Source organism: Mucilaginibacter glaciei, from assembly GCF_014773245.1.
GTDB lineage: Bacteria > Bacteroidota > Bacteroidia > Sphingobacteriales > Sphingobacteriaceae > Mucilaginibacter > Mucilaginibacter glaciei.
Genome location: NZ_JACWMX010000003.1, coordinates 403,701 through 461,371, shown reverse-complemented (window position 1 = coordinate 461,371; position 57,671 = coordinate 403,701). Strand labels below are relative to the sequence as shown.

Genomic DNA, 57,671 nt, shown 5'->3' with positions numbered 1-57,671 from the left:
AACCCGACGAGGTAGTTTGCTCCACACAACCGTGCGGATACTGGATCAGATAATTTAACCGTTTAGCCAGGTTCAGGGCCGGGATTGCCGAAACTTCCAGCGTGGCCTTGTTACTGCCTTGCATCCCAACCGCTGCGTAGTTACTGCTCCAGCTTTGGCCGGGTTGGATCTCTTTCTCAATCACCCTGGTAACCGGCGGGTTTGGGTTACGTATATTAAGCTCCACATCTTCTACCGATGTTTCGTTACCGCTTTTGGCGATGATGCGAACCTTGCCCACACCTACCATATTCTTCACATCCATCTCAAAAGTTACCACCTGGTCGCCGGGTTTGGTGAAGGTGATGGTACGCTGGTTACCCTGCGCGCTGTTAAACGTATTAGACTGTACCGTGATACTCACGTTTTTGATGTTATTCTCCATCGCGAATACGGTAACCGGCAGCTGGAATTTCTCCGACGGGCCAAGCACCCGTGGCAGCGTAGCCAGGATCATCAGCGGCTTTTTAACGGCCACGGCCTTTTCAGCAAATCCATAGCTGCCATCGTGCCCGGCAATCACCATCGCCCTTACCGAGCCTATGTATTGCGGCAGCGTAAACTTCTGTGTTTGCGATTCACCTTTATTGAGATGGAACGGCCCCAGGAATTTCACAACCGGCTTAAAGCGGTTTACCGAGATATTGCGGTTGCTGCCTAACGAGCCATCGCCGCCAATACTCAGGATGCGCTCTAAACCACCGCCATAGGCACCAATCACATAGTCAAACAAGTCCCAGGTTTTTACGCCCAGTGCCTCGCGGGCATAGAATGACTCATGCGGATCGGGTGTTTTAAAATTGGTGAGGTCCAATATGCCCTCATCTACAATCGCAATGGTGTAGGTCATTTCCTTACCCGAGGCTTCCGAAACAGTTATGGCCGACGGGGTTTGCGGTCTTATCTTATCCGGCATATTAATCATCGGTTTCAGCGCCGTTGCGGGGTTGTCTACCTTGATGGGTATCGCGCCATACATCCGTATCGGTAAATCGTTAACCGTTTGGGCGTGTTGCTGCAATAGCGTTACGTTTACAAATACGTTAGGAGCCATGCCTTCCTCTACTTTAAACTTGTATTGGGTTTGGCCTTTTTTAGTATCCGTCCAAACGGCCTTTACAACCTTGCTGCCATTCTCAAAACTGATCAACGCGCGGCCGTCGCTGCCGGTAGGGATAGTCAGCGTGGCCTCTTCCCCTACCTTATAGCTTTTCTTATCAGATGTAAAGGACAGCATCGCCGCCTCGGTTGGGTTATCCTGCTGCAGGCGTTCGGCCCAGTTTGGCCAGTCGACATAAATGATCTTACCGGTAGAGTGGCCCGTAGCCCGGTCTTTTACCTTGATCAGATACCGGCCCCAGTCATTTTGGTTTACATGCAGCGTCCAGTTTCCGCGGCCGTTGGTTAACCTTACGGATTGCGTGGTGATGAGCTTATTAAACTGGTTCTGCGTAAAGTTGCTCATCTCGTCGCCGGTTTGGTCCCACCACCAGCGCCATTGAATTTTGTACAGTTCCACATCCACATTCCGGATGCCCGCAAAAGGGTTGCCCTTTACATCCACATCGGCAATTGCTATCTGGTGGTCGGCACCTGTTGTCAGCATATCGCTCAATGAACTACCTTGCGGCATTTTAATTCCCACATAACCGGGGTAAACATTATAGGGTTTGCTTACCTGCTGGATGCTGAAATTACCGCCCGGCTCAAACACCTTCACTAAAAAATTGGCCTTAAGCTGGCCGGGCGCCTGTTTCTCTACATTGATATCTGCATCTATCGGTGTGGTACCGTTCTCGTCTAACTTGCCATCAAAAACAGTTTGCGTTTGGGTATTAAATGGCAGGGTTGGATCGTCAAATGTGTAGCCCTCAAAGTTTTTAAAGCTGGTAGTTTGTGCCGATAAAAACGCATCGACCTTGGCCTTTAAGTTTTGAGCGATACCCCCAAACAGCCATTTGGCCGTTAATACGCCATTGCTGCCGCTGCCTTTGGTCAGTTCGGTTTGGTTGCCAAAGTTCAGGTCGAGTTTGAGGCGGTTGGGCATAATGGTTTCTACCTTCAGGCTTTTCTCAAACAAGGCGCCACCTACCTTTACCTTCGCGCTCCAGTTGCCCGTTGGCGATGAGGTAGTTGTTGCCACATGGAAACTATAAAACCCATCTACAGATTTTGTCTTCACCAGCTTTTTATACAACTGCCCCTGCGGGTTGTAAAATTCAAATTCGACCGGGTGATCGGGCGGCAGGGTTTTGAGTTTATCCTCCAGGATAAAAGAAACAAAGATCGAATCGCCGGGGCGCCAAACACCACGCTCGCCATAAATAAATCCCTTTAAACCGTGCTGAATTTGCTCGCCGCTCACGTCAAAGCGCGATAGCGGCAGGGCGTTACCATCATCCAGTTTTAAATAGCCACGCTCCGCTCCTTTTTTAGCTACCAGCAAATAGGGTTTGCGTTTTAACGTAAAATTGGCAAAGCCGTCGCCGTCTGATGTGCCCTTGTAGATCACCTGCTTCTGGTAATCCAGCAGTTCCACATCTACACCACTCATGGGTTGAGCGGTTAAAATATTGGTTACGGCCACCATCATACTGTTATCGTTGCCGCGTTTGGCTATCAGCCCGATATTTGACGCGATGATGTTACGGGTTGCCCATTTATCTTTAGTGTAATAAGATGTGCTGCAGGCATCGTCGCGTTCGTTCCAGCGATAACCTGCCGGGTAGTAGCTATCATAACGGCTCCAAAAATCGTCGTCGTCATCAATACCACTTCCGTTATAATCGCCCTCACCTTCGCTGTAATCGCCTTCACTTTCTTCATTATCCGTAGCATCATCCACAACAGATTTTACCTTACCTGCCTTACAATTGTAAACGGAATACGATTGCCTGAACCCGATCACCACCCGGTAAATTGCCCCCGGCTCGGTACGCAACAGGCGGTCAATATCCAGCATAAAACGGTTCTTTTTATTCAGGTTCAGGCTGCGGTCGTTATCCAGCCTAATGGTGGTTTGCACCACAGGTTTACCTACCTGGCGCAGTTGCTGCTCACCATCAAAATTATTGTTCTGAAAGTATTGCGGTACGTTGTTCTCATAGATCTTAATAATGCTCACATCCACTGCGTTCAGATTGGTGGCTTCGAAAGGCATCATCAGCTTGCCGCTGCTGGGCAAAATCACGCCCTTGCCTGGTATGGTAACTGATGGCAGCCGGTTCTCAAAAAACACGTTGGCCGTATAATTGGTGCCCAGTTTTTTACGGTTGATATCCTCAACCCCGGCAATGGCAAAAGCGTTGTAATTACCCTGCACATGATCGGGCGGATACAGTTTTACCATGCTGCCTTCAATGGTGTAGGCCAGATCGGCCACGTTGTTCAGCCCCAGCAAACCGTTTAGTTCCTGCCCTATCCGGATAGGGTTGCTAAACTGGTACAACACGTATTGGTCCTGCTCCTGCATGGCCTTTATACCCAATAATTTAAACACACCTACGGCAGGTACCTCAAATTGCTGGTTTCCTTTTTTATTGACGTCTAACACGCCGCCGTCCCAGTTCATGATCAGCGGGGTAGCTTTACCGGTGGCCCGCGACAGGTTATTTACCGTAAAATCGTGCATTTTGGTGGCCGGGTGGTGCTGCCAGGTAATGGCCCCGGCGGCAGGATATTCGGCACTGATCAGTTTTTCCACGTTCGCGTTGTCTTCCTTATCGGCAGTTTGCACGGTGCCGGTCAATTTCATCTTATCTAACGATGTATTGGTGGCACTTTGCACCCCTACGAACGAGATGCTGAAATCCGGCTTGATAGTTTGGAATGTAAACTCGAAATGCTCCAAATCGCCGGGGACTTTAGTGATGTCCCCCAGATCAAAATCAACGCTGTATTCCTTATCGGGATCGAGCTTTTCCGCGGGCTTAAATTCAATAGTTTGTGCATCTACCCAATAGGCCTTGCCCTTTACCGATGGCGAAAAGCTGAATACATCGTTGTCCAGCTCCTGATTTTGGGCGTGTGTGGTTTGTACCTGGTTGGCCAGTTTAATGCGGATGGTACTTTCTTTAGAGATAACCCCCGCCGTGTACGATTCGATGTACTTGCTGAAAGCCTGGTTATCGGTAGTGGTTTTTTTTTGCTTATAAAACCAAAACAGTGTAACAGCTAAGATTAAGGTAAAGAGGGACACAGCAATAACAATATTGCGGCGCGAAAACCAGGTATGGGCAGCTTGCATAATATTTAGATAGGTAGTAACCAAATATAATTGAAAGCAAATGGATTTTAACCGGCCCTGCGAAAGATTATTTTAAGATGGGTAAACTTAGCGTTTGGTTAAGGTGCCGGCTGATTTCACAAACGCTGCCCTTATAAACAAGCGGGCCATTTAATTATTTAACTTATTAATTAAACAATACAGCACCAAACACAAACCACATATATAGTTGTTACGTAGATGGTTATAATACCCTGTTACCATGTATTAATATTTAACGATAATGCAGTTTGATTTACAATTACTAATTGAAACTATCCGCAACCGCAGGCTGGCGTTGCAGTATAAGCAAGAGTATGTTGCCGCCTGTCTTGGCGTATCGCAAAACGCTTACAGCAAACTGGAACTTGGCCGTTGCCACCTTACCGTGCAGCGTTTGATTGACGTTTGCCGCATATTGGAGATAGATGTTTATGAAATGCTGAAACCTGCCATGCAAGTTGCATAATTGGCGCTGGTAAAGCCCCCAACCACCGTTTATTTTTTTGACCAGTCCATACCGATGATATTGCCGGACTTTTCATCCTGATCTATCTTCAACTTACCGTGATATTGTCGGTAAAAATGCTTGGTTTTTATATTATACATAATACGGTAACCATGCCGTTGCTGGCATAATTCGCAACCACAGTCTTCGGCAGCACTTTCTGCATAACACACGCTTGGCAACGAATTTTTATTCCCCCCTGATTTACTATCAGCCATCGTTATTGCATTTTAATAATATAATCAAACCAAACAAAAAGCTGATCGAACAGGGCGCCGGTATTGAATGGGTTACCCTTTGATGTGATCATTTTTACATATCCGGCCGCATTATCGGCAATTACATGGTCAATATCGGTTATCTGGTTTTTGTCTAAAAACACAAACTTTACCTTTACCATCCCCTTTATATTTTCAATCTGGCTGTAAGCAGGCACCATATGGCGCTCGCCTTTTATATAAAAAGTGATGTGGCGTGTTTCTCGTAAACTCATTTGATAAGTAGCAGTTTCCATTTAATTGTAAAGAAAATGAAAAGCAGACAGACCTATCAGGGTGAAAAGCCCCTATTTAGCAGGGGTTTTTAGCTTGTTTGTACGACTTGGGATTGAGTTGAGGATAATTTTATGAAACTTTTTATTTCAGAAATTATTTTGATATTTCTATTCATTGTCTGTTTTTTTCTAACAAATTAAGTAATACATTTGCAGACCGACTAATCTGTCGGTATTAAAATGTATAAAATATGAAATTTAAAATGTTAGGGGATACCGGCTTATTGGTATCACAATTTTGTCTCGGAACGATGACATTCGGAGATCATGTGGTTTATAAAGAACTGGGCGGTTTGGATCAAGAACAAGCTAACGCTTTATTAAAACAGGCTGTCGAGGCGGGTATCAACTTTATTGATACAGCAAACGTTTATGCCGCGGGGCGCTCAGAGGAAATCACCGGGCAAGCGATCAAAGATTTGGGCATCCAGCGGGATTCTTTGATACTCGCTACGAAAGCGAGGTCGGGCATGGGTACCGGCCCCAATGACAAAGGCCTCTCACGCAAGCACCTCATGCAGCAGGTAGATGCCAGTCTGAAACGTTTGGGTACAGATTACATTGATCTCTATCAGATGCATTCCTATGATGCCCTTACACCCATCGAAGAAACTTTACGTGTAATGGATGACCTGGTCAGAAGCGGAAAAGTACGTTATATAGGCGCAAGTAATGTACCTGCCTGGCTATTGTCGCAAGCTTTAACTTATTCTAAGTATAACAATGTTGAAAAATTCATTTCATTGCAAGCGTATTATACAATTGCTGGAAGAGATCTGGAACGCGAACTTGTTCCTTTATTGCAAGCTCAGAAAGTTGGCTTAATGGTTTGGAGTCCGCTTGCAGGTGGCTTGTTAAGCGGAAAGTACTCTCGTTCCGGAGAAACAGATTCCGGGAGAAGAAATACGGTTAATTTCCCTCCGGTAAACCGTGACCGGGCTTTCGATATATTGGATTTACTACATCCGATGGCTGAATCAAAGGGTGTTACTGTAGCTCAACTTTCTTTAGCCTGGTTGTTACACCAGCCTGTTGTAACGAGTATTATTGTAGGTGCTAAAAAGCCGGAGCAGTTGAGTGATAACTTAGATGCGGCAAATGTAAATTTTACTAATGACGAATTGAAACAACTGGATGAGATCAGCAAGCTACCTGCTGAGTATCCGGGTTGGATACTGGAGTATACCAAGGCAGATCGTACTTTATCCTAATTACCTTAGCTTCGTTTAATTAACTTTGAGCCCTTATGAATATTGCGGAACCAACGAAAAAGGAAAAAGTAATTGCCGCCGCTGTTAAGCTTGTTGTAGCCAACGGGTTCAGTAAGGTCTCTACAGCAGGTATATCAAAAATTGCCGGAGTGGCGACAGGTACAATGTTTCATCATTTTAGCAGCAAGGACGATATTATTATTACAGCATATAAAACTGCTAAACGCAGTTTTATAGCGCAAACAATGAACTGCCGGAATGAGAATAATGTAAGAGAAGATTTAAAGCTGATGTGGTATAACCTGATTGAATGGTCATTAAATCATCAGGATGAATTTCGGTACATGCAGCAGTTTGTAAATTCTCCATATTATGGTAAAGAATTAATGGCACAGGATGATACTTGGACATCATTATTGGATTGGTGGAAAGCGGCCATTAAGAACATGCAAATAAAAGACATACCTATTGAGTTTCTCATTAAGATATTTAGCACCGTCCTTTACAGCACGATAGATTTTTTAATATTGCACCCCAATAAAAGAGACGAGTATTTAGAACACTCTTTCCTGATGTGCTGGGATATGGTCGGTGTAGACCATTAAAACTTTTAAATCCAACAAACCGAAGATTCGGCTTGTTGGATTTAGTTTCCAGTCATTTCCTTAACGTAATGACATTGAGGTGGAGGGGCTTATCCATACGGATAACGGCAAAAGTTATGTGTATAGACACACTCGGCACGTTTGCGCCAGCATTGGTATGATTCGAATATCCTTTCGCCGACTCAACTCACCCGACGAGACTTCGTCCGTCGACCCTCTCTGCTACGCGGCAGCCGGTGATAATTAGCAATTTAATTAAACGCTTTAAGCCAAAAATCTGTTAACGGTAGCCAACCCAATGTTTAGCTGTTGGCTAATTTGGCGATAGCTGTGCCCCTGCTGTTGTAGTTCAATGGCCTGCTGTTTAAGCTGGTTACGGTCGCGGGGTTGCTGCAGGTGGTCGGCCTCATGGGCAAAGCCGTCAAATTCAAAACGGAGGTCATTCATTTCTTTAACAATGTGGCAAAGGCAAACATTATCGCTGCCATATACCTGGCTGTTACTCCGTTGTTTGATCTGCTTAATGTAGCGGCCGCCGGGCGTGGTAAAGCTTTGGCCAATGGCAAAGGCGCTGTCGCAGAAATTGATAATCATTTTACTGCCCTGTAAATCGTTTACAGTAATGGGTTTGGCGTTATTACGTTTAGGGGTGTGGGCCAGGCATAAAACCGACAACTTGTGTTTAGTTTTTAATGCCTTTAATTGTTTCATCAATGGCAGTGCATCCTTAGCGCGCTCGGTACCGTTGCGCATGTAGGTAAGGTTATCTATGATAAGTACTTTAGCTTTGCTTTTATTGATCGCCGTTTCTAAGGAGGCGATCAACTGATCATTGTAATTATCGAATAATGCAGGGTTATTGGCGAAGGGGTTAAATTCGGCCCGGTGAAAGCTTTCACCAAATGCGAAATTACCATGCAGGTTATCCGTATAGCGGCTTTGAAACTGCTTTGCTCCTAACTCGAAGTCGATATATAACACAGGGGTTAATGCAGGTAATTGATTGGCAAAAGGGCCGACGCTTTGATCGGTTGTGAGGCTATTACCAATTTGCACGGCAAGGATAGATTTGCCCAGATTGGTATCTGCAAAGAGTATACAGAGTTCACCCTCCGTCCACAAATCGCCTAAGAGTTTACGTGGCTGGGGATTGTTATGCTCCCTTGCCATCCAATCACGCGCTTTGCGTAAAACGAATAATTGCGTTTTGTCTTTCTCGGTAAAAATAACAGGGCTTAAACCGTGTTTTTTGAGACGAGTATTTGATTTTTGAACTTCGACCCGGATATCGTTTATGATATCGGGCCGATAAAAAGTAACACCTTTATAAAATTCACCATCCATGCTTTAAAGATAATATCTGTAAATATACAGAATTTTCTTTAATAACAGCATTAGTAAATTTTTTTATTTAAAAGCGTTCCGGTCGGGTGTTCCGGTAAGCGTTCCGTTTTTAGAAACTGCGTTCCGCTGTGTTCCGTTTTAAGCGGAACAGTATTATGCAGCCATTAACATTTGTACAAAGGCAAGGTTCTTTTTGCGCTGTTGTCCGGCTTTAAATTTTTGAAGGTCTGCGTCAATGATTCTTTTTAATTCAAGGTCGATTGCTTTTAACATTACGATGGTTTTGATAGAAGTTTTCATATTGCTGAGATTAGTATTTTAGTTACTTCATTAGTACTAATAACAGTGCCAAAACCCGGGGGTAAATTCAATTGCTTTAAACCGGCAGAAATATCGTTGAAAAACAGAGAAAATTAGAGATAATTAGAGATTTATCGCGCTATTTTCTGCCTTGCTTGTATGCTAAAATATACAAAAGGCTGACACGCCATTACAATTTGATCAATTCGTTCTTTAGGGCGGCAATCACCAATCCCGTACGCGATTTAGTTTCAAACTTCTGGAAAAGCGATTCCCGGTAGTTGTCGATGGTGTGCGAGCTTAGGTGCATCAGATCAGCTATTTGTTTATAGGTTAGATCGGAGCAGCATAGTTCCAAAAACTTTAACTCATTGGTATTCAGCGAAATAGCTGGTGACTTTTGGGGTTGTGTATCGCGCTGGATATTACGGATCAGTTTCTCTGAAACCAGCTCGTTGATAAAAAAGTTACTTCGGGCAATTTGCCTGATCGCGTTAACCAGCTCAACCGCCTTCGATTCTTTGAGCATGTAACCCCCTGCACCATTTTTCAGCATCTTTATAATAGGCTGATCTTCATCAAACATACTCAATGCCAGCACCTTAATTTCCGGATAGTTCTCCTTTACCCACTTGGTAGTTTGGTAACCGTCCATCTCAGGCATATTGATATCCATCAGGATAACCTCGGGCAAAGGGTGCAGGGCAATCTTTTTCATCAGGTCGATACCGTTGCCGGCATCAAAAACCACCTCTACCTCGCCGGATTCAGTTAGTAAGTGCGCCAGCCCCTGCCTGAACAGGGTATGGTCATCAACAATAGCTATGATAATTTTTTCGGTTTCCATTATTATTGGGCAATTGGGATGTTTAAAATGATCACGGTACCCTGATCGGGAATTGAACTGATATATGCTGTACCCTTTATCAGCGCTGCACGTTTAGTAATATTTAGCAGCCCCATACCTGTTTTAGAAGAAATTTTTTCATCAACATTAAAGCCAATGCCGTTATCGCGCATAATGATCTTATACATGCCGGATACCTGCTCTAAAGTAACAAAGATCTCGGTTGCCCGGGCGTGTTGAATGATATTATTAACAATTTCCTGAAACAGCCTGAAAACGATGATTGCCTTACTGCTGTCGTCAAAAACAATATCTGCAAACCTGGTAAAACTTATTTTATAACGATCGCTGCGCTGTAAAAAATCAAGTTCGGCTTCAATCGCCGTAGTGAGCCCTTTGCCAAGCAGTTCATCGCCTTGCAGCAAGCGCGACAATGCCTTTACCTCTTTCATAGAGCGCTTGGTCAGATCCTCTACTGTGGCTATCTTTTCGGCTGTGCGGGCAGTATCATTTACATTTACCGAACTTAAGGTAATGGTCATGAGGCTAAGTAGCTGGCCAATGTTATCATGCAGGTTATAGGCGATTGTTTTAAAAGTCTGCTCCTGTACTTCCATTTGAGTTTTAAGCAGTTCGGTTTCATAACTTACCTGCATGGCCATTTTTTCTTCAGCGTGCTTTTTCTTGTTCCGGTTATATAATAAAACATACATGACCAGGAACAGTGGCGCAATTAAAAAAATGAGCGAGCCTAACCCTAGTAAGAAGACGATCTCTGTTGTCGATACCTGCATATAAATGAATAAGACCAACACGTATATAGTACAATGTTTAACGCAACAAACACCACATACCTAACCGACCGGCTATAAATTGCGGTATCATGATCTTTTAAATAATCAAAGAAAAGGTTACAGGCCGTACTGCCAAAATAAAAGAACAAAGCACCGCTTACCCACCAAAACGGGCCGGATGATAGTAGTGGTTCAAAATGATCGTCCTGCATTTTAAGGAAATAATACAGCAGGCTGGCCAGCACAAACACAACCGACATAATGGTGGCCGAAATAAATACGAAATCGGCAAAATTGTTATATAGTAACTCGGCAATGTACATGACCAGAAAAAATGCCAGCCAGGCCAGCAGCCACTTCAACTTACCACTATAATTACCGTACAAGTGATAAAAAAAGAAACTGGTGAACCCACATTCGATAACCACATAAATATTGTACACACCAAGGTTGGAGTGTACAGCATGGCGCATAAATATGCCCAGCACTTCGGTAGCTAACGAAGCCAGCAAAAACAATATCATAAGCCTCCAGGCCGCATCTTTGTCGTTAAACAAAAAAACAAGGGCCATCAAAAAGCAAATAAATGCTGATGCCGTATTGTAGGTAATATAAAGCATTTAGTTATGGGGCAAGTGTAGCACCAATCGTATTGCAATCACGCGGCGGCGGGCATATTTCACCACGGTTTTCTGGCGTGGCACCTATTATGAAACCCCCACCCATACCATTTGCCTTTGCGGGGCCGTAATAGTCCTGATGGAATTTACCCCCAAGGCTATCTCTGGTAGATACCATAACCAGGGTATTATACCCCCAATATTTTTTGGGAGGGATGTGCGCGGTCAGGCTTTCTTTGTAAACCGTATCATAAGTAGCGAGGTAAAACCGGATCCCGTCACCGTTTTCCTTACGGATCTTGGCCAGCAAGGCTTCTAATCTATCGGCACTAAACCATATCGCGCGCGTGTCAGGCTTTTTAACCACCTTGTTGCCAATAGCACCGTTTACCACCGAATCTACCGTACCAGCATGCTTTTCGTAATTTTTTACGTAAGCTTTAGCTCTTTGATAGCTCAAAGTATCGTTATCGAAATTTATTCCGGCAGTTTTAATTTCGGCAGTTTTGGATTGGCACGAGGCTAAACAAATGGCCCCGGCGGCTAACACAAAAAGCACATTTTTCAATGTCATAGAAAATCTAATTAGGGTTAACTAAAGTGATTATTTATAAATATAGATACAATAAATATCGAACCTTTTTTCACCCTAAAAAAGCCTTGGATAAAAGCTAATTACACCCTGCAAGCCTATTGATATTTAAAAGACATTTGCGGATAGTTATAATAAAGATAAGTTAGTTAGGGTAGCCTGCGTATTGCAGGCTACCTTTTTTTATGTCCAACCCACTTTTGAAGGTTATTAATCCTGTTAACATGTTCGCCAAATTATTCCGAAAAAAAGATCGCTTTGCTGAATAAGTTCGTTGAATATTTTCAAAGTCATTTTAAATTCCTGATTTATTAAAAAATCAAAATAATACTCTGTATTAGAATAAATAACAAATTAAATAACAACTTTGTTACAAAATATATAATTTAAGGGCTTGGAAATGTAAAAACAATCCCCTATTAACTATTACTATACTAATAAACTATGGCAAAAAATTTACTTAACAAAGTATGTGTATTTTCTTTTTCGTTAATAATATTAGGCCTAACTTCTTGCTTAAAAAAAGATGATGCAATTTATCCTAAAACGCCCACACCTGTCAAAACAGAAACAACTGTTGATGACATCATCAAAAAGGATACGTCTTTTAATATTTTCCAGCAAATAGGGGCCGACACTGCAAGTAAGACTAAATTTTACTATGATTATGATAATTTAAACATAAATAATATTGGCCGTGGTTGGCAGGGATGCCCCTCTATAGGTATATACAAAGGCCGCCTGTATGCGGCATTTATGGCATCGGGCACCGGAGAAACCCCGGGAGGCTATATAATGGTGACTACCAGTGAAGATATGGGTGAAACCTGGACAGAGTTTAGAATGGCAATTGCGTATGCAACCCCAACCGGCAGAACATTTGATCCGCTTTTTTGGAATGATAAATATGGAGCGTTGCACCTTTCATGGACCGGATCTGAAGGCTTTTGGGATGGCTCAAAGGGGGGCGCCTGGAGTGTCCGGATCAAAACGGTCAAAGACAAGTTAGTTATCACCAAACCGGAATTCTTATTTCATGGGGTAATGAATACTAAGCCAATTCCTTTAGAAGCAGATAGCTCACAAATGTTAATGCCTGTAGAGGGTTGGAATGTTACAGGCACAACATTGAGTGGCTATCAGGTAACACCTACACTAACCGATATTAATGGTATACTATTATATAAAAGTGGCTACAACCCCGCAACAAAGCAAATGCTACCGCCTAATAAATTTGCGAAGGTGCCAACAAACTTTGTACGCACATTTGACGAGCCGTCTGTAGTGAGCCTTGATGCAAACAATATGGTTTGTTTATCAAGGTCAGAGGTTAGTGGTACAGTAATATCAAGAAGTACCGATGGCGGCAACACATGGTCTACACAAAGCCTTTTTAAAGATGTAGGCGCAACTGCTGCAGGCCGCGTATATTTTGGCAGGTTAAAATCAGGGAATTTGCTTTTGATATTAAATAATAGTACGTCAAGAGAAAAAATGACAGCCTTTTTATCAACAGACCAGGGCAAAACATGGCCTTACAAACTACTGATAGATGCCCGTATGGGATCTTCATATCCGGATGTAATTCAAAATAGCACTGACGATATTTGTATGGTTTATGACTGGGCCCGCGGCGCGCCTAACGGTAATATAATTTTTGCAAAATTCAATGAGCAGACCTTAATAAAAGGTGGCCCAATAAGCAAAACTATCATCAGTAAATTAAGATAGGCTGCCCAAAATCGCATAATAATTAAATATTAGCCCTGTAACCTCTATTTTTTCAGAAGCGTTTCAGGGCTAATTTCGTTACTCAGCAATTGGCCAAATAACTCCCAGCGCTTGTCAGCAGCATTTGCTGTACCACCCTGGCCCTCAACATAGCCCTTTACCAGATCCTGGCCGTAATTATAATTGATTACATAGCTGCGGTATTTTTTGATAAAGCTGATGGATTTTTCGGCGGTCTCGTCATTCATGAGGCAATACTTTTTGAGCCAGGTTAGAGCCTTATCACGTGTCATGGTTTCATTTATCAGGCCGCGGGCGGCATCGTTGCGGGCGTAGTTAAGCTGTCCTTTTATAGCAAGTGCTTTAAAATATAAGGCAATACCCGTAGTATCTAACCCGGTAAGCGGCAACAAAACGTTTTTGGTGAACTTTACCTTTTCATCGCCGGGAAATGCTACCTCTACACCGTAGTTAGCACTACCTTCGGCAATTAATGATTGCGGACTAAAAAGCGGGTAGAGGGAAACCTCTACATATCCCCTGTCGTGATATAATTTCTGTTCGAGCAAAGTATTATATACGTGATGACCGGGATAGCTTTCATGGCTGCCCACATCTATTGCCCTATCAATAAATATCTTGGTATCTGTATTAATTTGAACTACACTGGTGTAATTGCCTTTATACCAGTTATAGCCACTCCAGGGTTTATTGGTAACAAACTCCAACGAAAAATTCTCTTTAGCCGGTAGTTTATAATGCGCTAATGTACGCTTACGGGCCTCGGCAATAGCGGCTTTCATTACCTCGTCAAGCTTTTCTTTGGGTATAACAAACTGATTGGCCAGCTTTTGGAACCTATCATTCACTTTACCTTTACCAGGTAGCAGGCTATCCAATTTATCTAACTCGGCCTGGTAGTGTTCCTCAGCAAAAACAGGGGCGGCAACGCCAAACAACTCGCGCGATTCTTCATCGAAAGAACGGTAATCTTCGGAGTAGATCCGTATGCGGCGGCCAAATGCCAGCAGTTGATTGTACATCCAATTGGCCCGCATCCGGTTGGAATCTATTGTGCCTTTTCCCGCAACAGTTTTCATGTTATTCATCAGCTCGTTTACCGATGCCAGTAAGCTGTCTTTAGGGAAAACTTCCAGAACAGGCTTGGTAGGTTTGAGGGAATCGGGGCCGTAATAGGCATCTACAAAATCCTTATCGTACTGGCCAATGGTTAGCCCAAGGGTTACATAATCACGCGCAAGGGCGTTTAATTTGACCGTTTCAGGATCGGTAGCGATGTTTTGCTTACACGATAATAAGCACACAAGCGGTATAAACAACAATAGTTTTTTCATAACAGTACGATAGATGGCACAAAGTTAAGAATTCCTTTTTAGATAGGATTTTTGGGATAGATAATGGCCAGAGTTTAGTATCAGGATATTTAACACCCGGGTAAGCGCCATTAATTAGTGGAAACCAATAAAAATAAACTTATTTATTCCAGATGCCGGTAGCCTTTTTATCAATTATAAGATGGCTTTGCCAGGTTATAACAATGCTTAATACCAGCATCACAATAGTATTGGCCCATACTGTGCCCGGCAAGCCAATTTGCCCGATCAAAACTATTGAGAGCGGTACGTTAATAATTGCTGTTGCCAAAACCATGATTAATTGCAGACGCAACTTACCTAACCCGTTTAGCAGATAGGCGTGTATCACCATCCAGGTTTGTACAATAGTGTAAACCGCAATGGCAAATGAAAGCGCATGGGGTATCGTAACCAGCTGTTTCATCCAAAATTTGTAAAAAACGCCAGATAAAAAATATAAGCCGACAGCCATTACTACAAAGCCCAGCCAAAGCAACCGCATTTTTTTGACGGAGTTTTGTATCCAGGCAAAATCATTGCGTGCGTAAGCATCTGTAAATGCACTCCAGTATGGGGTAATGATAATTGTAAATAAGATAGTTACAATCGAAAAGTATTTGAAAGGGATATTAAACGTGGTGACATTTTGCGGGCCAAGTAAGCGCGTTATCACAATGTTATCTGTTTCATAAAGCACCAATGCTCCTATCTGTATAAAAAAAAATGCGCCACCAATATAGAGCAGGTTTTTTGCTTGCCCAAGGTATATATGCTTAAACTTTGGCGTTAACCCGTTAAGACTGGTGCTAAATAAATAAATATTAGCCAACAATAGCACCCAAACCGGCGTACCTGTAACCACCAAAACCAGCAGGTACAAGCTACTATCCGTATAAACGGTAAGCAAATAAGTAAAAACGTAAGTAAGCACCTGCCCTACCAGTAATATTAACGACGATTTAAAAGGCTGATGTGTTGCTGTTAAAATACTGTTTATGGGCTGCAAAACAAATTGAATACAAAACGCGGCAAGGGTAATAATTAATATTGGCCTTATACTCACATTTAGGGAGGCCGGCACACGTAACAAAGCGTTCAGATCAAAAAATAGGCTTAGGGCAAAACACACGGCAAACGCTATCGACGCTATTAAAAATAGCAACGCATAGGTAGTGCTGATATCCTTCACCATATCATTGCGGTTATCTATCGCTAAGGCATGGGCAAGCTTATTGCGTAACCCGTTACTCAGGCCAATATCGAAGGCACTTACCCAACCCACCAATGATGCTATAGTGATATAGATGCCGTATTGGGTGCTATCTAAGTAACGCACCGTGAGCGGCACCAGCAAAAAACTAAATAGTACGCTGACGCCCTTTATTAAAAAGGTGTAAATGATATTCCTTTTTATTTTAAGGGTGCGCTCATGCCCTGCATTCCAAAAGCCCTGTACTTTGTTTTTTATGAAAGAAACCATTTAGCAGTTACTATAGCTTTTGTTTACTGCCGTTGCCGGCAAATGCACCCTATTTCGTTTCAACACAAATTTATATAAAGCATTAATAATAAAGCTACGGTTACTTAACGATATTGGCAGGCAGCAATTTATCATTTATGGGTGCAGCCCAAACATTAGTAGCCCATTCAATAACATCCCCGCAGTTGCCTTTATCCCAACCGCTATTTTGTTTGCCCGCAGCATTGGTATAATTAACCTGATTGTAATTAACGGTATTGAATGCACAACCTGTACTGTGCTGGTTCCAAACATAGATGCCTACGTTGGTAAATGGCTGTTGCCTGGCATATATTTTATTCGCTGTAATACTTATGTGTGTTCCACCGGATATGGCCATTCCATACTGCCCCGGATTTACCAATATGTTGTTGCGGGCCATTTGATAAGAGCCGCCATTATCGCCCAGCATGATGCCCCCGCCCGATGCCCCAGTGCCGCCACCCCGGATCTGATTATTACGAATCTGCACCGGGCTGGTAGCTGTTCCATTAGTTTTGTACATATTGATGGCATCCTCGGGGTTACCAATACCGGGGGTATTTTGGCACCTGTTAAAATTTACACGGTTACCGCCGCCATAAACCTCATTGAACTGCACCATCTGGCCTTTAGGAATTGGCCCCAGCATATTTTTAAATTGGTTATAAATGACACTAATTGCGCTGCTCTGATAAGCATAAACCCCGGAAACTGTATTTTCAAAATAACAATTAGTAACGGTTATATTCTTGCTGTTGATGATATTGACACCGTTTTGCGACGATGAATAGAAGTGGCAATTCTTAATAGTTATATTACTACAATTGATCAACCTGACACAATCGGCCATGTTGCCCCTTATGCTTAAAAGATTTATTACTTTATTGTGCACGGCGGATAACACTATTGGTTTTGATTGGGTATAGCTACCGCCAAAGTGCTGCGCCGATACTGGTATTTTAAACGCTGTTAAGCTGCACAGTAATATAGCACGAAATAAGTTAAAAAAGGATGGTGATAAATTGCAAAACATTTGCATTGAATAATGCGGATAGATGAAATAACTAATATACACAGGCGTTAGTGAGCCTCGTCTATATATCTTTTTCTGTTAGATAGCAGGATAAGCTTTTCTTTAAATACCAGGTAAACAAAAACAGGCCCATACAACAAGTAACGACGCCATAAATGGTTAGGCTCATTTACTAAACGGATAAACCACTCGAGGCCCAGGTTGATCCAGAATTTACCGGGCCTTTTAACAGTGCCTGAATAAAAATCAAAAACGGCGCCTATCGAACAAATTACTTTGGTATCAATTTGATCTTTATTTACATAAACCCATTTTTCCTGTTTAGGCGCGGTCATGCCAACAAACAGCACATCGGGCAGAAAGGCATTAATTTTTTTTGTCAGGATAGCATTGTCGCTATCGTTAAACTCATTTTTAAACGGCGGGGAATGAGTGCCCACCCGGATAGCAGGGTACTCCACAGCTAAACGTTTCCTGATGCCCTCCAGCGTTTCATCAGACGACCCTAAATAAAAACAGCTCCCGCCACTTGCACTAAGCTTTTTTAGCAAGTGCTTATGCATATCGGCACCGGCGATTTTTTTGATCTTTTTCCCTTTTAAAATTTTGGCAGCACCAACAATACCAATTCCATCAGGTAAAAGCATGTCCGACTGCATCAACACCGTTTTAAAAGTTTCGTCTTGTTCGGCAATGATGTATGAGTACTGATTAAGCGTATTGATAACACATTTACCATCGATATTGATATTTTCGAATTCATCTAAACTCGAGGTAAAAATTGAATAGTCAAATAATTTTAACGTTTCGTATCTATTCATTTTTATAAAAAAGTGATATCAGCTGGGTTGTGCCTGTTAAAAAGTTCATTTTATAAATATACAACTATTAGTGCTTTTTGACGTACCTGCTAAAATGCCTCAAGTAACAATGTGAAACTACGAAATTTAAAGCCTTACCGTTTTAAAAATTAACGGTTATTATGCGTTTGCTTAACATCAATATATATGAGGTTAAAATTATAAAATTAACCATCAAAGTAGATTGGCAAGTATTTAATTTTAGCTTATAAATTACGGTAATACTTAATTTACTACCCTATTGAGTTTATGATTTAATAACTGCGATAAGTAAAAGTGCGCACATTAATGCGCTAAACCGGTTTTCACAAAGTTTAACCAATTAAGAAGTGATGACGGATTGTAATGATCAGTCAGACTACCTGCGCTATCAAAACCGGGGTGCACCATTACTTCAACACACCTGCCTTGCTCCCCATTATTGCTTAAATAAACGTTAACTGTTTCAAAATAAGTTGTGTAATTAAGGCCCCGGGATATGATGCGGGCATTTATATATTTCCGGTAAAAATATTTTAAACAACTGCCCTCTCTGTACGTTTGCGCGAGCCGCAGCTTCAACTTATAACGCGTTGCAGCTTTTATAAAAAGCAGGTAAAAGCATGGTAAAGTATGCAGGTGATAGTGTGAATCGAGGTGCGTAACGTATACATCGTGTTGTAAGGCTTTATCTATCTGCGCATAAATTTCTGCTAAAAACGCCTCCTTTTGACTATCTGATAATCGGCCGGTTTTTTTATTGGTGAGCGCTGTGTCCCAACTGCCATCGTCTTTTAAGAATAATTTCTCTTTGAAGCTTGATAAAGGTTTCCCCTCGGCAAAATTAATATGGACACCAATATTTCTAATATTATCATTCGTCGCAATCAGCCCAATAGCATGATCAAAACCAGGCATATTTGTAAGCAGGGAAGTGCTGTTGATATATTTCAAATCAAAGCAATACGCTATAGCTTCGTTTATCGGGGCGCTTAAACCAAGGTCGTCAGCATTTATCAAAACATTGCAGGGGATGGGCATTTTAACTAAAATTAAGTAAAATGTAATTCAAATTCTAAGTGGAATAAACTCTGTAAGTGAAAATTATCCCGCAAATGTACCCACTAAAACAGGTATTATTACGCAATAATGCAAACCAAACGACCCTTATTTTATATTTTTTTTATTATTTTCGCAAAACTATTAAAATCAATCACAATATGCCGTCAGTTAAAATGATACGTTGAAATATTAAAAAGCAACATTATTAAACTGCCTCTTTTCAAATAATATCGTTTTCATTAAATATTTTCAAAGCAACACATCAAATCACACTAAACTTTGAATCTGTGAGAATAATAAAGTCAAATAAAATATTAATTCCAAATTGCTGATATGAACATTAAGCGTTTACTATTTTTATCCATTGTAGCTATTGTTATTACCGCCTCGTCATGCACGAGCTACAAAAACATTCCCTATTTTCAAAATGTAAACAGAGATAGCATTTTTACAGAAACCATCACAAACTACTCTCAGTTAACTATCCAACCGGCCGATCTTTTAGGCATACACGTTACCAGTTTAAATAACGAAGCTGATGCGAAGTATAACTACAACCTGGAGCGTGCTTTTGGTAACAGTAACTTGGACAGGGCTGAAGAAAACGCCGTAGTAGGTTACCTAGTTGACCAGGACGGGAACATAAAAATGCCAAGTATTGGTACCATTAAAGTGAGTGGTTTAACTACAACTCAAATAGCCCGCTTGCTGGAAACAAAACTATTGTTAGACCTGAAACAACCAACCGTCAATGTGCGCATACAAAACTTCAAGATATCAATATTAGGAGATGTGAAAAACCCAGGCACTTTTAACATTACTAATGAGCGCATAACCTTATCGGAAGCCTTAAGCCGCTCTGGCGATTTAAATATTACCGGTATCCGCAGTATTTTACTAATTAGGGAGCTTGAGGGTAAAAGAACTTATGTGCCTATCGATCTTACTTCAAAAGACATAATTACATCGCCTTATTATTATCTGAAAAATAATGATGTAATTTATGTTAAGCCTAACCGCGCAAGATCTGAAGATAATGGTTCAACCTTCCAGAGGGCTGGTTTAATTGTGTCGGTACTTTCAATTATCGCTATTCTGTTACAAAGATAATTTCCATATAAATGAGTAAGCAAAAATCAAATCCTCAAATAGCAGCATTCACTTTACCAGTATCTGAAAGTAAATCAACAGATACCAGTAAGCTCTTAAAAAAATACCTTTTTCACTGGCCATTGTTTATTTTGTGTGCTGTTGTAGCGCTAATTGCAGCGTTCTTTTATATTCAAAAAACCAATCCGGTATATCCAATATTGGCCACGTTAGAATTCAAATCGCCCGTTAGTTCAGAAGGTTCTGTTACTAATAAAAACGGTGTTGATCAACAACTTGACCCCATTAAAACGCCGGTGATTGTTGAAAACGAGATTGAAGTTATGCAATCAAAAAAACTCATGTACCAGGTAGTAAATGATCTGCAGCTTTGGGTTTCATACACGCACAAAAAAACAGGTAAGAGTATTGAGCTTTACAAAAATAGCCCTATCGACTACCAGTTTGTAAAAGCAAATGGTAGTATAGATGCAAAAGGCGAAAAACTGCTGATAACTATCAAAAATCCAGGCACATTTACTTTGGTGGATGATGTGAATGGTGATAAGGACTACAAATTCGGCACCACTATAAAAAGTGATTTTGGCACATGGTTATTGCAGCCAACCGCTTATATTGACAGCTATATTGGCGAGCAAATTGCTATAAAAGTGCAAGACCCCGACTTGGTTTCTGATAGTTATCAAGCAAATGTTAAGGTGGTGTTAGAAAATAAGGACGCACCTTTTGTAAACCTGTCAACATCCGATCAGATACCTGCAAGGGGTAAAGATATCCTAAACTCCTTAATGGCGCTTTATCAAAAAGATGCCCTTATTGATAAAGGTAAAGAAGCGCAAAGCACCCTTAACTTTATTACCATGCGTTTAGATTCTATAAAGAAAGGGCTAAACGTTGCAGAAGGTAATATTGAACAATATAAAAGTAACCAGGGGATGACGGATATTATTTCGCAAGCCCAGGGATTTAGAGACATTAAACAGGCCAATATCAAAGCTCAAAACGATGTAACTATTCAACTTAAAATAGTTGAGGGATTGGAAAAATGGGCCAACTCACCGCAAAACACAGAAAAGTTACCCGCAACAAGTGCATACCTGCAAGACCCAAGTTTAATGGGACTATATGACAAATTAGCGGCTTTGCAATTACAACGCCAGCAATTATTGGCCACTACGCCTGAAACTAACCCCTTGTTTGACCCAATAAACAAGCAGATTGCGATACTTCAAACTGCATTCCGGGAAAAAATACGTACTATAAAATCGGCATTGTTGTCCACCCAGGGTCAAATGAAGAATTTCGACTCTGGAATTCAAACATCTTTGAAAAAAATACCCGATCAGGACAGGCAATACACCTCCATGAAAAGGGAGCAGGAAAGTAAGGAACGTATCTATACCTTCTTATTAGAGAAAAAAGAACAGGTTGCCTTGAGGTACGCCTCGTCAGTGTCAGACTCTGAAGTAGTAGATGATGCACACGCCGGCAAAGCTAAATGGCCAAAACCTATAGTGATATATCCTTTAGCATTAATTTTAGGCTTGGCCGCGGCAGCAGGTATTATCTATGGAAGAGAAAGCCTTAATGAAAAAATTATGCACCGCAAGCAAATTGAGGATGCTGTTACAGTTCCTGTATTGGGCGAACTTTCTTACCAGGAATCGAGCAACCCCATTGTGGTTACGCAGGGCCGTGGCAAATTTGCCATTGGCGAGCAATTTAGAGTATTGCGTACCAACTTGTTTCATTTACATGGTAACAATGATAGCGGGCGCGTTACCTTGTTCACATCGAGTATTAGCGGCGAGGGCAAAAGTTTTGTGAGCTCAAATTTAGCCGTTACGCTTGCTTACGCCCAACGTAAAACTATCATATTGGAGATGGATCTTCGTAAGCCAAAAATTTCGGGCGTGTTTGATCTCTCTCCGGACCATGCCGGTATTAGTGATTTCCTTTCAGAAAAAATCACGGATATTAACAAGCTTATTCAACCATCCGGCATTACCGGTCTTGATGTGCTGGGATGTGGCCCGATACTTTCAAACCCTTCTGAGTTGCTGGAAAAAGACACGCTTGATCTGTTAATCACTAAATTGAAGGAGAGTTATGACGATATCCTGATTGACTCCCCCCCTATACATTTGGTGACAGATTCACTGATCATTGCAAGGGTTGTTGATGCCTCATTGTACATGGTGCGCCAAGGCTACACCCACAAAGACGAACTGGAGTTTATTAACGAGATAAATGACTCAAACAGGTTACCTAAATACAGTTTGGTATTTAACGGTATCAAAAAAGAAAACTTCAGCTATAGTTACGGGTATAGCTATGGCTATGGTAACGGATATGGTAATGCTTATTATAACTCTTACTCTGAGGCATCCAAAGAAAACTTTGGCGATAAAGTAAAAAGCTTTTTCAAGAGATTTTAATATCGTTACCGGTTGTATCAATTTTATATGTAACTAAACACCTATAAACTATTGTATGAAAATCACCGCAGTTATTCCAGTAAGGCAAGGTTCACAAAGAGTTAAAAACAAAAGCTTAAGGCCATTTGGTGATACAAGCCTGTTAAAGCTTAAAATTGATGTATTAAAAAAAATTGACCTGATAGACGAAATTATAGTTAATACAGACTCGGCAGAGGCAATGCAAATTGCCCTTAAAGCGGGCGTATCGGCTCATAAGAGAGAAGATTACTACGCATCGTCGTCTTGTTCAAACAGTGAATTTTTAGAACACTTGGGGCAGGTTACGGACACTGACATTTTTGCTTATTGCCCATCAACAACTCCGTTTATAAAAAAAGAGACGATAATTGAATGTATAGAGTTGTTTAAAAAATCGGCTGAATTTGATTCTTTGGCTACTGTAAATGCAGTGAAGGAATTTATGTGGCTTGATCAAAACCCAATTAATTATTCGAGGGATAAACAGCCGAACAGCCAGAATTTGCCCGACATCGTTGCGCTAAATTTTGGGCTGAATTTGATTTCAAGAGATAATTTAATTAAAAACAAAAATATCGTTGGTATAAATCCAATTTTTAAACCGGTTGATGAGATAGAAGGGATTGATATTGACACCCCGTTAGATTTTTTTGTAGCAGACCAACTTTATAAACGGATATATATTGATAAACAACTTATCCTACCAGATTGAACCTATGAGAATTTGTGAAGATATCAAAGAGTTAATAATAGCCAATTTACAGTCTATTATAGATTTGAGGCAAGATAAAGTTTCAAAGGAAGACGGAAGTTACGTATCTAAAGGCGACCTGTTATGCGAAACTTTAGTAAAAGAATATATTACCAATAACCTGCCAAACTTTTACCTGATATCGGAAGAGTCGCCAGAACAGAACAACCATAATTTTGAACAGGAAAACATTATAATCCTCGACCCTATTGATGGCACCGAGAACTTTGTTTCTGGTTTAAAGGAATGGGGTGTTGCCGTATGTGTTTACCAGGGAGGCGTTCACAAGCAATCTATGCTGGCGATGCCCGAACTCGACTCGTACCTGATAACCGGCGATAAACCTAAGCGATTCAATTCCCGTATTGCAGGTATATCATCAAGCTTAACAAAAGAAGAGATCTTAAAATTGCAGCCGGGCTTTGAATACCGAATCATCGGGTGCTGTGTTTACAATATGTACAACGTTGTAATTGGTGCATATTACTCTTTTGAGAACCCAAAAGGCGCAAAAGTTTGGGATATTATACCTGGCTTGAATTTGGCGCTCGAAAATGGCTTATCAGTAACTGTAAATAACCAAGTTTATCATGGAGAATTACTTAGACCAGATCAAAAATATATCTTTAAAGTCAGGCAAAAATAAAATTGCCGTTATTGGAAAAGGTGATTCTATAAAAGACATTAATTTAAAACAACTTGATGACTTTTTTATCATTAACCTGAACGACTCGGAGAAAATCATCCCTGGCGATATCGCCATGTTTTACCGTACCGAGCTGTTTGATCAGATTCGCGAAAACGGATTTAAGGCCGCTAAATATTTGGCACCATCCTTTTTCAAGATACCCGATAACCAACATATTGAAGTAAAGCATCTTGTTTCGGGCCAGGATAGTTTTGAATATACATATGAGTATTTCCAGGACCCTGAATTTTTTCTCGAAGATTTCATCATTTTATCAGCTATAAAGTTTTCCATTTTACATCAGCAAGCTGTAGCAGGTAATGTTGAGGTTTATTTTATTGGCTTTGATTTCCACTCGGCCCAAGTAAACCCCGATGATAACCAGATGTATGATCTGGAGTATAAGAATGTCATACTTAAAACTCAGGAGTCTTTTTTCACATCAATATTAGAAAGCTTTACAGAGGTTTATCCAAATATAAAATTATCGCACGTTGGCGAAAAATCTTACAGCGCGTTATCTGCAGTAGGGTTTAATAATTTGGTAACTCAACTTCAATCAAAATTTACAGACAAAAAGGGGGTTACCAACTCTGAAATGTATGCGGCCTTGTTACACCGGGCTATGACAACTAACCATGTAATTATTGTTGCAGAGTTTACAAATAACCATATCAGCGACCCTAAAAGAATCGTAAAAATGATTGAGCTGGCTAAGGAAGCTGGAGCCGATATCGTAAAATTTCAAAAAAGGGACGTAGATGCCTTTTATACAGACGATGAGTTATCAAAACCATACAAATCACCGTTCGGAAAGCAACTTGGCGACTATCGCCGGGGTGTCGAACTAAATGAACAGATGTTTGCGTTGATTGACGCAGAATGCCGGAAAAAAGAGATCCCATGGTTTGCATCGGCTTTAGACTGGAATTCTTATAATTTTTTACGCCAGTTTGATACACCCTTAATTAAGCTCCCGTCAACCATTTCAAACCACAAAAACTACCTGCTCAATGTGGGTAATGATTTTAAAGGCGATCTGGTCATATCTACAGGTTTTACAGATTCAAGCTATGAAGACTTTGTACTGAACAGCTTTGCGGGCAACCGTACACTTTTTTTATTACAATGCACATCCTCTTACCCCACACCACCAGAGGCTTGCCAGATAGCTGTAGTAAGGCATTACGGGCAATTACGGGCTAAACAATATGCTAACATGCTGCCGGGCTACTCCAGCCACGATGTTGGCAGCCTGGGCTGTATGCTCGCGGTTGCTTCGGGCGCAAAAATGATAGAAAAACACGTGAAGTTAGGCGATTTGGATTGGATACATTTTGATGGCGTTGCCATTGATTTGTACAACAATAGGTTTAAAGATTTTGTGCATGACGTACGCAAAGCCGAATTAATGTGCGGAAGCGAAAACAAAGTGATACACCTGCAAGAGCACCATAAATATGTGCCTAACGCAAAAAGCAATTAACTGTTTGTTTGATTTTTGCGCCATATATACGGGGTATAATATTGTCACAACTAATAAGATCTGAATGTTAAAAAAAGCATGGAATTCTCCTACTCTGATGACATGGATGAGCTATTCTACCAAGGCTTTATCATTGTTTGGGGTTTTACCGCTGATACTAAAGCAATTTTCAGCTGCTGACATTGTTTTGTACTATCTCTTCTCTACCATTGTTTTTCTTCAATCCGTGGCCGACTTTGGTTTTCGCCAAACCTTTACCCGCATTATATCTTACGCTTTTGGCGGTGCTAAAGATATTGCCGTTTTTTCGACTACAAATACCTATAAAAATTCAGAACAGGGTACGCAGCCTAACGTTCCGCTAATGGGCGATATCATTTCGACAATGAAATATATCTACTTGGTTTTAACAGCTATACTGTTTGTAGCCATGACCGTTTTTGGTACCCTGTCAATGATAAAACCAGTAGCCGATGCAAGTAATGCTAACCAGGCATGGTACTGTTGGGTTATTATCCTTATTGTATCGTGCTTTAATTTTTACACAAAAAGTTATCTAAATTTTTTAGAGGGTTTAAATCAAATTGCGCTGGTGCGCCGGATAGAAACTTTAACGTCTATAGGTAGCATCTTAAGCAGCATGGCTGTTTTATATTTCGCGCCTACCCTGCTTAACTTGATCATAGTAAGCCAGTTTTGGGTTTTGATAGTATCTATCAGAGACTGGTACCTATGTACCATAATTAATGACGGATTTTATAAAAAGGTTTCAAAAAGACTACCGTTCAATAAAGTTATCTTTAAAAAAATATGGCACCCGGCCTGGCGTAGCGGCATTGGTGGCTTAATGTCGGCAGGGGTAACAAACTTAACATCAATTGTATACGCGCAGTTTGGTAATACAGCCTCAGTAGCCTCTTACTTATTAGCTATTCGTATAATCACCCAAATTAAAGAGGTATCTATGGCACCTTTTTACAGCAAATTACCGGTATTGGCCATATACCGGGTAAATAACGATATGGTATCGTTAAAAGCTGCCATCAAAAGAGGCATGCGATTAAGCCATGCGGTATTTATTATTGGCTTTATCGCAACTTCATTGTTGATAGGCCCACTGTTACGAGTAATAGGGTCAAAAACCGCGTTTTTGGATATGAATATTTGGGGGTTGTTAGGCTGGGCTTTTTATGCGCAACGTTTTGGTGCTATGCATTTGCAAGTTTATTTAACTACCAACCATGTTATTACTCATATTGCTGATACTGTTTCCGGTTTTCTTTACATTGTAGCCGTTTACTTTTTAAGCAAATATATTGGCGTTTATGCAATACCTGTAGGCATGCTGATTGGCTATCTGGGCTTTTACAGCTGGTATACAACTAAGTTCTCTTACAGATCATTAAACAATACTAACTTTTGGCAATTTGAACGCACAGTTAGTGTACCTTTTGTGGCAATTTTGATAGTATTTTCTGCATTGGCTTTCTTTAAAATTTTTTAATATATGAATGTATTATTCTTTAAAAATAACATAGACTATGTTAAATCTCATTTAAAGAAATATCCAGACACGGTTGCATTTTGGTATGCCGAAGGCTTAGATTCTTACTCGGGAATTGAAAACACTCTTCGTATAGATAACATTTGGGTAGAAAAAGATATCCTGCCCCAATTTAAAATATCGTACCCCAATTTAGCTGCGGTTTTTGAATTACAGACATTCAGCAGCAATAGCTTAACCCATAACAACAGCGGCAAAATTTGCTTTTTTGCAAGTAACGATACCCATGTATATTTATTTAAAAACATATTAGCTAAATATCCCGCCACCCAATATGATCTGTATTGCCGCGATACCGAAAATGCGGCCGGCGCAGCAGCTAAACTTGATTTAAACATTGCAGGTAACGAAGTGGATTGTAAACGTAACAGAAAACAATATGCTGCTTTGGTTTTAGGCAATGATTGGGGTTTGAAGGAGCAGGCCCTGGTAACTTACTACACCCGGGACAGTATCAATTCTTTTTGCCTGCAGGAGTCAATTCTTGATTTTAACAGAAAAATAAATAGGCTCAGATATTGTTCAATGCCTGTTTTTCAGGGGCTCAACTCATTACTTGATATCGATTTAAACAAGATGATTTGCGCGGTGATCGGTAACCCCAGGTTTGAAGATCTACAAGCCACCCCGCTGCCAGCAACAAAGAAAGTTTTTGTAAATGTTAATTTTACTTACGGGCTTTATGAAGATGCCAGGGAAGCCTGGCTATCAGACATATTAGAGTGCTGTGCCGAAACCAGGGCCGAGTATGCTTTGTCGCAGCACCCGCGCGACACCGCAGACCTGTCTGCATTTAATGTTTTAAAATCAGGTGCCAATATTGTACATCAGGAAATCACTAATTCGAGGATCGTAATATCCCGCTTCAGCGCGCTAATTCTTGAGGCAATTTGCCTGGGCCGGCCGGCGATATATTATAACCCGCACAAAGAGGCCATGCAGTATGATTTTAAAGCAGATAATAAAAGCTTATACTATGCCGAAAACAAAGCCGAGCTAAGTAGCATCCTTGAACAGCTCCTGGCAGACAGTTACGTAGTAGACCAACAAAAGTCAATTTTGGGACTGCACTTGGGTAATACCGCCGGTGGCAAAACATCCACTTATATTTACAAGCTGTTAGAGGATGCCAGGACGTTCCCTAAAATTAAAAACGTTAAATTACAGGCTTATGTGCGCATGAAAAAGCTGATTTTGCAAAGTAAGCTAAAAAAACAACCCTATTAACAAATGCTAATTGCCCAATTAAAAGAAGATATTAAGGTTAATGCAGGTAACCCAAAAGGCAAAACTATAGTGGTTTGTTATCGCATAGCGTCTTACATACACGCCAGGAAACAAAAAAACCTGCTGATCAAGATCCTGGGCTACCCTATTGTTAAAATTTACCGTGCCGTTTTTATGTGGTTTATGGGTGTAGAAATACCAGACTCGGTTAAAATTGGCACAGGTTTACAGGTATGGCATGGAATGGGTTTAGTTATCAACGCGGGTACCGTAATTGGCAATAATGCGTTGCTAAGGCACACTACTACAATAGGCAACAAAAACATCCACTCGGGTTGCCCTGTAATTGGCAATAACGTGCATATAGGTGCACACAGTATTATCATTGGCGATATAACTATTGGAGATAACGTAATAATAGGGGCGGGTACTATAGTTACAAAATCAATACCGGCTAATTGTACAGCTTACGGTAACCCCGTTAAAATAATAGCAAATACGAATGCCTAAAGTAAGCGTAATTTTACCGGTATATAATGGCGCCGCTTACATTCATGAAGCCGTAACCAGTGTATTGGCACAATCATTTAGTGACTTTGATCTCTTTGTAATTGACGACGGCTCTACCGACAATACGTTGGACGTGTTGCAGCAAATAAATGACAAAAGGTTAAAAATAACCCCCAATGACGCTAACGTTGGCTTGATAAATACGCTAAACCGCGGGCTGAATTTATCGGCTGGGTATAAATATGTGGCCAGGATGGATGCCGACGATATTTGTTTGCCGGGAAGATTAGCTGCCACTGTGAATGTGCTTGACAGCCACCCGGCTATTGGTGTGGCCGGCACTTCGGTTACTTATTTTGGCGAAGGATTAAAAAATAAGGACGTTATTTTACCCGCAACAAATGAGCGTATTGTACCAGCGTTAATGTGCCGTAACCCCATCATCCATCCATCGGTGATGATCAGGAATGAGGTGTTGTTAAATAACAACCTGCAGTACGATAGCGATTATTATAAATACGAAGACTATAAATTGTGGCTTGACCTCATTAATAAATGTGAGTTTTATAACACACACGAAATACATTTCATGTATCGCCGGCACAGCAATAACGTAACAAATGTGGGCAACTATAATATTGCAGACGATTTGGATATGATGAACCAAATTTTGACAAACTATGCAAATGCACTGCAATTTGAGTTTACCCCGCGCGAAATTTATATCATAACCATTATTGCAAGCACCTACCGTTGGAGAGCCGATACCACTTTGCCTTTAGGTGATATTATTGCAAATATCAGGGCGATTATTGACAAACACAGCTATAAAAATATCGACTCAAAATATTTGACGGAGCTTTTGTGGGAGCGGGTATTTATTTATCTGCTTAAAACGAAAAGACTGACTGATTTTTTAACTTTGATAGTTAAGTTAGGCACAACTATCAATTACAATCATATAATGCGCATTTATAACAATTGGTATTAAGCTTTTACGAACAAAACTATCGGCCTTAATATGATTAACTCTATCAGAAAAAACTTCATACTCGTTCTTTATCTCCTGATGCCATTTGGTTACCTTTTTGGCTATGTTTTGGAGTTAATCGGTTCGGTAAATATTGGGCTTAACTTTATCAGGGTAGCTATATTGCTGCTATTATTTGCTAATAACGAAAAAAATAAATATTGGTTAGCCTTATTCATTATCTCATATTTGCTGTTCAATACCTTTTTATTTGGAGGCCCGCTTAACACCCGTTTCAGGGAAATAACGGGCTTTACCATGTATTTAGCCACACTATTTTCTTCAAAATATATTCTGAATAGCGTTCAAAAAATCGATACTAAATTGATGAACAGTTTTTTCACATGGGTGGCCTATATTTTTACGCTTGCTTTCGTGATAACCGCGGCTATCAAAGGCCCAACTGTTAATGATTTAGGGTACGATAAAAGGTCATATTATAACGGGTTTGTTATTTCCCACCAGTTCAGTTACTTCGCTATTTTATTTGCGATGATCTTTTTCAAATATAAGAAATGGCCACAAGGGATTGTATTATGTATAATGGCAGTAAGTGTAGGCAACCGTACGTCATTTTTAATATTAGCAGCTGCATTGGTGATGTTTGCCGAAGGTTTGCAAATAGCTTACATTAAAAAAATGATCAAAATTGGCAGTATCGCGCTATTCGCAATTGTTTCTACAGTGCTATTATACAGCATTTATATCAGCGAATACCTCTCCTACAATAAACTGATGTATATCCTTGCCGATCCGGAACATATCAAAAGCACATCGGGCAGGAGCATGTTTTGGCACAATGGTTTATTGGAAATAGTTAAACGGCCATTTTTAGACTTCGACTGGATATTTGGGCAAGGGCCCGCATCTGTTGAGGTGCTGTCACTCAGATTATATAACGTACCGTTTTGGATGCATAATGATTACATGCAAATGCTTTTTTGTTACGGAATTTTTGGAATCATTTTATTTGTTTTAGGCATTACTTACTTTTCAAAAGTTAACAAAACTTACAGCGCGGTTTGGTTTGTAATTGTAGCAGGTGTGGTTAATGGTTTCTACACCTATGGCGCGTTGCCATTATTAATGATGATGGTTGTGATATTAAATTTTAATCCAAAGCAAACGCGCAAGGTTTTTATTTTCGCTACCGACAAAAAGGAAGATCCTGAATTAAATATTAAAGACCAAAACAATGGCTAAGGTATGCGTAATAATGTCTGTTTTTAATCAGCAGGATTTTGTTTACGATGCTATCAAAAGCATGATAAACCAGAGTTTTACTGATTTTGACTTTATTATAATAAATGACGGGTCTACCGATGGGTCCGAAAATATCATCAAATCGTTTTCAGACAATCGCATCAGATACATCTCAAACGGCACCAATAAGGGCTTGATCTATTCATTAAACTACGGAATTGACATAGCACTTGCCAGTGATTGCAAGTATATAGCTCGTATGGATAGTGATGATATATCTTTACCCGAAAGATTAGCACAGCAAGTTAACTATTTAGATCGCCATCCGGATGTTGGATTACTAGGCGGGGCAATGGAGTTTTTTGGCGATGGGATCTCTCCGCAAAAAAAATATGCCCCGGTATCTCAAAAAAAAATAATATCTACTTTTTTCTCCTATAACGCGCTTTATCACCCTACTGTGATGCTTTCGGCGAATCTAGTTGAAACGAAAAGATACAGTTATGATTTCCCAAAATACGAAGATTACGGGCTATGGATTGCCTTGATCGGAGATTGCCAAATAAGAAATTTGCCGGTAGTTTTGGTTAAATATCGCCGCCACAACAGCAATGTAACCGGTAGCTATCAACTTGACATACTTAAGGATCAACAAATATCTATAAAGCTTTTAACTGCACTTGCTCAAAAACTTAACATCGTACTATCAGAAGATGAACTTAGCTTGCTAAGCACCATCACAACAGCTAACAGGGCCCGAATATTTGATAAGTACACTACAAATCAGTTGGCGGAAGTCATCCGCTCGATAATTAAAAAGTGTGGCATCGTTGATTTAGACTTACAATATTTAAAACAACTGCTTATCGAACGAGCAATACTTTACCTGGTAACCAATAAGCGTAAGGGTGAAATCATAAAACTGATATTTTCATTGAATGCTTATCAATACGCTTACCTGATCGCAAAGTCGCTACTTACAGGCCGCCGATATTAATTCTATATATTTATCAAACTATGCCAACCGGTATGTATAAAAAATCATTCTCTCTTACGCAGGACTGGAAAGCTAATAAAGGAAACGCCAAGGGTATTGTAATACTATTTTTATTCAGAGCAGCACATTTAGCAACAATTCACAAACTGCTATTCATTGTAATGCTTCCATATCTTATTTTTTATCGGATCATGGTAGAATGGTTTTTAGGTGTCGAACTACCGTACAAGGTTAAAATTGGCAAAGGATTAAGGCTCTTTCATGCCCATGCACTCGTTATCAATAAAGACGTTATAATTGGTGAAAATTGCACTATCAGGCAAACTACAACAATAGGAAATAAGGAAAACGCCGATGGGTCTTTTTCAGCTTGCCCTAAAATTGGAAACCATGTTGACATAGGTTCCAACGCTTGTATTTTAGGTAACATAGAAATTGGCGATAATGTTAAGATAGGTGCAGGATCGGTAGTGGTAAAAAGTGTTCCTGCAAATGTTATTATCGCAGGAAACCCGGCAAAATTGATCAGACCTATATCAACCGAATATCAATAAAACCGTGCTTAAACCCTTAAAAGTTGTAAATTAGCACATCATCCCTACTTATTAATAATGCGATTTCTAATCATCGGGCAAACCCCTCCCCCTTACGGCGGCCAAACCATCAACATTGAAAAGATTGTGATCTTGTTAAAGAAACACGATTTTGATTTTAGGTTTGTAAGGCTTGATTTTAGCGCCGAACTAAGCGAAACAGGCAAGCTTTCATTCATAAAAATTTGGCGGCTACTCAGGATATTTTGCTCGATATGCTATTATTTAATAGTTTACCGTCCTAAATACGTCTACTACCCGGTTGCAGGCCCAAACAAGGTACCCGTTATTAGAGATATTATATTGCTATTGCCGGTGAGGCTTTTTCAAAAAAAGCTTATTTTCCATTTTCATGCCGGCGGCCTCTCAGAAATTTATCCAAAATTGGGTTCACTCTTAAAAAAGTTGTATAAAATAGCCTACTTCGCTCCTTATCACTCCATTTGCATGAGTAATTATGGCAAGCGCGATCCGCAGTTTCTGCAATCCAAAGCGATAAGTATCATTCCGTATGGCGTACCTGATAACAGTGTGAATCTTCAGGGTAATGCTAAGGAAGTTTTCAATGTGCTTTTTGTAGCCGTTTGCCGCGAAAGCAAGGGCATACTTGATTTTATAAAGATCATAAGGAGCGCAAAAGCCCGGTTGCCAAAAATTACCGGTACTGTAATGGGCGAAACAGGCCCCGGGAAAGAATTGGACCTTATAAACCAGGCTGTGGCAGAAGGCCTGATAACTTACAAAGGTGTTAGGGTTGGGCAGGCAAAATATGAAGTATTCAGGCAGGCCGATGCGTTTTTATTCCCTACTTTTTTCGAAGCAGAAAACTTCCCCACTGTGAATCTGGAAGCCTTTTCATTCGGGCTCCCGGTAGTTTCAACAACATGGCGGGGGGTTAATGATCAGGTTCAAAACGCAGTTAACGGATTTATACACCAGGTGCATGATATTGACGGAATGGCCGGATCGGTTTTAAAATTAGCAACGGACAGAGAGCTGTACACCCAACTTACAGAAAATGCCCGCCGATGCTACCAGGAAAATTATACAGCTGCACTGTTTGACCAACGAATTTTAGATCTCTTTAATCAATTTAAATGAAAAAAATATTAATTACAGGAAGCAATGGCTTTATAGGCACAAACTTAGTTGAGATACTCAGAGATCAAAATTGGGATTACAGCGCCTGCCTTGTTGATGTAGCTGAACCAAAGATACCATTGCAAAGTAACGAAGAATGGGCTAATGTGGATATTATGGACCAAGCAGCGGTTATGGCATGCTTTGATAAATTCAAACCAACGGTAGTAGTACACTTAGCAGCCCAAACCAATACATTCCCGCATTTAGTATTACAAGATTATATAGTAAATACTAAAGGTGCCGAAATAATATTTGATGCCTGCCAGGCTAACGGAGTTGAATTTGTTGTACATACCTCAACCCAATTTGTTCACCAAACAGATACACAACCAGTTTCTGATACCGATTACGCACCGCATACGGTATACGGCCAATCTAAGGTGATATCTGAAAACACTTTACGGGGCAGCAAATACACCTTTAACTGGAGTATTATCAGGCCAACCAACGTTTGGGGTAAATGGCACCTGCGCTACCCTTATGAATTTTGGAAAGTTGTAAGGGATGGCAAATATTTTCACCCAAACAATAAAAGCGTTGTACGTTCTTACGCCTACGTAGGCAATGTTTGTTTGCAAATAGTTGAGATTATTAAACGCCAGCACGAGCCGGCCATTTCCAGGCAAGTGTTTTACGTTGGCGACCGGCCAATTAACCTTTACGACTGGGCTAACGCGTTCTCGCTTTCTATAAAAAAACGGAAAGTAACACTCATTCCATTATTTTTACTTTACTCGGTAGCTGTTTTTGGGACTTTACTACAAAAATTCAAGATCAAGTTCCCAATTACCATATCACGATACAAAAGCATGACCTCTGACAACCCCGCCCCGATGGAAAAAACGATGAAGGTACTGGGCGAGTCGCACTACACTTTACAACAGGGGGTTGATATCACAACGGAGTGGCTGCTAAAATTCTGGAAAGACAAAAACATATAGTCCGTGACCACCAACATGGTAGTGCTATTGCGCTAAAACCTTAAATTATATTTTTGCGCACACTAACCCTATACCTAAACCTACATAATCTAAGTACATAAATGGCCTTATTAGCATCTAAAATTGATATTGCAGGAGTAGGGATAAGTAATCTTACACTAAAAGAATCTATAGAAATTCTTGACGGCGTAATAGACAGAGGCGACAAAGTTCGCGCTTGTGTAACTCCTGTAAATTGCCTTGTTTGGGCGCAGAACGACGAGGAGCTCAAACACCTATATAACACCGCCGATCTTGTTTTTTGTGATGGTGTACCGTTGCTATGGATGTCTAAGTTTTTAAAAACACCGCTCAAAGCACGTGTAACCGGGTTAGACCTTTTACCGCAATATGTTGAAGAATGTGCGGCAAAGGGATACAGCATGTTTTTGCTTGGTGCTAAGGATGGCGTTGCAGAAACACTTAAAAACGAATTTGAAAAAAAACATCCGGGGATAAAGATAGTGGGAGTTTATTCGCCGCCATTCGCCGAGCGGTTTTCGGACCAAGAGAATCAAAAAATGGTTGAATTGATAAACGGTGCTAAACCCAACGTATTATGGGTAAGCTTAACTGCACCAAAGCAAGATTTTTGGATCTATGAGCACCTTCATAAATTAAATATCAACGTTGCCATTGGTGTAGGTGGCGCATTTGAAGTTGCGGCGGGTTTAATAAAACGTGCCCCTGTTTGGATGCAAAAGGCAGGTTTAGAATGGTTGTTTCGCTTTGCGAATGAACCAAAAAGACTCTTCAGGAGATATTTTATTGAAGCCCCGGCAATTTTCCCGGCAGTTTTAGCTCAAAAATTCAAACGAAATTGATATTTTATTAACTAAAGAGAAATAAACTTATAAAATAGTGTCTAACTTGAAACTTATTATTCAAATAGTCATTAACATCGGGTACAAAATAACGATATTTAAAACATATTATTGATTTTTTTAAAAGTTTAGTTAACTTTAAATCAAATAAGTATAAATGTACGAAGTAACGTGAACCAATCTTTTGAGGTTCATAAATCTTTACCCCAACATATACTTATCCCTATATGAATGTAAATAAAAAACAATTTAACTTTTTTAGATTTTTTAACGAGGCATTTGTTCTAACATTTAGTTTTGGGTCAGCCTGCGTAATACTCCAATACATCTACAAATCCCATCTTGCCCTTTTTAACCTCTGGATGCTTCCTATTTTAATAATAGGATGGTATTTCTCATCCAGCAGCCAACAAATAGATAACCTGGGCACAAAAAATTTGTTAGCGAGTTTATATAAAACCGCCAACGGGATATTTATTCAGTTTTGCCTTGTTGTACTTTTCTTCTTCTCGGCCCACCAAACTTACAACACGAGGCGTTTTTTAGTTATCTATATTGGCTTACTTTGTGTTTTTATTCCGTTTGAAAAGATCATCTATAGGAAACTTATGGTGTTTCTGCATAAAACAGGTGTTAATAAGAAAAAAATACTTGTAGTTGGGGCTGGCAAAGTAGGTCTCGATTTTGCCGGTGTATTAAAAAAAAATACACATTTGGGTTATGAAGTAGTTGGCTTTTTGGATGATGAACATAAAAGTGGTTTAAACGGACAATATCTAGGAATGATTGATGATATAGATAAGTACGTCTCAACAGATATGTCTAATATTGATGAGGTTATTATTGCCCTGCCCAATACCGCTCATCATAAAATAAAACATATTGCCAATGTGGTGAGCAACCACGCTGTTAAACTGCGTATCATCCCCGCTTATCATGATCTTATTAACTCTCAATATACTTTCGGCATATATAACGGGTTCCCGATGCTTACCATCCGTAACGAACCCTTAGATGATATTCACTTAAGAACGATCAAACGCCTGTTCGATATCGTTTTTAGCATATTTGTATTGGTATTTATATGTTCATGGTTGTTTCCAATTATAGCTATTGCAATAAAATTAAGCTCAAAAGGGCCTGTAATATTTGTGCAGGAACGATGGGGGCGCAAAAATCAAAAAATGAAGTGTTTTAAATTCCGATCAATGTATATGCAATCAAAAGACGTAAGCGGAACCGACGGAAAATATCAGCAGGCAAAAAAATCAGATAAGAGAATTACAAAAATCGGAGCATTTTTACGCAAAACAAGTCTGGACGAGTTCCCTCAATTTTTTAACGTCTTAATAGGTTCCATGTCGGTAGTTGGGCCACGCCCCCATCCCACACCGTTAAACATCGAGTCGAAAGAAGTGATAGACAACTACCTGGTGCGCCACCTGGTAAAACCAGGCATAACCGGCTGGGCGCAGGTTAATGGTTTCAGAGGGGCTACAGATAACCCTTCGTTAATGAAAAGCAGGGTTAATTACGATATTTGGTACATCGAAAACTGGACGTTGTTTTTGGATCTTAAGATAATTTTTCTCACCTTTTGGAAAACAATCGTAGGCGACAAAAACGCATTTTAAAATGCCTATTTAATTTAAAATCAATCTTTTTAAGATGCGTTAACTTTCTTTTTTTTGTATTTTAGCAAAAAAAATTATAACACGATATAGCAAATATAAATGGCCAAAAAAGTAGCACTAATTACAGGTATAACAGGGCAAGACGGAGCTTATCTTGCAGATTTATTACTATCTAAAGGATATGAGATTCACGGCATAAAACGACGAAGTTCATTATTTAACACCGAAAGGATTGACCACCTGTATCAAGACCCGCACGATGAAAATCAAAAATTCATTTTGCATTACGGCGACTTGTCTGATTCTACCAACCTAATCCGGATCATACAGCAGGTTCAGCCTGACGAAATTTACAATCTCGGTGCCATGTCGCACGTTAAAGTAAGCTTTGATACGCCTGAGTATACCGCTAATGCCGATGGTATTGGTACACTCCGCCTCTTAGAAGCCATTCGTATTTTAGGGTTAACCAAAAAAACCAAGATATATCAGGCATCTACCTCTGAGTTGTATGGCTTGGTGCAGGCTGTACCACAATCAGAAACTACGCCTTTTTACCCGCGTTCGCCGTATGCTGTCGCAAAAATGTATGCATACTGGATAACTGTGAATTACCGCGAAGCTTACGGCATGTTTGCCTGCAACGGTATATTATTTAACCATGAAAGCCCATTACGCGGCGAAACATTTGTTACCCGTAAAATTACCCGCGCGGCATCAAAGATAGCTTTAGGCCTGCAAAGTATGTTATTTTTAGGTAACCTTGATGCACAACGTGACTGGGGACATGCCAAGGATTACGTAGAGGCTATGTACTTGATTTTACAGCAGGAAGTTGCCGAAGATTTTGTTATAGCCACCGGTGTTACTACCCGTGTACGCGAGTTTGTGCGTTTGGCGTTTGCTGAGTTAGGTATTGCTGTTGAATTTAAAGGTGAAGGCGTTGACGAAAAGGGTTACGTAGTATCATGCTCAAACCCCAATTACCAAGTTGAAATTGGTAAAGAAGTGGTTGCTGTTGACCCTAAATACTTTAGGCCGACAGAAGTTGATCTGCTTATAGGCGATCCAACTAAATCAAAAACCAAATTAGGTTGGGAGCCCAAATATGATTTACAGGGCTTGGTGAAGGAGATGGTTGCGACAGATGTCGAGCTATTCCGCCGTGAAAAACTATTAAAGGATTCTGGATACCAGATCAAAAACCAGTTTGAATAAGGATGGAAAAAAGCGCTAAGATATATATCGCAGGGCATCGTGGTATGGTGGGATCCGCCATCTACCGGAAGCTTACAAAAGAAGGTTATAATAATATAATTACTAGCACTTCGGCTGAGCTTGATTTACGAGACCAACAGCAAACAGCTAATTTTTTCGCAACTCAAAAACCTGATTATGTTTTTTTGGCGGCGGCAAAAGTTGGTGGTATAGTGGCCAATAATACTTACCGGGCTGAATTTTTATATGACAACCTGCAGATACAAAACAATATTATCCATTCATCCTATATAAATGGTGTTAAAAAGCTAATGTTCCTGGGCTCGAGTTGTATATATCCTAAATTGGCCCCACAGCCTTTGAAAGAAGATTACCTGCTAACCGGTTTACTTGAAGAAACCAACGAGCCTTACGCCATTGCAAAAATTGCCGGTATTAAAATGTGCGATGCTTACCGGGCGCAATACGGCTGTAATTATATTTCTGTAATGCCCACCAACTTATATGGCTTAAACGATAATTATCATCCTCAAAACTCGCATGTGCTACCGGCATTGATCCGCAGGTTTCATGAAGCACAGGCCAACGGTTTACCATCGGTAACAATATGGGGTACAGGCACGCCAAAGCGTGAATTTTTATTTGCTGACGACCTTGCCGAAGCTTGCTTTTACCTGATGCAAAATTATGATGAAGAAGGTTTAGTGAATATTGGCACCGGCGAAGATATTGCGATAAAAGACCTGGCGCTGCTTGTTAAAAAAACAACCGGCTTTGAAGGGGATATATTATTTGACACCACCAAACCAGATGGCACCCCACGCAAGCTGATGGATGTATCAAAACTTCACAGTAAAGGCTGGAAACATAAAGTTGAATTGGAAGAAGGTATACAACTTGCTTATAGTGATTTCCTATCCAAACAAAAAAGCTTAGTTTAATATTAAGCTTTTTTGTTTGGCATTTATCCTCCGGGCTGTGACCTGATTGTTCGCTCCTTACGTTTTAAAAATGGCCGTTCTACCAACACCCACGATAAACAAGCCGCTGCATATGTTGTTAATATCAATACCGGCAGATTTATAGTTATTTTCTCCTGTATCATTACCGTTAGTATAAGCCCGTGGTATATATAAATACCGTAAGATATATCGTTGCCACCCAACAACTTTTTAGCTAGCAAGGGCTTGGAATAAGCCAAAGATATTACTGAGAAAGCGAGAATTATGTTTTTTATTAAGGTAAATGCTGTGATCTCGATAGTTGTAGAAAGGGTAAGACTGTAAACAGCGTAAATAATTATCCAATATAGGGCCTTACCGCGTATTAGCTTTTGTTTATAAAGTTGAATCCGTTGCAAAATTACCCCCGCTAAAAAAAGATAAAAATGTGGCACAAAAGAGTAAGTGATTAGCTTTTCTATATGCGCGGTAAAGCCCGGCATCTTAACTAGGGCACTTGCCATTGCAAACAAGACAAATAATGCTATGAACCAATAAGTGGTACCTTTTTTAGGTGCCAGGATATAACATAGCGGTAAGCAAACATAAAATTGAAGTTCGAGCGGGATGGTCCATAAACTACCATTATAAGAGCCGAACCCATATCCCTTTAAAAATTGAGGCGTGTAAATAAGCCCCACAAACTGTACAGGCAGCCAAAGTAGCGTTTCCCAGTAAATAAAACTCACACCGGTTATCGTTATAACAATTATACTTATAATTATACAAGCCCACAAAGCGGGATATATACGTAATAACCTATTTTTGATATATGTCTTTATGCTGTTATTACGCTCGTAAGATGCCGATATAAGGAAACCACTGATGACAAAAAATACCGGGACACCCGGGAATAGATATAAAACATCCAGCCCAAATTGGCTAAGGGGTATATTAAGATGCTGATAATAATGGTCAAATATCACTTGAGTTGCGGCTAAAAAACGCAACAGATCAAAATTATTAACCTTAAAATCCTTTGTCAACTCCATCAAAGCCTACTTTCTATCCAAATTATCCCACCCGGCTGTGTTATATCGCCCATGCCACGCATTTATCACTACCTTCGCTAATACTCCGGGAGCTTCATATGGCTGATTGTTTAATTTATTTAGCATAGTAAATAATTGCCCGCCCATTTTATCAAAACTAAATGTTTCTATAATTTTTTGCGATGCTCGGCTCATTAGTTCCCTATCTCTGGCACCGGTATTAATAAATTTAACAATTGCACCGTACATCTGATCAACATTGCCGGGGGCAAAACCGAAGCCATTTACTCCCTCCTGCAACAGGTCATTCGCCGCGTTTATAGTATTGCTTAACAAAACAGGCAAACCGGCGGCCATAGCTTCATTTACAACCAATCCCCAGGTTTCACTAAGGCTTGGCAATATAAATGCGACTGAACTGTTATAATAAGCTGGTAAAGCCTCGTTATCAACAGCATCTACAAACTTAACACTGGTTAGCCCAAGCGCTGCAGCAATTTGCTTTAACGAGGTTTCTTGCGGGCCGTTGCCTATAATTGTCAGATTATATAAAGGGTACTGCCGGGTAACCAATTGCCAGGCCCTCAGCATCAAATCAATGTTTTTTATGGGTACCAGCCGCGCTACACAAACCAGGTTTTTGCTGGTGGGATCGTAGTGCGATTCTGCTTTAAAAAAATCGTTATCGGTACAACTAAAACCGTAAAAAAAGGGAATACGCCTATCCAAAAAGTAACGGTATTCGTGGTCATAGGTTTTTGACGGAAGCCATAACGCGTCGGCTTGCGCGGTTATCAGGTTTTTTATGGTTTGCACTACAAAATTTCGCTTTACCTGCGATGGTTTTGCATCGTCAAACATCACGAATTTTTTTTTATTGCGTTTGGCCCAGGAAATACCCAAAGCACCGGGAAAGAAAACTATAGACGGACCAATAATAATATCGGGTTGTAAATTGTCTAAGGCTGAATAAATTGAGTCTTTGATAGCTTTTTTTGATAAGTCGGCCGCACTATTATCCGGGAAAAGGCATGTCCACCAATGTTGACCGCCACTTAAGGAATCAAATGTATAAGGTGATCCTTTACCGAACAGCTCAATAGCAAAAAACTCTATGTTACGTACAGAAAAATACTCATGCAGGAACGATAAACGAGCTTTCCAATAAACCCTAAAGTCATTATTCAGTATTACTACTTTCAATTATTTACCTTCCCTACTTTTAAATTTATCCCAAATTAACGGGAATAATGTTTTCAACCACAATTTAACCACTGCGGCTTTATAATCTGCAGGGAAATGTTTTTTAATGTAATACAAATACTCCTTGTAGGCAAGTCCTTTAACACTATAGAGATAGTTTATCCTCGTTTTTAAAGAGTGTACCCCGGATAACCAGTTAACTCCGTGGTCATCTTCGCAGTAACCGTAGTAACCCGGGGCCACATAGACACCCACACCATTACGCGCGGCTGTGATCGTGTAATCAAAATCGGCAAGGTAATGCGTGTAACGTTCACAAAATAAACCAATTTTATCAACGGCTTTCTTATCAACCAAAAAAATGTTGGCATTGGCTAACTGGCAGGGCAAAATCTTAACATCATCAGGTTTTACGGCGCTGTACGCCGCTCTATTGGGTTTGTAAAGCACATGCCCCCCGTATGATATTTTATTAGACGTGGGGCTTAAGGTTGAACCTATCAGAATCGTTCCCTCGCCCTTAAAGGAAGTGTAGGTATCAAATAGCCGTTCGATACAATCTGGGAGCAATAAAACGTCGTCATTAAATAACAAGAATATATCATAAGTTTTTTGCGCAGCGGCGTGTGTCCAAACCGTGCGCATACCGCCTGCCCAAAACAAATTGCCGCTGCCATATAGTATATTTATCGATGGGTATAACTCGGTAACAGCCTGTGCAGTGCCATCGGCAGATGCGTCGTCAAGTAAATAAATATCTACTTGTAAATTTTTGAAAGCGGCTTGCTGCGTTAAGCTTTTTAAAAAGGCCAGTGTTTTTTGCTTCCTGTTATGGCAAGTTAACAGTACCGCTATATTTTTTTGGCCTAATGTATTCATGCCTGTGTGCATTTAGGCTGTAGTAAGGTTTTCCGAATCTTTCTGCTTTTCCTTCTCCTTATAGCCAATGCTTGTTTGCGCGCGCTTTAAAAACAAGAAAAGCAGGATAAATGGCAAAATAAGTATAGGCTCGCCAAAACTGAGCGCCAGTATAATTAAAGTACAATAGATCAGGCTTTCTAATTTACGTACATATGGATAACAAACCCTTATATATCGGAACATCAGGTATATAAAGCCCACAACTCCAAACTTGGCAAAAAAATCAAAAATTCCGTTAGAGATATTGACAGTATAAGATTTGTTCAAAATATCGTTATACTTATTACTTACGCCTAAAATCAGCTTATCCCCAAAAGAGTTAATGATATGCCACATACTCGAAAACCTGTTTAACGGGATCTGCATACGATTATGATGGTAATATTTTTCTAACACACGCAAGTGGTTAAGATCCCGCATGTCTTCTTTATATGTATCAACTATTTTATCACCCAAAAAAGGGATAAAAAACACCATAGCGCCTATTAAGGGAATGATAAGCAAAACCCAGATGTTAATTTTAGGGACACGGTAACGATATGCTAAAATAAGCAGCACAACCAAGCCCAGGTAATTGGTGGTAGAAAAAGTTGATATGTTTGCCACTATTAAGATCCAGGTTGTGCCATCAAATTTAAATCGGTTTAAAAAGAAATGGAACATTAGGGTAAGTACTAAAAAGCAGCCGAATGCGCCCGGTTCCCACACGAAACCCGAATTGCTGTAATCATGAAAGCCTCTTGTATAAGTAAACAACAGGAAATTGGTATAACCTGGTATACTATTACCTGTATCGACATTTAAGGCCGAAAATATTCTGAACATGGCCTCTGGTGCTAATAATTGCAACCCAAAAAACACAAACGAAATAACCGTTAAATGCGTCATTACCTTTACGATATACGCGATTGTTTCTTCTTTTAAAATAGCGCAAAGCAAAAAGCTCAAAAACACATACTTTATTAAGAAAACAAAGTCGCTAAACAAATAGTCGGTTTCCAGCTCATTAATTAAATAAAACCTAAAGCACACAAAAATGAGGTATCCAACAGAAAACCATACCAGCTTCATTAAATCGGCCTTTTCAAACTGACCGTTTATAATACCCGCCAAAATCATTAAAAACATAATTGCAAACCAGCCGGGCGTGCTCGACGACAAAAAATTTGCATTTGCCGTAAGCATTAAAAAGAAAAATGTAATAAGGTAATTGACGTACTTTGAAACCTTCATTAACTATGTATATTATTTAATTTGCTGCAAGTTTGAATTCTCTAAAAATCTTTCAATATCATCAAAAAGCATACTATTAGCTTTTATTTTATCAAAACTCCAAGCCCACCATTTAATATGCAGCAGCTGTTTGATCTGTTGTTCTGAAAAACGTAATTTAATAAACTTTGCAGGCACACCACCAACAATTGTAAAGGGCGCCACATCTTTATTAACAATGGCACCCGAAGCTATTATTGAACCGTCGCCAATTGTGACGCCATCCATTATCATCACGTTATTGCCTATCCAAACATCGTTACCTATTTGTACTACGTGTTTTTTTTGATCATCTACAAAAACATGATCGTTAAATAAGTTTTGTGCTGTGAATGTAAAACCGGCCTGCTTCTCTATAGAATAAAAAGCGGGATGCGTAGATACAAAACCTGAAGAAGGGTGCACACCTAAGCCGGTTTGTACGCCGCTGCCTATAGAACAAAACCGGCCTATTTTAGCCTTCCTGATAACGGAACCATCGGCAACATAAGTACCCAAGCCTATATCTGAAGACGCGATCTCGGTGTGCGAACCTATAGTGTTGTGCCCCTCAAAACCATTATACCTATCCAACATTACACCCGAACTAAAAATTATGCTTTTATGCCGGTAGACCAATTGGTAATAATATTTTTTTAGCCAGTTTTCCATTCATTGAACTAACAAGCTATAAAGATAAATAACTATAGCAAAACTAAACTAAAACAAAATTTATAATGAGATAACTATATTTGAACATCAAAATAAGGTTTATTTGTAGGGTAATTGTATTTTTACTTTAAGTACAGGCTGAATTATGAAAAATTTAAAAAAATACGTTTTTAACACTTTAAGGAACTTGACTTCTTGGCTTGAAAGTTTTTCTGCCACTACTATTTTAAAGTTATTCAGAAAGGCTACTTTTTTTGTTTCATCATATACTATATTCAGTTTTGTTATAATAACCGCTTCGTGCTCCGGACAAAACACAAACCAGAGCCAGGATACCGCAGAAGAGGTTATAACGCCCGTACTTTATAAAAATTTAAAAGCCGAATATGTAATTGCACCAAATTCTTTTTCGAGCAGCGCAAATTTTAATAAATATTGGAGGAATTTTTATCCATGGGGGCCTGATCACAACGGCACAGCCCGTATGAACGAGGATAACATTAAACTTGAAGATGGTGTTTTAAAGCTATCGGCAAATCGCATTACTGCTGACGAAGGCTTTAGCTTGGCCAAGCCACATTTAAAAATAGCGTATCACTCGGGGGCTATATCCGCCATACCGACAATTACTATTTCTGATAGTATCCCTCAAATTGAAGTAAGCGGGTATTTTAAAGCACCATCAGAAAAAGGTACATGGCCTGCATTTTGGCTCACGGCTACTAAAGGCTGGCCGCCAGAAATTGACATTTTGGAGTTTAAGGGTAGCGATCTTAATTGGCAAAACACATTTAGCTATCCCAAAAATATTTTATCAAAGAAAATTAAAATGTTACGCCCGGCCCAAGGGTGGCATCAGTATAAGGTAATTTTAAAAAAATTGGATGTTATTAATATTTCTATAGAATATTTTTTAGACAATCGACTCACCGCAATTCATAAGGGTGTCAATTATCTTAATAAACCCATGTGGTTGATAATTAATTTACAAATGGAGGGAATAAGCGGTTCGCCGGGCCCTATGCAAAGTGAATATTTTGCAAAAGAAATTATTGTTAAAAAATGGCGGAAGACTTCAATTTAATCCGTTCGTAATATGAGACGTTTAATACTAATACTGCAAACTCATTTTTTAATTTACCCAGACCAATCAGCTAAAAATGAAGGCAATACCAACAAATTGCCTAATAACTTTTGTTTCTGTGCTTGTTAAACAAAATAGCCTAAGCCACCTTTAAATAGTTTTATTTAACTTAAAAAGTTTTGCACAAACCCGTTCATAACCTCATCCATATTTAGATTTTTTTGCGCATAAGCACGCGCATTTTTACGTTTGATTTCTAAGCCTTCATCTTGTTTGATGCTAAGTATAAGGTCGGTTAACAAAATGGGGTTACCAGGTTCAACAATAAATCCAAAATCATGCTCAAGTACCATTTCATAAAGCGAGGTATCCTTTGATGCTGTAACGATACTTGCGCCACCAACAGCCAAAATGGTGGTTAGTTTTGACGGCATCACCAAGTCGCCGGCGTTTGCCTTTTGTAATACAAGGTGCAGATCAGCCATGTTCAAAAACTCATTAAAAACTTCTTTAGCTTGCACGTCTAAAAAGGTAATATTGGTTAATCCTGCTTCTTTAGCATGTTCGATCAGCTGATTATTATATGGGCCCGAAGCACAGATGATAAACTTAATATGCGTATGCTCTAATAAATTCTTAGCGGTTACTAAAATACCCTCAAGCCCCTGTTTTACACCTACCGCACCCGAGTATAACAATACCAAGTCGTCTTTATCAAAGCCCCATTTGGGCTTTAACGAAAGCCTGTCGGGCATCGGGAAAAAATAATCCGTATCAACCCAGTTAGGGAAAAATACAACATCCCGGATGTGCTTTTGCTTGATCTTCTTAATCATGCCCTTTGAGATGCTGCTCACATAATCTGCTCTGCGCAATATATTATGCTCCACCTTGAATAACCCGTCGAGAATCCTTTTACGCGAAAATAATTTAAGATCACGCGCGGCTTCAATTTGCATATCCTGTATATGATATAATAGTTTACCCCCGTTAAGCTTCCTGAATATCAGCCCAAGGTAAGCCAGGTGAAAAGGTGGCGCAACAGTGATGATCAAATCAAACTTTTTGCGTGTAAGCACCATTTTAAATATCATTAAAAATTTTGACAGCCAGTAAGAAAAATCCTGTATAGCCCGTTGTTTGCCGGTGGGATCTTTGGGGATATAGGACGGGCATCTGTAAATGGTAAGGGGGTGTTTGCCCTCCCCCGCCTGTATCAATTCTTTTTTGTACCAAAGGTTATTATAAGGGGCCTGCACCTTCCAGTAAGGATAATATGGAAAGGTTGTTATGACCGTACAATCGTACCCTTGATCTGCTAGCCAAAGAAGCATCTCGCCATTATATTTTCCAATACCAATTGGCTCGGGCGAAAAGTTGTGACTGATTAACAGAATCCTTTTATTGTTCATTGATTAATAAAGCCTTCGGCTGGTAAATGCAGTATCCTTTACAGCAATTCACTGGATAAACATTAAAGATAACTAAAAAATTTCCCAATTTTTTAACTTATTATGCAGTACGATAAAGCTACAGCGCAGCTAAAATAATAAATTAAATCTTGCTAAAAATTATTGTTTGACGGTCAATCAACTCCAGAGTTGGTAAATATATCAGTTTGTTTGTTTTTAACCCCATTGCCCAAGATCTCTTTTGTTTTGAGAACAATAAAATACTCGTAGATAGACTGCAGTGTGGCATAAGTTACCCCCGCAACGCCATCTAAAAAAGCCATCCTGATGAATACCATGTAGCTCCATTTTATTAGCGGGCGGCCGGGTAGCTTATAAAACAAGCCTTTTTGGTGATATCGCTTTTCTGTAAAGTCAGTGCTGAAGATTGCTTTCTTTAAAGAAAACCTTTTGCCTGCTCCAATTTCTTCGATCCGTATGGCGGCTTCCATATCGGCATAGCTTAAATGGCGGCTAAACCAAAACTTAAATCCCTTGCTAAAAGGGTAATGATCAAGATAGCCTTTTAGTTTGCCAACCTGCCCGTCTACAACCGATAATGGGTTTACCAAACGTTCATACCGCATTTTTTGCGGGCGAAAAAGACGGATATAAAACGGGGATATTTGCGAATGCTTTAGCCAGACACCGTTCCAGGCAAAATCGCGCCGCTGTATCTCAAAAGCAACGTTTGCAGTAGTAGTGTCAAAGGCCTGCAATGCCTGATAAAGGCTTTCTGAAACCCGTTCATCTGCATCTATATAAAGCACCCAACTATGTTTAAAGGGTATATTTTGAAGCCCCCAGTTTTGATGTGCCGACCAATTTTCAAATTTGCGGCTCGTTATAGTGGCGCCAGCTACAGCGGCTATAGCTAATGTTTTATCGTCGCTCAACGAATCAAAAACATGCACATCATCGCACCATTGAACGGATGCAAGGCAACCCGGCAAATCCTGCTCCTCGTTTTTGGTAAGTATTAACACCGATATACCCAACATCTTGTTTAATTAAGTATTTGGCGTTTTTTGATTGGTTTGCACGGATTGCCGGCGCAAACCATCCACGCAGGCATATCTGTTGTTACAACAGACCGTGCACCTATTACACAACCCTCGGCAATGGTTACCCCGGGGTGTATAAACGCCTCGGCCGCCACCCAGGCGTAATCCCCAATGGTTATGGACTTTGTAATCAGTGGCATTCCTTTATCTGTATAATTATGCGTGCCCGTACAAACATTAACTCCCTGTGATATTACCGCCCTTTTGCCAATTACAATTTTACCCTGCGAGTACAATATTGCCCCGTTACCAATTCCGCATTCGTTGCTTAACTCTAAATTCCAGGGTGCCCAAATTTTTACAGCGGGGTAAACATGTACATCTTTACCTATTTTTGCACCAAAGCATGACAATAAAAATGACCGCCAGCCATGAAATGGCTTTGGAGAAAACCTAAACAAAAGTAAATAAACAAAACCCCACAAAACCCTGGCCATGCGGTTTTTGACTGAGAAAGAAGGACCAGTAAGCGTATCCTGATTAACCATTAAATTGGTAGCTTTTTAAACTGCAGCTGTTGTATATACCGTTAAACATATTTAGCGGGCAATTATAGTAAACTTATACATTTTAAATTAAACGAATTAGCAGTCAGGTTTAAAATAAGCGAAATAAAGCCTTGCCCAAAACTTAAATACTGATTGAGTTGATAAACACAATTGATGTTGGCCCGATATGAAAGTTATTAATATACGTATCGAGTGCATTTTTGCCCATCGCCTCTTTTTGTTGAAAGGGCAGTGCTATCCATTCATCTAATGTTTTTTGGGTGCCTTCTTGTGTATCTTCATTAATAATACCGCCACCACCGCTGTCAATCTCTTTCCATATATTTATTTGCTGCGATATCAATACCGGCTTTTTGCAGGCCATAGCTTCGACAACTGCAATCCCAAAATTCTCTTGGTGGCTGGGCAAAACAAAGGCTTCGCACCCGTATAACGCTCCCCATTTGGCATCACCAGTTAACATTCCCGTAAAAAACACGCACTCTTTTAACTGCGGATAACTTGCCAGTAATTTAATGATCCTACTTCCATACCGGGTATTTAGGCCAGGGCCGGCTATCACCAAATTGGGATAATCTATATTTTTTACTACCGCACTGGCAACTATCTCTGCAAATGCCTTTATCAGCAAATCAACACCTTTCTTTTTGTGAATACGGCTTAAAAAAAGCAGGTAAGGCGTTTCAGGTGCCTGTGGATACTTCTCTCTAAATTTTTCGACCATATCGGCCGAATATTGTGGCGGAGGTATAATGCCGTACCCTACATTTATTTCTTTTTTGGGGTGATAGGGGCTAAACGACTTTCGCGCAAGCAACATTTCCGTTTCGCAGGTAAAAAGGATGCCATCAGCATCATCTACCACACTTTTTTCAATTAATTTCCAATAAAACCAATTTCGGATAGCCTTTAAGCGCCGGTCGGGCGCGTTTTGAAAATAGGGGTCTAACATGCCGTGAGGCATTACAAACATCTTGGGTACATGAATTTGGCTGTCACGCTTTGCAGCCCTTTTGAGCTCCTGCATTGCACTCCAGCCGGCATAGCTGGGGTATATCCACAATCCGTTTATCACAACGGCGTCAAAGCGGCTTAAATTCTCTAATAACCATGGCCTTAAGCGGGGTGCATAATGCCAGGGGCCGTAAGCCGGGCCAAGGGCATGGATAATAAAATCGTCCGAACCCAAAAAATCCGCATCCGGGTCGTCAAGGCTCACTACTTCGCGGCTTATACCATACCGCACTATCTCGGGGTTACTGTTACGTATCCCCTGGCACGGCCCGCCGCTGGTGGGGTTCATTGTAGCAATTATGTGCAGTAGTTTCATGAACTATCCTTTGTTATTTTGATCAGTAAACAAAGCCAATATCGCGGGTAAAATATTTAGCATCGGTAGGTATGGGTTGAATGGGTTTAGCGGGCACACCGCCGTACAGCATCCATTCTTCCGTGTAACTTTTATTTAATAGCGATTTTGCACCCAACACAGATCTGGCAGGCAACCCTGCTCCACCAAGCATTACTACGTTGGTACCTACAAAAGCGTACTCCCCTATGCTGATCTTAGCACTATCCTGCCTGCCTTCAATTACATCTATAGAATGAGTTAAAAATTGGGATTGATAGCCCGCAATGGTGGTAAAGCGCCCAATTTCTATCACATTTGTACAATCGAAATGATGGTGTTTGGTAATGGCCGCATGCTCGCCCAATATAAATACCGAGCGCCGGCCCTGCTGATGGCCAAAATGCTTTGAAGCGGTGTTCGAAGGAAACCCGGTTATCCAGTTGCCACGGGCAATGGATGATTTTGCACCCAACTGCATTTCATCAAGATGGATAGCAATGTTGAGATGTCCTATCCTGGCCCCCTCGTACATGATAAGCTTACCCGGATAAACCCATGAAAGACCAATCTTAGCCGCCGGGTGTATGCTATAGCCAAACCAGCTTTGCATGGCCCTGCGCCTTAGCGGCCAGGGTAATATAAATGCTATCAGTTTTAAAAACATGTGGTAGTAAATATAAAATTAATAGCTGTATTTGGCTTGTGTATTGGCTAAAGTTTCTTCAACAGCCTGGTAGACTTCATCAACAGTGATAGAAAGGATACACTTTTTTTTCTGCGCAATACAAATCTCCAGCCCACAACCGGCGCAATCTGTTTTATGATAAATTATCTTGTTGTTGTTGCCTCGCGGGAACCATTGCCTCGGAAAGTTTCTTGCCGAGTAAATAGCTACGCACGGCGCTCCTACTGCTGCCGCCAGGTGCATTGGCCCGCTATCGTGACCGATGAATAGCCGCGCGTTTTGCAACACCGCGCCCGATACCCGTGGTGATGTTTTACCACAAAGGTTTATACCGCCTCCCCACACATCGATACATTCGGAAGAACGATCAGCTTCTTCCGCCGAGCCAACCATCACCAGTTGCCAATCGGGATGCTGTACTTTTAAGCGTTGCAATAGTGCTGTCCAGTTGTGTTGTTCCCAATCATTTGATTGTCTTTTGGTGCCAATACTTGCAACAACAATTGGCTTACCTGGAGTGCTATCAGTTAATAAGTCTTTTGCAGCGCTTAACTCCACCGGGGTGAAGTGCATATCCCAATAAAAATCCTCATCTAAAGCTATAAGACCAAGGCTTTGTAACCTGCGGGCTAGCCGTTTAGCCTCCCATTCAAAATCACCGGTTTGCTTATCTATAACGAGTGCATAATCTTCAAGCAATGTTGGAAAACCGATAGTTTTAGTAATGCCTGCCGTGCGGAAAAACAACCTGTCGCGCAATACGGCAAGTTTAGTTGTGCGTAGATCCTTTAAGATCCTGGTAGTTGCCAGGTTGATAATGATATCGATTTTAAGGGCCTTAATCTCTTTCCAAACCGCGTATAAAACACGGGGGTTGCGTGTACCCGACGGATAGTTGATCACCCTGTTAAAATAAAAATGATCGCCCAATACACTTTCAAGCGCCGGTGCTTTTGATACAATTGGCCTGTTGGTAAGCAAGGTGATGTCGGCATCAGGGAACATCTCGCGCACTTTATTAAAAACCGGCAAGGCAATAATGGTATCGCCAAGGCTGCCTATGCGGTAAATAAGAATCTTTTTACGGCGTAAATCCATATTAATAGTGCAGTTAAAAGTTAAAGGTTAACTGCACAACATTACAAACGATCCGTCTCATGGGCAGGTATAGCAGTTTTTAGTGATGCGATAAGCAACCCGCCTATAAGGGTTGAAAAGCCGAGTGTAGTGGGTTGTGCCCACTGGCTTTGAGCTATAAAAACAAAAGCCATACTCAAAATTATCCAGGGCAGAATTTCCTTTTGGCCTAACTTTTTGAAACTCAACCAAGCCGCCTTGACGCAAAACGTTACCCTGATCAATATTACGATAATACCCATTACAGTGCCCATTTCGCCCACAAGCCGCCCCCATTCCTCTTCGGCTATCAGGAAGTTGTTGACATCACCCGTAAGTAGTTTAGCCCCAACATTAGTACCCATTCCAATGCCATACCCGAAAAATGGCTGGCCTGTTTGTTGCAGAGCGTTAAGTAATCCACCAAAAAAACGGTTTCCAAATGTTCCTTCTAAACCGCCCTCGGCAACACTTGCATCGGTATATCTGGATACTAATGCTTCTGTTGATTGTTGGAAGAATTCGAAGTTATTTAATAACATCACCCCTATAACTATACCTGTAATGGCTAAGAGCATTTGCCCGATATATTTGGGGTTTCTTGAAACCGAAACGAACGCGAAGGCTACCGTAAGCACTATTTGAAATATAAGTGTACGGCTAATAGATAGCGGTATGGAAGCAATTACACATATGGAAGCTGCAGTGAGCAAAATACGTGATACGCCCGAATGATTTAACCAAAAATAGACCACAAAAAGTGCAACTACGGACCAAAACTGGGTGTTGCCGCTGGTAAAAGAGAAAGTACCCGGTGGCCTGAAAAAGCCTAAAGCACCGGCGAAACCACCGCCGGAAATGTCGCCACCCACACCACGATTGATGTAGGCTGTTTGCGGGCTATAAAACTGTACGGCAATCAATAAAAGCATGGGCAGGGAGATCCAAAGCATCACCTTTCCAAATTTTATAACATCCTCTTTATCAAAAAGGTTGCCTATTAAGAACATCAGCGGAAAATGAATCACCAGAATACGGGTACCATAAATAGCTACCGACATACTCCCGTGACCGATACTGATGGCGATAAAAAAACCCAATATAGCGGTAAAAATCATGGCCCACACATAGTTATTGGACGGGAACATATCGTTACGCCAAGCCATAAATAACATCCAAACAGCAACAGGGTCGCGGATGATCAATAATGGGGCGGCAAGTGCTGGCAGTCCCCACTTCCTCATCCCACCTTCTGAAAGCAGCATGATTATATAAACCCACACCCCCATCCTTAGCAAACGTTTAACCGATGCCTTTTTGTAAGCTTCCCTTAATCGCCGTTCATTTAAGCCAACGTTAAAGGGCAGTTCGGTATCAGGGATAAGTTGTTGTGCGTTCATCAAATACGTTAATACTATGCAACACCGAAAATACTAATTATTATAAATAATTGCCGCTGCTAATTCATCGCTGTAAACCTGCCAGGGCCTTAGTAGCGCAGTTTGCATAGCAGCTTTGCCCGTATTAGCTATTAATTGGCGGTTTGTTAAAATATTTTCTATCGCGTTTTGAAGTTCAAGTTCGTCGCCGGCATTAATAAGCCAGCCGTTATTACCATGTTCAATTATATCCGGCCCGGCGGTGCGGTCAGTAGTGATCACAGGGGTTCCCTGCGCCATCGCCTCTGTTATCACCAAACCAAAACCTTCAAATAACGAAGGGAATAATAGTACGTCATGCTGCTTCATCAGCTTTAATATCTCGGCATGGGGCAGGCTTGCTATCCATTTATGCTTGGCAAGCGCATTATCAAGTGCCGCACAATTTTCATTTACCTTTTTCCCAACTATAGTTAACTCTATGTGGTTTCCCAATTTATCGATCGCAGCGAACATTTCGGCAATACCCTTTCGTTGTGATAGCCCCCCAACAAATAATAATTTTAACGGCCTTTTACCCAAACTATGATATTGCTTCATATCACCTACATCAGGAAAACCATAAGGGATAACCTTAACGGGGGCAATTATACCTGGATATTCCTGCAGAGTTTTGGCGGTAAAGGTACTGGCCACAAAAATGCGATCGGCAAGTAATAGTTCCCGGTCCTTACGTGCCAGTTTTGCTTCAGAATCTTTAAAGGTGGTAAGGGTGCCAGCCCACTCCGGCCGACGTTCGCTCTCATTTTTCAAAAGCCTTCGCGCCGCGCGCCAGTAGCCGATGGGCAAGTCGTATAAACATTCGAGTCCATGACTTTTGGCCGCATTAAAGGTAAGTTCGGCGGCATCTTCATAGGCATATACCGCATTGATATTTTTTAAGTTGGCCAATTGCGCCGCAACCCTCCTGTCCATATTTCTGTAAACGGAGTCAATACTAAATAGCCCTGTTTCGTGCCTGTTGAGGTTTGCGATACCCACCTTCGCTGAAAACAGCCTGCCGACCTCCGTAAAGGGCGACAAATGGGTTATAGCCTTTAACTTCGAATCGAGCCTGCGGCGGCGAATTTCTGACAATGGGCCAAAAGCGCCTATTCTATCTAACAAGCCTCCTTCAAAACTCGCTATTGAGGTATAGTATGCTGCCAAAAGCTGCGCTTTGTGCATACCGGCAAGTGCTGCCCGTACATTAGCATTCCCTGTTGGATGAGATACCACTACTTTCATATATCTATAAATGTCATCCTACAAGCCATGCCCGGTTAGTGGCTAAAAATTCACACGGGTTATAGTTTAATTCTTCACTGCGGGTTTTTGGTAGCACAACTGCAGGGTTACCTGCTACAATAGCACCGGCCGCAACAGATTTGGTTACTACAGCCCTTGCCCCAACTACCGCGCCGCGGCCTATAGTAACGCCGGGTAGCAGCATAGCTCCCTGCCCAATCCAGGCATAATCCTCTATAATTATTTCGCTGGCTACTTGAGCCCAAGCGGGGTCGGTAACATCGTGCGATGCCGTTAATAATTCAACCCCATCATTGATACAAACATAACTACCGATGGTTACGTTGGCGTGTAATACAATAGCGGCCCGGCCTATAAATGAAAACCCACCAACTGTTAGCCGGTGTTTATGCCCGTCTATCTTAGCGATGCCAATTTCGGCACGGTTATCAATATCAGCACCTTTATTGACCAATTTACGGCGGCGGCGGTTCATTTTAAGTAACCGCCCAAATAACAGCAAACGCTTTGCCCAGGCACGATTAAACGCGTTTGAAGCAAACGGAAATTTTGCACGGTTACTCCAAAGGTATTTTAGGCTGGCCATTAAATATGATATAATAAACTGCTTAGTTGTTTTGCTAACACATCAACGTTGCTTTTAGCATGTTGCCGGTTTGCTGCCCGGTTTAAAAACTCTTTAAAGTTACCCTTTTGGTAGTAAAAAACGCCATCGGGTACAGCCATCTTTTCAAATCCGTTCGCATGCCAGGGCCGCGAAACACTTATCACCGGTAAATCATGCTCACGCATTGCTGCGAATGAACCGCTTTTATCTGTAATGGTTACTGGTGTAGTGGTTATAGCAATATCTGCGTTGATCAATTCGGCCGATATCCGATCTGGCGATTGCTGACCTACCAATTCCGCATCCATACCTGTCGATTTCCACTCTTTTAGCCATACAGCTTGCTCGTCACCACAATGGCCCACAATTTTTAAAATGTATTTGATTTTAGCCGATTGGCCGTGTGCAGCAACTTCTGCTGCAAATTGTTTTACAGGCGCTCCAAAATGAATATTACCAAATATAATGAGGTAAACGGTTCGATCTGAACGTGACCGCTTAACACCGCTAACAGGTATATTTGAAAACAGTGGTAAATAAGAAGCGTCAAAACCCATTTTACCCAGCTGATTTTGATATAGCAAAGATTGGGTAGCAATTACAGCAGGGTTAAGTTTACGAAATAGGGACCGTATTAACTGCTTTTGCAGCCAACCCCAGGCGATATGTTTTGCAGGCGATTGTTTATCCATCCCCACCCAAAGTTCGTGCACCATCAGATGCCATTGGGCTGTTTTACTTATCGATAGCAATAACTTACTTAACCCAAATGTAAGCCCTTTTGCATGAAACCCAAAAGGAACAAATTGCAAACTGATCCATTGCGGATCAAATTGTTGAACGTGTGCCTTAACCGCAGCAAAGCGTTGTTGCGCAGGTTGTGCAGCTGCAATACGAAATATAGAAACTTCGGTATCGTCTACTATTTGTTTGCTTTGCTCATCAGCAGATATGTACCGGTCATTAAACGCAATTACCGTACAATGATGACCCTGCTTTATTAATGCCGCGGCCAACCTACGTGTATAGTCGCCTACGCCGTCGCGGCCCGGTTCAAGCCCGCTGCATAAGAAAGTGAGTTGTAGAATAGTTGAAGTAGTACCCATTAGGTTGGTTGGAAAATAATATTAAATGCAATGGATTTAACTAAAGTAAATAAAAATAAAATACACCAACATCACAACCAATCACATTTTTCTTTCGTAAATTATGTAGACATAAACGCAATCATAAAGTAAGGTCCTTTTCCGTTTGACATAAAATTTTTACATTTTAAAGCAAAAAACTTACTTTTATTATTAACATATTTGTATCTTACTGCCCCCTCCAGTAAACCAAATACCCTGATTTGAACTTACTGACCTTATAGTTATAACGATACATGAATAAACCTTTCCTTTATTGCAGCAAATGCAATCAGCCGTATCATTACAAAAAACCCACTCCATTTTTACTTAAAACTTTACTATTCTTTTTACCCATAAAAACATTCTTCTGTGCCCGATGCATGACAAACAGGTATAGGATCATGAAGAGCGAAGAGGTGAAAAAATACCAGGTGTAATTATTGAAATAATCGCCTGTAGGATAGCTGGTAACTCAATTCGGTGTTCCTTTTGCGTATGAATTTTGCGGGTACCCCTCCTACTATCGCATAAGCTTCTACATTTTCTTTTACTAATGCCCCTGCTGCAATCACCGCCCCATACCCTATTGTTACCCCAGGCATAATTATAGCCCGCGAACCTATAAAAACATAGTCCTCTATAACCACGGGTAAATTTCTACTGGTAAACGTTGCCGAGTCGGGATCATGATCGGCCGACAGGATCATTACCTCTTGAGATATTGATACGTTATTACCTATTGTGATGCTGCTTTTGTTATCTAACCTGCATTTGGTGTTGACTACCGAATTATTGCCGATACTGAAATGCTGCGTACAATCAAATGTACAATCCATTAATATAGCTGTATTGTGGCCGATGCCGTATTTCATTATGTTACGGTAATAAAACTGCCTGAGCGTATGGCTGGGGATAGCTGCCACCCACCTGTTACAGATGTAAATCCTTAATTCTGCAATCAATCGCCTCATTTTTTCAAAATATTAAATTCAGGTTATTCCTGCCAAAATTGCTTTTTAATAGTAATCATATCAAACCTGTTGCGGGCAAGCAGTTTGGCGTTTGCCGACACCGCCCCCCTATCAGCTATCAGTTCTGTAATTTTGCCAACCAAGTCGCCGGTATTTAATGAGGTACAACTTACTGCGGCGTTTGCGTCGCGAAGCATTGTTCCTGCTGCACTATCTGCGGGACCATGGTACAATATACAGCCTGGCGCACCCAGGTAACCTACCATTTTGGTTGATAAGCTGTACAGATAAAACTCCGGATCGTTAAATTTAATGGGAAGATACAGAATTGAGGCGGCATCCA

53 protein-coding genes and 2 pseudogenes (2 of these 55 cut by a window edge) are annotated in these 57,671 nt (G+C 40.6%); 23 read left to right on the top strand and 32 right to left on the bottom strand.

The window, feature by feature from the left end; genetic code table 11:
• On the bottom strand, window positions 1-4,285 hold the 5' portion of the coding sequence (locus IDJ76_RS09615) for an alpha-2-macroglobulin family protein (protein WP_191163085.1). Its footprint begins 1,325 nt before the window's first position; 4,285 of the gene's 5,610 nt are visible here — the first part of the coding sequence; the start codon lies at window positions 4,283-4,285; its stop codon lies beyond the left edge, outside the window.
• A 262-nt stretch (window positions 4,286-4,547) separates the two neighbouring features.
• On the opposite strand from IDJ76_RS09615, the gene IDJ76_RS09610 reads away from it, so the two are divergent.
• A complete protein-coding gene (locus tag IDJ76_RS09610) occupies window positions 4,548-4,772 on the top strand; it encodes a helix-turn-helix domain-containing protein (RefSeq protein ID WP_191163084.1) in 225 nt (74 codons plus the stop codon).
• A 29-nt stretch (window positions 4,773-4,801) separates the two neighbouring features.
• On the opposite strand, the gene IDJ76_RS09605 is transcribed toward IDJ76_RS09610, so the two are convergent.
• Complete coding sequence (locus IDJ76_RS09605) at window positions 4,802-5,029, bottom strand: hypothetical protein (RefSeq protein WP_191163083.1); 228 nt, start codon at window positions 5,027-5,029, stop codon at window positions 4,802-4,804.
• 2 nt (window positions 5,030-5,031) lie between these two features.
• Complete coding sequence (locus IDJ76_RS09600) at window positions 5,032-5,304, bottom strand: hypothetical protein (protein ID WP_191163082.1); 273 nt, start codon at window positions 5,302-5,304, stop codon at window positions 5,032-5,034.
• A 251-nt stretch (window positions 5,305-5,555) separates the two neighbouring features.
• Here IDJ76_RS09600 and IDJ76_RS09595 point away from each other — a divergent pair, with 251 nt between their 5' ends.
• Entirely contained in the window at window positions 5,556-6,575 is a 1,020-nt protein-coding gene (locus IDJ76_RS09595) for an aldo/keto reductase (RefSeq protein WP_191163081.1), read from the top strand.
• Between the two features lie 35 nt (window positions 6,576-6,610).
• Entirely contained in the window at window positions 6,611-7,180 is a 570-nt protein-coding gene (locus IDJ76_RS09590) for a TetR/AcrR family transcriptional regulator (protein WP_191163080.1), read from the top strand.
• 264 nt (window positions 7,181-7,444) lie between these two features.
• Here the strand turns inward: IDJ76_RS09590 and IDJ76_RS09585 are convergent, their stop codons facing one another.
• The 6 genes from IDJ76_RS09585 to IDJ76_RS09560 form a co-directional block, all read right to left on the bottom strand.
• The gene (locus IDJ76_RS09585; protein WP_191163079.1) at window positions 7,445-8,524 is read right to left on the bottom strand and encodes an AAA family ATPase; all 1,080 of its coding nucleotides are present in this window, start codon (window positions 8,522-8,524) and stop codon (window positions 7,445-7,447) included.
• A gap of 153 nt (window positions 8,525-8,677) precedes the next feature.
• A complete protein-coding gene (locus IDJ76_RS09580; RefSeq protein WP_191163078.1) occupies window positions 8,678-8,824 on the bottom strand; it encodes a hypothetical protein in 147 nt (48 codons plus the stop codon).
• 190 nt (window positions 8,825-9,014) lie between these two features.
• Complete coding sequence (locus tag IDJ76_RS09575; RefSeq protein ID WP_191163077.1) at window positions 9,015-9,671, bottom strand: response regulator transcription factor; 657 nt, start codon at window positions 9,669-9,671, stop codon at window positions 9,015-9,017.
• Window positions 9,672-9,673: 2 nt separating this feature from the next.
• A complete protein-coding gene (locus IDJ76_RS09570) occupies window positions 9,674-10,384 on the bottom strand; it encodes a sensor histidine kinase (RefSeq protein ID WP_191163076.1) in 711 nt (236 codons plus the stop codon).
• 44 nt (window positions 10,385-10,428) lie between these two features.
• Window positions 10,429-11,085 carry a hypothetical protein gene (locus tag IDJ76_RS09565; RefSeq protein ID WP_191163075.1) on the bottom strand — a complete coding sequence of 219 codons (657 nt, stop codon included), beginning with the start codon at window positions 11,083-11,085 and terminating at the stop codon, window positions 10,429-10,431.
• Between the two features lie 4 nt (window positions 11,086-11,089).
• Entirely contained in the window at window positions 11,090-11,659 is a 570-nt protein-coding gene (locus IDJ76_RS09560; protein ID WP_191163074.1) for a hypothetical protein, read from the bottom strand.
• Window positions 11,660-12,121: 462 nt separating this feature from the next.
• Here IDJ76_RS09560 and IDJ76_RS09555 point away from each other — a divergent pair, with 462 nt between their 5' ends.
• Window positions 12,122-13,408 (top strand): sialidase family protein, encoded by a 1,287-nt coding sequence (locus IDJ76_RS09555; RefSeq protein ID WP_191163073.1) that lies wholly within the window; start codon window positions 12,122-12,124, stop codon window positions 13,406-13,408.
• Between the two features lie 44 nt (window positions 13,409-13,452).
• On the opposite strand, the gene IDJ76_RS09550 is transcribed toward IDJ76_RS09555, so the two are convergent.
• From IDJ76_RS09550 to IDJ76_RS09530, 6 genes and pseudogenes are all read right to left on the bottom strand, one after another.
• The gene (locus tag IDJ76_RS09550; protein ID WP_191163072.1) at window positions 13,453-14,763 is read right to left on the bottom strand and encodes a hypothetical protein; all 1,311 of its coding nucleotides are present in this window, start codon (window positions 14,761-14,763) and stop codon (window positions 13,453-13,455) included.
• A 139-nt stretch (window positions 14,764-14,902) separates the two neighbouring features.
• A complete protein-coding gene (locus IDJ76_RS09545) occupies window positions 14,903-16,264 on the bottom strand; it encodes an oligosaccharide flippase family protein (RefSeq protein WP_191163071.1) in 1,362 nt (453 codons plus the stop codon).
• Window positions 16,265-16,364: 100 nt separating this feature from the next.
• On the bottom strand, window positions 16,365-16,934 hold the full coding sequence (locus IDJ76_RS21215; RefSeq protein ID WP_262892216.1) for a hypothetical protein: 570 nt from the start codon (window positions 16,932-16,934) through the stop codon (window positions 16,365-16,367).
• A pseudogene (locus IDJ76_RS21210) lies at window positions 16,935-17,318 on the bottom strand (right-handed parallel beta-helix repeat-containing protein); the annotation flags it as partial.
• A gap of 47 nt (window positions 17,319-17,365) precedes the next feature.
• A complete protein-coding gene (locus tag IDJ76_RS09535) occupies window positions 17,366-18,139 on the bottom strand; it encodes a WecB/TagA/CpsF family glycosyltransferase (protein ID WP_191163069.1) in 774 nt (257 codons plus the stop codon).
• 324 nt (window positions 18,140-18,463) lie between these two features.
• Window positions 18,464-19,198 carry a ChbG/HpnK family deacetylase gene (locus IDJ76_RS09530; protein WP_191163068.1) on the bottom strand — a complete coding sequence of 245 codons (735 nt, stop codon included), beginning with the start codon at window positions 19,196-19,198 and terminating at the stop codon, window positions 18,464-18,466.
• 354 nt (window positions 19,199-19,552) lie between these two features.
• On the opposite strand from IDJ76_RS09530, the gene IDJ76_RS09525 reads away from it, so the two are divergent.
• The 18 genes from IDJ76_RS09525 (at window position 19,553) to fcl (ending at window position 39,577) form a co-directional block, all read left to right on the top strand.
• Entirely contained in the window at window positions 19,553-20,329 is a 777-nt protein-coding gene (locus IDJ76_RS09525; protein ID WP_191163067.1) for a polysaccharide biosynthesis/export family protein, read from the top strand.
• Between the two features lie 11 nt (window positions 20,330-20,340).
• Window positions 20,341-22,767 carry an exopolysaccharide transport family protein gene (locus IDJ76_RS09520; RefSeq protein WP_191163066.1) on the top strand — a complete coding sequence of 809 codons (2,427 nt, stop codon included), beginning with the start codon at window positions 20,341-20,343 and terminating at the stop codon, window positions 22,765-22,767.
• Window positions 22,768-22,822: 55 nt separating this feature from the next.
• On the top strand, window positions 22,823-23,500 hold the full coding sequence (locus IDJ76_RS09515) for an acylneuraminate cytidylyltransferase family protein (protein ID WP_191163065.1): 678 nt from the start codon (window positions 22,823-22,825) through the stop codon (window positions 23,498-23,500).
• A gap of 4 nt (window positions 23,501-23,504) precedes the next feature.
• A complete protein-coding gene (locus tag IDJ76_RS09510) occupies window positions 23,505-24,185 on the top strand; it encodes an inositol monophosphatase family protein (protein WP_191163064.1) in 681 nt (226 codons plus the stop codon).
• On the top strand, window positions 24,130-25,713 hold the full coding sequence (locus tag IDJ76_RS09505; protein ID WP_191163063.1) for an N-acetylneuraminate synthase family protein: 1,584 nt from the start codon (window positions 24,130-24,132) through the stop codon (window positions 25,711-25,713). The genes IDJ76_RS09510 and IDJ76_RS09505 overlap by 56 nt, the downstream gene beginning before the upstream one ends.
• Before the next feature lie 64 nt (window positions 25,714-25,777).
• A complete protein-coding gene (locus tag IDJ76_RS09500) occupies window positions 25,778-27,217 on the top strand; it encodes a hypothetical protein (RefSeq protein ID WP_191163062.1) in 1,440 nt (479 codons plus the stop codon).
• A gap of 3 nt (window positions 27,218-27,220) precedes the next feature.
• The gene (locus tag IDJ76_RS09495; protein ID WP_191163061.1) at window positions 27,221-28,504 is read left to right on the top strand and encodes a glycosyltransferase family protein; all 1,284 of its coding nucleotides are present in this window, start codon (window positions 27,221-27,223) and stop codon (window positions 28,502-28,504) included.
• A gap of 3 nt (window positions 28,505-28,507) precedes the next feature.
• Window positions 28,508-29,014, top strand: a complete 507-nt coding sequence (locus tag IDJ76_RS09490; protein WP_191163060.1) for a serine O-acetyltransferase — start codon at window positions 28,508-28,510, stop codon at window positions 29,012-29,014.
• Window positions 29,007-30,005 (top strand): glycosyltransferase family 2 protein, encoded by a 999-nt coding sequence (locus IDJ76_RS09485; protein ID WP_191163059.1) that lies wholly within the window; start codon window positions 29,007-29,009, stop codon window positions 30,003-30,005. Before IDJ76_RS09490 ends, IDJ76_RS09485 begins: the two co-directional genes overlap by 8 nt.
• A 30-nt stretch (window positions 30,006-30,035) precedes the next feature.
• A complete protein-coding gene (locus IDJ76_RS09480) occupies window positions 30,036-31,247 on the top strand; it encodes an O-antigen ligase family protein (RefSeq protein WP_191163058.1) in 1,212 nt (403 codons plus the stop codon).
• Window positions 31,240-32,244: a glycosyltransferase family 2 protein gene (locus IDJ76_RS09475; RefSeq protein WP_191163057.1), complete on the top strand. Its 1,005-nt coding sequence runs from the start codon at window positions 31,240-31,242 to the stop codon at window positions 32,242-32,244. The genes IDJ76_RS09480 and IDJ76_RS09475 overlap by 8 nt, the downstream gene beginning before the upstream one ends.
• A 20-nt stretch (window positions 32,245-32,264) precedes the next feature.
• Window positions 32,265-32,798, top strand: a complete 534-nt coding sequence (locus IDJ76_RS09470) for a serine acetyltransferase (RefSeq protein ID WP_224746268.1) — start codon at window positions 32,265-32,267, stop codon at window positions 32,796-32,798.
• A gap of 57 nt (window positions 32,799-32,855) precedes the next feature.
• Complete coding sequence (locus tag IDJ76_RS09465; RefSeq protein ID WP_191163056.1) at window positions 32,856-33,938, top strand: glycosyltransferase family 4 protein; 1,083 nt, start codon at window positions 32,856-32,858, stop codon at window positions 33,936-33,938.
• A complete protein-coding gene (locus IDJ76_RS09460) occupies window positions 33,935-34,921 on the top strand; it encodes an NAD-dependent epimerase/dehydratase family protein (protein WP_191163055.1) in 987 nt (328 codons plus the stop codon). The genes IDJ76_RS09465 and IDJ76_RS09460 overlap by 4 nt, the downstream gene beginning before the upstream one ends.
• Window positions 34,922-35,022: 101 nt before the next feature.
• A complete protein-coding gene (locus tag IDJ76_RS09455) occupies window positions 35,023-35,784 on the top strand; it encodes a WecB/TagA/CpsF family glycosyltransferase (RefSeq protein WP_191163054.1) in 762 nt (253 codons plus the stop codon).
• A gap of 227 nt (window positions 35,785-36,011) precedes the next feature.
• On the top strand, window positions 36,012-37,418 hold the full coding sequence (locus IDJ76_RS09450; RefSeq protein ID WP_191163053.1) for an undecaprenyl-phosphate glucose phosphotransferase: 1,407 nt from the start codon (window positions 36,012-36,014) through the stop codon (window positions 37,416-37,418).
• A gap of 99 nt (window positions 37,419-37,517) precedes the next feature.
• Window positions 37,518-38,636: a GDP-mannose 4,6-dehydratase gene (gene gmd, locus IDJ76_RS09445; RefSeq protein WP_191163052.1), complete on the top strand. Its 1,119-nt coding sequence runs from the start codon at window positions 37,518-37,520 to the stop codon at window positions 38,634-38,636.
• A gap of 2 nt (window positions 38,637-38,638) precedes the next feature.
• Entirely contained in the window at window positions 38,639-39,577 is a 939-nt protein-coding gene (gene fcl / locus IDJ76_RS09440; protein WP_191163051.1) for a GDP-L-fucose synthase, read from the top strand.
• Window positions 39,578-39,600: 23 nt separating this feature from the next.
• Here the strand turns inward: fcl and IDJ76_RS09435 are convergent, their stop codons facing one another.
• From IDJ76_RS09435 to IDJ76_RS09415, 5 genes are read right to left on the bottom strand one after another with little or no spacing between them, the layout of a single operon-like run.
• The gene (locus IDJ76_RS09435; RefSeq protein WP_191163050.1) at window positions 39,601-40,629 is read right to left on the bottom strand and encodes an acyltransferase family protein; all 1,029 of its coding nucleotides are present in this window, start codon (window positions 40,627-40,629) and stop codon (window positions 39,601-39,603) included.
• A gap of 6 nt (window positions 40,630-40,635) precedes the next feature.
• Window positions 40,636-41,832, bottom strand: a complete 1,197-nt coding sequence (locus tag IDJ76_RS09430) for a glycosyltransferase (protein WP_191163049.1) — start codon at window positions 41,830-41,832, stop codon at window positions 40,636-40,638.
• Window positions 41,833-42,711 carry a glycosyltransferase family 2 protein gene (locus IDJ76_RS09425; RefSeq protein WP_191163048.1) on the bottom strand — a complete coding sequence of 293 codons (879 nt, stop codon included), beginning with the start codon at window positions 42,709-42,711 and terminating at the stop codon, window positions 41,833-41,835.
• Between the two features lie 12 nt (window positions 42,712-42,723).
• Window positions 42,724-43,986 (bottom strand): O-antigen ligase family protein, encoded by a 1,263-nt coding sequence (locus IDJ76_RS09420; RefSeq protein WP_191163047.1) that lies wholly within the window; start codon window positions 43,984-43,986, stop codon window positions 42,724-42,726.
• 12 nt (window positions 43,987-43,998) lie between these two features.
• Window positions 43,999-44,676 (bottom strand): CatB-related O-acetyltransferase, encoded by a 678-nt coding sequence (locus tag IDJ76_RS09415; protein ID WP_224746267.1) that lies wholly within the window; start codon window positions 44,674-44,676, stop codon window positions 43,999-44,001.
• A gap of 145 nt (window positions 44,677-44,821) precedes the next feature.
• Between IDJ76_RS09415 and IDJ76_RS09410 the strand changes: the two genes are divergently transcribed.
• On the top strand, window positions 44,822-45,760 hold the full coding sequence (locus IDJ76_RS09410; RefSeq protein ID WP_191163046.1) for a glycoside hydrolase family 16 protein: 939 nt from the start codon (window positions 44,822-44,824) through the stop codon (window positions 45,758-45,760).
• A 164-nt stretch (window positions 45,761-45,924) separates the two neighbouring features.
• Here the strand turns inward: IDJ76_RS09410 and IDJ76_RS09405 are convergent, their stop codons facing one another.
• The 12 genes and pseudogenes from IDJ76_RS09405 to IDJ76_RS09350 all read right to left on the bottom strand — a co-directional run.
• Entirely contained in the window at window positions 45,925-47,172 is a 1,248-nt protein-coding gene (locus IDJ76_RS09405; RefSeq protein ID WP_191163045.1) for a WcaI family glycosyltransferase, read from the bottom strand.
• Between the two features lie 173 nt (window positions 47,173-47,345).
• Entirely contained in the window at window positions 47,346-48,212 is an 867-nt protein-coding gene (locus IDJ76_RS09400) for a glycosyltransferase family 2 protein (RefSeq protein ID WP_191163044.1), read from the bottom strand.
• A 5-nt stretch (window positions 48,213-48,217) separates the two neighbouring features.
• The gene (locus IDJ76_RS09395; protein WP_191163043.1) at window positions 48,218-48,763 is read right to left on the bottom strand and encodes an LbetaH domain-containing protein; all 546 of its coding nucleotides are present in this window, start codon (window positions 48,761-48,763) and stop codon (window positions 48,218-48,220) included.
• Window positions 48,764-48,905: 142 nt separating this feature from the next.
• Complete coding sequence (locus tag IDJ76_RS09390) at window positions 48,906-50,114, bottom strand: glycosyltransferase (RefSeq protein ID WP_191163042.1); 1,209 nt, start codon at window positions 50,112-50,114, stop codon at window positions 48,906-48,908.
• A 22-nt stretch (window positions 50,115-50,136) separates the two neighbouring features.
• Window positions 50,137-50,799, bottom strand: coding sequence for an acyltransferase (locus tag IDJ76_RS09385; protein ID WP_191163041.1), 663 nt, complete (start codon window positions 50,797-50,799; stop codon window positions 50,137-50,139).
• Window positions 50,800-50,817: 18 nt separating this feature from the next.
• Complete coding sequence (locus IDJ76_RS09380) at window positions 50,818-51,918, bottom strand: glycosyltransferase family 9 protein (protein ID WP_191163040.1); 1,101 nt, start codon at window positions 51,916-51,918, stop codon at window positions 50,818-50,820.
• 41 nt (window positions 51,919-51,959) lie between these two features.
• Window positions 51,960-53,336 (bottom strand): hypothetical protein, encoded by a 1,377-nt coding sequence (locus tag IDJ76_RS09375; RefSeq protein WP_191163039.1) that lies wholly within the window; start codon window positions 53,334-53,336, stop codon window positions 51,960-51,962.
• 33 nt (window positions 53,337-53,369) lie between these two features.
• On the bottom strand, window positions 53,370-54,602 hold the full coding sequence (locus IDJ76_RS09370; RefSeq protein ID WP_191163038.1) for a glycosyltransferase family 4 protein: 1,233 nt from the start codon (window positions 54,600-54,602) through the stop codon (window positions 53,370-53,372).
• 13 nt (window positions 54,603-54,615) lie between these two features.
• Window positions 54,616-55,209: an acyltransferase gene (locus IDJ76_RS21130; RefSeq protein WP_191163037.1), complete on the bottom strand. Its 594-nt coding sequence runs from the start codon at window positions 55,207-55,209 to the stop codon at window positions 54,616-54,618.
• A complete protein-coding gene (locus IDJ76_RS09360) occupies window positions 55,209-56,336 on the bottom strand; it encodes a glycosyltransferase family protein (RefSeq protein WP_191163036.1) in 1,128 nt (375 codons plus the stop codon). Before IDJ76_RS09360 ends, IDJ76_RS21130 begins: the two co-directional genes overlap by 1 nt.
• 506 nt (window positions 56,337-56,842) lie before the next feature.
• Window positions 56,843-57,001 (bottom strand): annotated as a pseudogene (locus tag IDJ76_RS21205) (DapH/DapD/GlmU-related protein); the annotation flags it as partial.
• A gap of 350 nt (window positions 57,002-57,351) precedes the next feature.
• Window positions 57,352-57,671 carry the 3' end of a glycosyltransferase gene (locus tag IDJ76_RS09350; protein WP_191163034.1) on the bottom strand. 805 nt of this gene lie beyond the right edge of the window, so only the last 320 of its 1,125 coding nucleotides appear in the window; its start codon lies off the right edge, out of view; the stop codon is at window positions 57,352-57,354.

Excerpts from the sequence above, each read along its gene's own strand:
- IDJ76_RS09610 (WP_191163084.1), top strand. The coding sequence starts at position 4,548 with ATGCAGTTTGATTTACAATTACTAATTGAAACTATCCGCAACCGCAGG.
- IDJ76_RS09605 (WP_191163083.1), bottom strand. The coding sequence starts at position 5,029 with ATGGCTGATAGTAAATCAGGGGGGAATAAAAATTCGTTGCCAAGCGTG.
- IDJ76_RS09600 (WP_191163082.1), bottom strand. The coding sequence starts at position 5,304 with ATGAGTTTACGAGAAACACGCCACATCACTTTTTATATAAAAGGCGAG.
- IDJ76_RS09595 (WP_191163081.1), top strand. The coding sequence starts at position 5,556 with ATGAAATTTAAAATGTTAGGGGATACCGGCTTATTGGTATCACAATTT.
- IDJ76_RS09590 (WP_191163080.1), top strand. The coding sequence starts at position 6,611 with ATGAATATTGCGGAACCAACGAAAAAGGAAAAAGTAATTGCCGCCGCT.
- IDJ76_RS09585 (WP_191163079.1), bottom strand. The coding sequence starts at position 8,524 with ATGGATGGTGAATTTTATAAAGGTGTTACTTTTTATCGGCCCGATATC.
- IDJ76_RS09580 (WP_191163078.1), bottom strand. The coding sequence starts at position 8,824 with ATGAAAACTTCTATCAAAACCATCGTAATGTTAAAAGCAATCGACCTT.
- IDJ76_RS09575 (WP_191163077.1), bottom strand. The coding sequence starts at position 9,671 with ATGGAAACCGAAAAAATTATCATAGCTATTGTTGATGACCATACCCTG.
- IDJ76_RS09570 (WP_191163076.1), bottom strand. The coding sequence starts at position 10,384 with ATGTATGTTTTATTATATAACCGGAACAAGAAAAAGCACGCTGAAGAA.
- IDJ76_RS09565 (WP_191163075.1), bottom strand. The coding sequence starts at position 11,085 with ATGCTTTATATTACCTACAATACGGCATCAGCATTTATTTGCTTTTTG.
- IDJ76_RS09560 (WP_191163074.1), bottom strand. The coding sequence starts at position 11,659 with ATGACATTGAAAAATGTGCTTTTTGTGTTAGCCGCCGGGGCCATTTGT.
- IDJ76_RS09555 (WP_191163073.1), top strand. The coding sequence starts at position 12,122 with ATGGCAAAAAATTTACTTAACAAAGTATGTGTATTTTCTTTTTCGTTA.
- IDJ76_RS09550 (WP_191163072.1), bottom strand. The coding sequence starts at position 14,763 with ATGAAAAAACTATTGTTGTTTATACCGCTTGTGTGCTTATTATCGTGT.
- IDJ76_RS09545 (WP_191163071.1), bottom strand. The coding sequence starts at position 16,264 with ATGGTTTCTTTCATAAAAAACAAAGTACAGGGCTTTTGGAATGCAGGG.
- IDJ76_RS21215 (WP_262892216.1), bottom strand. The coding sequence starts at position 16,934 with ATGCTGGGGCCAATTCCTAAAGGCCAGATGGTGCAGTTCAATGAGGTT.
- IDJ76_RS09535 (WP_191163069.1), bottom strand. The coding sequence starts at position 18,139 with ATGAATAGATACGAAACGTTAAAATTATTTGACTATTCAATTTTTACC.
- IDJ76_RS09530 (WP_191163068.1), bottom strand. The coding sequence starts at position 19,198 with ATGCCCATCCCCTGCAATGTTTTGATAAATGCTGACGACCTTGGTTTA.
- IDJ76_RS09525 (WP_191163067.1), top strand. The coding sequence starts at position 19,553 with ATGAACATTAAGCGTTTACTATTTTTATCCATTGTAGCTATTGTTATT.
- IDJ76_RS09520 (WP_191163066.1), top strand. The coding sequence starts at position 20,341 with ATGAGTAAGCAAAAATCAAATCCTCAAATAGCAGCATTCACTTTACCA.
- IDJ76_RS09515 (WP_191163065.1), top strand. The coding sequence starts at position 22,823 with ATGAAAATCACCGCAGTTATTCCAGTAAGGCAAGGTTCACAAAGAGTT.
- IDJ76_RS09510 (WP_191163064.1), top strand. The coding sequence starts at position 23,505 with ATGAGAATTTGTGAAGATATCAAAGAGTTAATAATAGCCAATTTACAG.
- IDJ76_RS09505 (WP_191163063.1), top strand. The coding sequence starts at position 24,130 with ATGGAGAATTACTTAGACCAGATCAAAAATATATCTTTAAAGTCAGGC.
- IDJ76_RS09500 (WP_191163062.1), top strand. The coding sequence starts at position 25,778 with ATGTTAAAAAAAGCATGGAATTCTCCTACTCTGATGACATGGATGAGC.
- IDJ76_RS09495 (WP_191163061.1), top strand. The coding sequence starts at position 27,221 with ATGAATGTATTATTCTTTAAAAATAACATAGACTATGTTAAATCTCAT.
- IDJ76_RS09490 (WP_191163060.1), top strand. The coding sequence starts at position 28,508 with ATGCTAATTGCCCAATTAAAAGAAGATATTAAGGTTAATGCAGGTAAC.
- IDJ76_RS09485 (WP_191163059.1), top strand. The coding sequence starts at position 29,007 with ATGCCTAAAGTAAGCGTAATTTTACCGGTATATAATGGCGCCGCTTAC.
- IDJ76_RS09480 (WP_191163058.1), top strand. The coding sequence starts at position 30,036 with ATGATTAACTCTATCAGAAAAAACTTCATACTCGTTCTTTATCTCCTG.
- IDJ76_RS09475 (WP_191163057.1), top strand. The coding sequence starts at position 31,240 with ATGGCTAAGGTATGCGTAATAATGTCTGTTTTTAATCAGCAGGATTTT.
- IDJ76_RS09470 (WP_224746268.1), top strand. The coding sequence starts at position 32,265 with ATGCCAACCGGTATGTATAAAAAATCATTCTCTCTTACGCAGGACTGG.
- IDJ76_RS09465 (WP_191163056.1), top strand. The coding sequence starts at position 32,856 with ATGCGATTTCTAATCATCGGGCAAACCCCTCCCCCTTACGGCGGCCAA.
- IDJ76_RS09460 (WP_191163055.1), top strand. The coding sequence starts at position 33,935 with ATGAAAAAAATATTAATTACAGGAAGCAATGGCTTTATAGGCACAAAC.
- IDJ76_RS09455 (WP_191163054.1), top strand. The coding sequence starts at position 35,023 with ATGGCCTTATTAGCATCTAAAATTGATATTGCAGGAGTAGGGATAAGT.
- IDJ76_RS09450 (WP_191163053.1), top strand. The coding sequence starts at position 36,012 with ATGAATGTAAATAAAAAACAATTTAACTTTTTTAGATTTTTTAACGAG.
- gmd (WP_191163052.1), top strand. The coding sequence starts at position 37,518 with ATGGCCAAAAAAGTAGCACTAATTACAGGTATAACAGGGCAAGACGGA.
- fcl (WP_191163051.1), top strand. The coding sequence starts at position 38,639 with ATGGAAAAAAGCGCTAAGATATATATCGCAGGGCATCGTGGTATGGTG.
- IDJ76_RS09435 (WP_191163050.1), bottom strand. The coding sequence starts at position 40,629 with ATGGAGTTGACAAAGGATTTTAAGGTTAATAATTTTGATCTGTTGCGT.
- IDJ76_RS09425 (WP_191163048.1), bottom strand. The coding sequence starts at position 42,711 with ATGAATACATTAGGCCAAAAAAATATAGCGGTACTGTTAACTTGCCAT.
- IDJ76_RS09420 (WP_191163047.1), bottom strand. The coding sequence starts at position 43,986 with ATGAAGGTTTCAAAGTACGTCAATTACCTTATTACATTTTTCTTTTTA.
- IDJ76_RS09415 (WP_224746267.1), bottom strand. The coding sequence starts at position 44,676 with ATGGAAAACTGGCTAAAAAAATATTATTACCAATTGGTCTACCGGCAT.
- IDJ76_RS09410 (WP_191163046.1), top strand. The coding sequence starts at position 44,822 with ATGAAAAATTTAAAAAAATACGTTTTTAACACTTTAAGGAACTTGACT.
- IDJ76_RS09405 (WP_191163045.1), bottom strand. The coding sequence starts at position 47,172 with ATGAACAATAAAAGGATTCTGTTAATCAGTCACAACTTTTCGCCCGAG.
- IDJ76_RS09400 (WP_191163044.1), bottom strand. The coding sequence starts at position 48,212 with ATGTTGGGTATATCGGTGTTAATACTTACCAAAAACGAGGAGCAGGAT.
- IDJ76_RS09395 (WP_191163043.1), bottom strand. The coding sequence starts at position 48,763 with ATGGTTAATCAGGATACGCTTACTGGTCCTTCTTTCTCAGTCAAAAAC.
- IDJ76_RS09390 (WP_191163042.1), bottom strand. The coding sequence starts at position 50,114 with ATGAAACTACTGCACATAATTGCTACAATGAACCCCACCAGCGGCGGG.
- IDJ76_RS09385 (WP_191163041.1), bottom strand. The coding sequence starts at position 50,799 with ATGTTTTTAAAACTGATAGCATTTATATTACCCTGGCCGCTAAGGCGC.
- IDJ76_RS09380 (WP_191163040.1), bottom strand. The coding sequence starts at position 51,918 with ATGGATTTACGCCGTAAAAAGATTCTTATTTACCGCATAGGCAGCCTT.
- IDJ76_RS09375 (WP_191163039.1), bottom strand. The coding sequence starts at position 53,336 with ATGAACGCACAACAACTTATCCCTGATACCGAACTGCCCTTTAACGTT.
- IDJ76_RS09370 (WP_191163038.1), bottom strand. The coding sequence starts at position 54,602 with ATGAAAGTAGTGGTATCTCATCCAACAGGGAATGCTAATGTACGGGCA.
- IDJ76_RS21130 (WP_191163037.1), bottom strand. The coding sequence starts at position 55,209 with ATGGCCAGCCTAAAATACCTTTGGAGTAACCGTGCAAAATTTCCGTTT.
- IDJ76_RS09360 (WP_191163036.1), bottom strand. The coding sequence starts at position 56,336 with ATGGGTACTACTTCAACTATTCTACAACTCACTTTCTTATGCAGCGGG.